This is a genomic window from Dactylosporangium sp. CA-139066 (genome assembly GCF_050936175.1).
Classification (GTDB): domain Bacteria; phylum Actinomycetota; class Actinomycetes; order Mycobacteriales; family Micromonosporaceae; genus Dactylosporangium.
Genome location: NZ_JBNJNH010000001.1, coordinates 3863954 through 3920773, shown reverse-complemented (window position 1 = coordinate 3920773; position 56820 = coordinate 3863954). Strand labels below are relative to the sequence as shown.

50 protein-coding genes (2 of these 50 only partly in view) are annotated in these 56820 nt (G+C 73.1%); 33 read left to right on the top strand and 17 right to left on the bottom strand.

Annotated elements, in window-relative coordinates; all coding sequences use genetic code 11:
- Positions 1 to 656: the 3' portion of an SDR family NAD(P)-dependent oxidoreductase gene (locus ACQEVU_RS17905; RefSeq protein WP_433324835.1), read on the top strand. Its footprint begins 13 nt before the window's first position; only the last 656 of its 669 coding nucleotides appear in the window; the start codon falls outside the window, past its left edge; the stop codon is at positions 654 to 656.
- Between the two features lie 56 nt (positions 657 to 712).
- Here the strand turns inward: ACQEVU_RS17905 and ACQEVU_RS17900 are convergent, their stop codons facing one another.
- Positions 713 to 2134, bottom strand: coding sequence for a glycine hydroxymethyltransferase (locus ACQEVU_RS17900; protein WP_433324833.1), 1422 nt, complete (start codon positions 2132 to 2134; stop codon positions 713 to 715).
- Positions 2135 to 2314: 180 nt separating this feature from the next.
- Between ACQEVU_RS17900 and ACQEVU_RS17895 the strand changes: the two genes are divergently transcribed.
- The 3 genes from ACQEVU_RS17895 to ACQEVU_RS17885 all read left to right on the top strand — a co-directional run bounded on the left by ACQEVU_RS17895 (position 2315) and on the right by ACQEVU_RS17885 (position 4434).
- A complete protein-coding gene (locus tag ACQEVU_RS17895) occupies positions 2315 to 2458 on the top strand; it encodes a hypothetical protein (RefSeq protein ID WP_433324831.1) in 144 nt (47 codons plus the stop codon).
- Between the two features lie 87 nt (positions 2459 to 2545).
- Positions 2546 to 3229 carry a methyl-accepting chemotaxis protein gene (locus ACQEVU_RS17890; protein WP_433324829.1) on the top strand — a complete coding sequence of 228 codons (684 nt, stop codon included), beginning with the start codon at positions 2546 to 2548 and terminating at the stop codon, positions 3227 to 3229.
- 26 nt (positions 3230 to 3255) lie between these two features.
- Positions 3256 to 4434 (top strand): MFS transporter, encoded by a 1179-nt coding sequence (locus ACQEVU_RS17885; RefSeq protein WP_433324827.1) that lies wholly within the window; start codon positions 3256 to 3258, stop codon positions 4432 to 4434.
- Between the two features lie 3 nt (positions 4435 to 4437).
- Here the strand turns inward: ACQEVU_RS17885 and ACQEVU_RS17880 are convergent, their stop codons facing one another.
- The 3 genes from ACQEVU_RS17880 to ACQEVU_RS17870 are packed head-to-tail and all read right to left on the bottom strand — an operon-like array spanning position 4438 to position 6594.
- Positions 4438 to 4815: a sensor histidine kinase gene (locus ACQEVU_RS17880; RefSeq protein ID WP_433324825.1), complete on the bottom strand. Its 378-nt coding sequence runs from the start codon at positions 4813 to 4815 to the stop codon at positions 4438 to 4440.
- A complete protein-coding gene (locus tag ACQEVU_RS17875) occupies positions 4812 to 5915 on the bottom strand; it encodes a histidine kinase dimerization/phospho-acceptor domain-containing protein (RefSeq protein WP_433324823.1) in 1104 nt (367 codons plus the stop codon). Before ACQEVU_RS17875 ends, ACQEVU_RS17880 begins: the two co-directional genes overlap by 4 nt.
- A gap of 1 nt (position 5916) precedes the next feature.
- Complete coding sequence (locus ACQEVU_RS17870) at positions 5917 to 6594, bottom strand: response regulator transcription factor (protein WP_433324821.1); 678 nt, start codon at positions 6592 to 6594, stop codon at positions 5917 to 5919.
- Between the two features lie 92 nt (positions 6595 to 6686).
- Between ACQEVU_RS17870 and ACQEVU_RS17865 the strand changes: the two genes are divergently transcribed.
- From ACQEVU_RS17865 to ACQEVU_RS17850, 4 genes are read left to right on the top strand one after another with little or no spacing between them, the layout of a single operon-like run.
- Positions 6687 to 7277: a DedA family protein gene (locus ACQEVU_RS17865; protein WP_433324819.1), complete on the top strand. Its 591-nt coding sequence runs from the start codon at positions 6687 to 6689 to the stop codon at positions 7275 to 7277.
- 58 nt (positions 7278 to 7335) lie between these two features.
- A complete protein-coding gene (locus ACQEVU_RS17860) occupies positions 7336 to 8310 on the top strand; it encodes an ABC transporter ATP-binding protein (protein ID WP_433324817.1) in 975 nt (324 codons plus the stop codon).
- Positions 8307 to 9194, top strand: a complete 888-nt coding sequence (locus ACQEVU_RS17855) for an ABC transporter permease (RefSeq protein WP_433324815.1) — start codon at positions 8307 to 8309, stop codon at positions 9192 to 9194. Before ACQEVU_RS17860 ends, ACQEVU_RS17855 begins: the two co-directional genes overlap by 4 nt.
- 6 nt (positions 9195 to 9200) lie before the next feature.
- Positions 9201 to 9665 (top strand): hypothetical protein, encoded by a 465-nt coding sequence (locus tag ACQEVU_RS17850; RefSeq protein WP_433324813.1) that lies wholly within the window; start codon positions 9201 to 9203, stop codon positions 9663 to 9665.
- 232 nt (positions 9666 to 9897) lie between these two features.
- Here ACQEVU_RS17850 and ACQEVU_RS17845 read toward each other — a convergent pair whose 3' ends face one another.
- On the bottom strand, positions 9898 to 13044 hold the full coding sequence (locus tag ACQEVU_RS17845; RefSeq protein WP_433324811.1) for a heavy metal translocating P-type ATPase: 3147 nt from the start codon (positions 13042 to 13044) through the stop codon (positions 9898 to 9900).
- Between the two features lie 150 nt (positions 13045 to 13194).
- Between ACQEVU_RS17845 and ACQEVU_RS17840 the strand changes: the two genes are divergently transcribed.
- From ACQEVU_RS17840 to ACQEVU_RS17830, 3 genes are read left to right on the top strand one after another with little or no spacing between them, the layout of a single operon-like run.
- Positions 13195 to 13392 (top strand): heavy-metal-associated domain-containing protein, encoded by a 198-nt coding sequence (locus ACQEVU_RS17840; protein ID WP_433324809.1) that lies wholly within the window; start codon positions 13195 to 13197, stop codon positions 13390 to 13392.
- Positions 13389 to 14423: a flavin-containing monooxygenase gene (locus ACQEVU_RS17835; RefSeq protein WP_433324807.1), complete on the top strand. Its 1035-nt coding sequence runs from the start codon at positions 13389 to 13391 to the stop codon at positions 14421 to 14423. The genes ACQEVU_RS17840 and ACQEVU_RS17835 overlap by 4 nt, the downstream gene beginning before the upstream one ends.
- 33 nt (positions 14424 to 14456) lie before the next feature.
- Positions 14457 to 17321, top strand: coding sequence for a BTAD domain-containing putative transcriptional regulator (locus tag ACQEVU_RS17830; protein WP_433324805.1), 2865 nt, complete (start codon positions 14457 to 14459; stop codon positions 17319 to 17321).
- Here the strand turns inward: ACQEVU_RS17830 and ACQEVU_RS17825 are convergent.
- Positions 17298 to 17483: a hypothetical protein gene (locus ACQEVU_RS17825; RefSeq protein WP_433324803.1), complete on the bottom strand. Its 186-nt coding sequence runs from the start codon at positions 17481 to 17483 to the stop codon at positions 17298 to 17300. The genes ACQEVU_RS17830 and ACQEVU_RS17825 overlap by 24 nt on opposite strands.
- Before the next feature lie 97 nt (positions 17484 to 17580).
- On the opposite strand from ACQEVU_RS17825, the gene ACQEVU_RS17820 reads away from it, so the two are divergent.
- Genes ACQEVU_RS17820 through ACQEVU_RS17810 form a run of 3 tightly spaced genes read left to right on the top strand, consistent with a single transcriptional unit; the run spans position 17581 to position 21690 of the window.
- Positions 17581 to 18330 (top strand): ABC transporter ATP-binding protein, encoded by a 750-nt coding sequence (locus ACQEVU_RS17820; RefSeq protein ID WP_433324801.1) that lies wholly within the window; start codon positions 17581 to 17583, stop codon positions 18328 to 18330.
- A 5-nt stretch (positions 18331 to 18335) separates the two neighbouring features.
- Complete coding sequence (locus ACQEVU_RS17815) at positions 18336 to 20867, top strand: ABC transporter permease (protein ID WP_433334972.1); 2532 nt, start codon at positions 18336 to 18338, stop codon at positions 20865 to 20867.
- A 46-nt stretch (positions 20868 to 20913) separates the two neighbouring features.
- Positions 20914 to 21690 carry a class I SAM-dependent methyltransferase gene (locus ACQEVU_RS17810; RefSeq protein ID WP_433324799.1) on the top strand — a complete coding sequence of 259 codons (777 nt, stop codon included), beginning with the start codon at positions 20914 to 20916 and terminating at the stop codon, positions 21688 to 21690.
- A 33-nt stretch (positions 21691 to 21723) separates the two neighbouring features.
- Here ACQEVU_RS17810 and ACQEVU_RS17805 read toward each other — a convergent pair whose 3' ends face one another.
- On the bottom strand, positions 21724 to 22527 hold the full coding sequence (locus ACQEVU_RS17805; RefSeq protein ID WP_433324797.1) for a hypothetical protein: 804 nt from the start codon (positions 22525 to 22527) through the stop codon (positions 21724 to 21726).
- A gap of 444 nt (positions 22528 to 22971) precedes the next feature.
- On the opposite strand from ACQEVU_RS17805, the gene ACQEVU_RS17800 reads away from it, so the two are divergent.
- The 4 genes from ACQEVU_RS17800 to ACQEVU_RS17785 all read left to right on the top strand — a co-directional run bounded on the left by ACQEVU_RS17800 (position 22972) and on the right by ACQEVU_RS17785 (position 29080).
- The gene (locus ACQEVU_RS17800; protein ID WP_433324795.1) at positions 22972 to 24543 is read left to right on the top strand and encodes an ABC transporter transmembrane domain-containing protein; all 1572 of its coding nucleotides are present in this window, start codon (positions 22972 to 22974) and stop codon (positions 24541 to 24543) included.
- Positions 24540 to 26249, top strand: a complete 1710-nt coding sequence (locus ACQEVU_RS17795; protein WP_433324793.1) for an ABC transporter ATP-binding protein — start codon at positions 24540 to 24542, stop codon at positions 26247 to 26249. Before ACQEVU_RS17800 ends, ACQEVU_RS17795 begins: the two co-directional genes overlap by 4 nt.
- 194 nt (positions 26250 to 26443) lie before the next feature.
- A complete protein-coding gene (locus ACQEVU_RS17790) occupies positions 26444 to 27988 on the top strand; it encodes a serine/threonine-protein kinase (protein WP_433324791.1) in 1545 nt (514 codons plus the stop codon).
- Between the two features lie 54 nt (positions 27989 to 28042).
- Entirely contained in the window at positions 28043 to 29080 is a 1038-nt protein-coding gene (locus ACQEVU_RS17785) for a DUF5996 family protein (RefSeq protein ID WP_433324789.1), read from the top strand.
- A 180-nt stretch (positions 29081 to 29260) separates the two neighbouring features.
- Here the strand turns inward: ACQEVU_RS17785 and ACQEVU_RS17780 are convergent, their stop codons facing one another.
- On the bottom strand, positions 29261 to 30694 hold the full coding sequence (locus ACQEVU_RS17780) for a ricin-type beta-trefoil lectin domain protein (protein WP_433324787.1): 1434 nt from the start codon (positions 30692 to 30694) through the stop codon (positions 29261 to 29263).
- Positions 30695 to 31281: 587 nt separating this feature from the next.
- Here ACQEVU_RS17780 and ACQEVU_RS17775 point away from each other — a divergent pair.
- Positions 31282 to 31671, top strand: coding sequence for a VOC family protein (locus ACQEVU_RS17775; protein ID WP_433324785.1), 390 nt, complete (start codon positions 31282 to 31284; stop codon positions 31669 to 31671).
- Between the two features lie 308 nt (positions 31672 to 31979).
- Positions 31980 to 33410, top strand: coding sequence for a carbohydrate-binding protein (locus ACQEVU_RS17770; protein ID WP_433324783.1), 1431 nt, complete (start codon positions 31980 to 31982; stop codon positions 33408 to 33410).
- Between the two features lie 49 nt (positions 33411 to 33459).
- Here ACQEVU_RS17770 and ACQEVU_RS17765 read toward each other — a convergent pair whose 3' ends face one another.
- Entirely contained in the window at positions 33460 to 34566 is a 1107-nt protein-coding gene (locus ACQEVU_RS17765) for a DNA glycosylase AlkZ-like family protein (protein ID WP_433324781.1), read from the bottom strand.
- Positions 34567 to 34723: 157 nt separating this feature from the next.
- On the opposite strand from ACQEVU_RS17765, the gene ACQEVU_RS17760 reads away from it, so the two are divergent.
- The gene (locus ACQEVU_RS17760) at positions 34724 to 34894 is read left to right on the top strand and encodes a hypothetical protein (RefSeq protein ID WP_433324779.1); all 171 of its coding nucleotides are present in this window, start codon (positions 34724 to 34726) and stop codon (positions 34892 to 34894) included.
- Here the strand turns inward: ACQEVU_RS17760 and ACQEVU_RS17755 are convergent.
- The 3 genes from ACQEVU_RS17755 to ACQEVU_RS17745 all read right to left on the bottom strand — a co-directional run bounded on the left by ACQEVU_RS17755 (position 34881) and on the right by ACQEVU_RS17745 (position 37942).
- Positions 34881 to 35867 carry a zinc-dependent alcohol dehydrogenase family protein gene (locus ACQEVU_RS17755; protein WP_433324777.1) on the bottom strand — a complete coding sequence of 329 codons (987 nt, stop codon included), beginning with the start codon at positions 35865 to 35867 and terminating at the stop codon, positions 34881 to 34883. The genes ACQEVU_RS17760 and ACQEVU_RS17755 overlap by 14 nt on opposite strands.
- 96 nt (positions 35868 to 35963) lie before the next feature.
- Positions 35964 to 36950: a serine hydrolase domain-containing protein gene (locus ACQEVU_RS17750; RefSeq protein WP_433324775.1), complete on the bottom strand. Its 987-nt coding sequence runs from the start codon at positions 36948 to 36950 to the stop codon at positions 35964 to 35966.
- Positions 36951 to 37045: 95 nt separating this feature from the next.
- Entirely contained in the window at positions 37046 to 37942 is an 897-nt protein-coding gene (locus ACQEVU_RS17745; protein WP_433324773.1) for an SAM-dependent methyltransferase, read from the bottom strand.
- Positions 37943 to 38201: 259 nt separating this feature from the next.
- On the opposite strand from ACQEVU_RS17745, the gene ACQEVU_RS17740 reads away from it, so the two are divergent.
- The 6 genes from ACQEVU_RS17740 (at position 38202) to ACQEVU_RS17715 (ending at position 44009) form a co-directional block, all read left to right on the top strand.
- Positions 38202 to 39644, top strand: coding sequence for a ricin-type beta-trefoil lectin domain protein (locus ACQEVU_RS17740; protein WP_433324771.1), 1443 nt, complete (start codon positions 38202 to 38204; stop codon positions 39642 to 39644).
- A 167-nt stretch (positions 39645 to 39811) separates the two neighbouring features.
- Complete coding sequence (locus tag ACQEVU_RS17735; RefSeq protein ID WP_433324769.1) at positions 39812 to 40588, top strand: hypothetical protein; 777 nt, start codon at positions 39812 to 39814, stop codon at positions 40586 to 40588.
- A gap of 79 nt (positions 40589 to 40667) precedes the next feature.
- On the top strand, positions 40668 to 41210 hold the full coding sequence (locus ACQEVU_RS17730) for a SigE family RNA polymerase sigma factor (RefSeq protein ID WP_433324767.1): 543 nt from the start codon (positions 40668 to 40670) through the stop codon (positions 41208 to 41210).
- Positions 41207 to 42409 (top strand): hypothetical protein, encoded by a 1203-nt coding sequence (locus ACQEVU_RS17725; RefSeq protein WP_433324765.1) that lies wholly within the window; start codon positions 41207 to 41209, stop codon positions 42407 to 42409. Before ACQEVU_RS17730 ends, ACQEVU_RS17725 begins: the two co-directional genes overlap by 4 nt.
- A gap of 133 nt (positions 42410 to 42542) precedes the next feature.
- Complete coding sequence (locus ACQEVU_RS17720; RefSeq protein WP_433324763.1) at positions 42543 to 43400, top strand: S1 family peptidase; 858 nt, start codon at positions 42543 to 42545, stop codon at positions 43398 to 43400.
- Between the two features lie 114 nt (positions 43401 to 43514).
- Complete coding sequence (locus ACQEVU_RS17715; RefSeq protein ID WP_433324761.1) at positions 43515 to 44009, top strand: YceI family protein; 495 nt, start codon at positions 43515 to 43517, stop codon at positions 44007 to 44009.
- Here ACQEVU_RS17715 and ACQEVU_RS17710 read toward each other — a convergent pair.
- Together ACQEVU_RS17710 and ACQEVU_RS17705 are read right to left on the bottom strand one after the other, a co-directional pair.
- Positions 44006 to 45217, bottom strand: coding sequence for a sensor histidine kinase (locus ACQEVU_RS17710; protein WP_433324759.1), 1212 nt, complete (start codon positions 45215 to 45217; stop codon positions 44006 to 44008). The genes ACQEVU_RS17715 and ACQEVU_RS17710 overlap by 4 nt on opposite strands.
- Positions 45214 to 45888 carry a response regulator transcription factor gene (locus ACQEVU_RS17705; RefSeq protein WP_433324757.1) on the bottom strand — a complete coding sequence of 225 codons (675 nt, stop codon included), beginning with the start codon at positions 45886 to 45888 and terminating at the stop codon, positions 45214 to 45216. The genes ACQEVU_RS17710 and ACQEVU_RS17705 overlap by 4 nt, the downstream gene beginning before the upstream one ends.
- Before the next feature lie 64 nt (positions 45889 to 45952).
- Here ACQEVU_RS17705 and ACQEVU_RS17700 point away from each other — a divergent pair, with 64 nt between their 5' ends.
- The 3 genes from ACQEVU_RS17700 to ACQEVU_RS17690 are packed head-to-tail and all read left to right on the top strand — an operon-like array spanning position 45953 to position 48238.
- Positions 45953 to 46417: a DUF2231 domain-containing protein gene (locus ACQEVU_RS17700; protein WP_433324755.1), complete on the top strand. Its 465-nt coding sequence runs from the start codon at positions 45953 to 45955 to the stop codon at positions 46415 to 46417.
- An 11-nt stretch (positions 46418 to 46428) separates the two neighbouring features.
- Positions 46429 to 47769: a ferredoxin reductase family protein gene (locus ACQEVU_RS17695; RefSeq protein ID WP_433324753.1), complete on the top strand. Its 1341-nt coding sequence runs from the start codon at positions 46429 to 46431 to the stop codon at positions 47767 to 47769.
- Between the two features lie 10 nt (positions 47770 to 47779).
- Entirely contained in the window at positions 47780 to 48238 is a 459-nt protein-coding gene (locus ACQEVU_RS17690; RefSeq protein ID WP_433324751.1) for an FMN-binding protein, read from the top strand.
- 12 nt (positions 48239 to 48250) lie between these two features.
- On the opposite strand, the gene ACQEVU_RS17685 is transcribed toward ACQEVU_RS17690, so the two are convergent.
- From ACQEVU_RS17685 to ACQEVU_RS17675, 3 genes are all read right to left on the bottom strand, one after another.
- A complete protein-coding gene (locus ACQEVU_RS17685) occupies positions 48251 to 50473 on the bottom strand; it encodes a glycoside hydrolase family 97 catalytic domain-containing protein (protein WP_433324749.1) in 2223 nt (740 codons plus the stop codon).
- Positions 50470 to 52848 (bottom strand): ricin-type beta-trefoil lectin domain protein, encoded by a 2379-nt coding sequence (locus ACQEVU_RS17680; protein ID WP_433324747.1) that lies wholly within the window; start codon positions 52846 to 52848, stop codon positions 50470 to 50472. Before ACQEVU_RS17680 ends, ACQEVU_RS17685 begins: the two co-directional genes overlap by 4 nt.
- Before the next feature lie 320 nt (positions 52849 to 53168).
- Entirely contained in the window at positions 53169 to 53942 is a 774-nt protein-coding gene (locus ACQEVU_RS17675; RefSeq protein WP_433324745.1) for a DeoR/GlpR family DNA-binding transcription regulator, read from the bottom strand.
- Between the two features lie 380 nt (positions 53943 to 54322).
- Between ACQEVU_RS17675 and ACQEVU_RS17670 the strand changes: the two genes are divergently transcribed.
- The 3 genes in view from ACQEVU_RS17670 to ACQEVU_RS17660 are tightly spaced (each overlapping or abutting the next) and all read left to right on the top strand, a layout consistent with a single transcriptional unit that may run on beyond the window.
- Positions 54323 to 55618 carry an ABC transporter substrate-binding protein gene (locus ACQEVU_RS17670; RefSeq protein ID WP_433324743.1) on the top strand — a complete coding sequence of 432 codons (1296 nt, stop codon included), beginning with the start codon at positions 54323 to 54325 and terminating at the stop codon, positions 55616 to 55618.
- On the top strand, positions 55618 to 56625 hold the full coding sequence (locus tag ACQEVU_RS17665; protein WP_433324741.1) for a carbohydrate ABC transporter permease: 1008 nt from the start codon (positions 55618 to 55620) through the stop codon (positions 56623 to 56625). The genes ACQEVU_RS17670 and ACQEVU_RS17665 overlap by 1 nt, the downstream gene beginning before the upstream one ends.
- A protein-coding gene (locus tag ACQEVU_RS17660; protein ID WP_433324739.1) for a carbohydrate ABC transporter permease crosses the window boundary here: on the top strand, positions 56622 to 56820 show its start. 629 nt of this gene lie beyond the right edge of the window; 199 of the gene's 828 nt are visible here — the first part of the coding sequence; the start codon lies at positions 56622 to 56624; its stop codon lies beyond the right edge, outside the window. Before ACQEVU_RS17665 ends, ACQEVU_RS17660 begins: the two co-directional genes overlap by 4 nt.

The window sequence follows — 56820 nt, the reverse complement described above, 5'->3', positions numbered from 1 at the left end:
CCATCGTCGGGGCCGGCCCCGGCCTCGGCCTGTCGATCGCCAAGCTGTTCGGCGGCCACGGCTTTCAGGTCGCCCTGATCAGCCGGAGCGCGACCAGGCTCGCCGCGCTGGTCGCCGACCTCGGCGCCGCCGGCATCACCGCCGCGGCGTTTCCCGCCGACGCCGCGGACACTGCGGCGCTGAGCACGGCGCTGCACCGGGCCGCCGCGCAGCTCGGCGGCATCGACGTGCTGGAATTCTCGCCGTTCCCCGGACTGACCATGATCCACCCGGGCGACGTCACCGTCGACGACCTGCGGCCCGACGTCGAGCGCCTGCTCTACGGCGCCGTCACCGCCACGCAGGCGGTCCTGCCCGGCATGCTGCGGGCGGGAGCCGGAACGCTGCTGTTCACCACCGGAGGCGGCGCCATCGACCCGCTGCCCATGCTCGCCGCCCTCAACGCCGCCCAGGCCGGGATGCGCAACTACGCGCACAACCTCCACCACACCCTGGCCGGCCGGGGCATCTACGCCGCGGTCGTGGCCATCAACGTGTTCATCGGCGACAACCCGCCGGCGCCCGGCATCCCCCACGCGGCCGCGGACGACATCGCCCGGACCTACTGGGACCTGTACACCCGGCGCACAGCCGCCGAACACGTCATCAACGGCTGAACGATGTGGTCCCGCGGGAGCGCGAGACCACATCTCGATCGTCGCGTGACGCAGGCTCAGCCCAGGTCGACGGCCGGGTACAGCGGGAACGGCGCCAGCAGCTCCGTCGCCTGCTTGCTCACCCGGTCGGCCAGGGCCGGGTCGATCGTGTACTTCGCCTTCGACCCGTCGGCCGGCGAGGTGCCCGCCAGGACGGTGTGGATGAGCTCGGCGATCTGGTCCATCTCGGGCGCGCCGAGGCCGCGGCTGGTCAGCGCCGGGGTGCCGATGCGGATGCCGGAGGTGTACCAGGCGCCGTTGGGGTCCTGCGGGATCGCGTTGCGGTTGGTGACCACGCCGCTGTCCAGCAGCGCCTGCTCGGCCTGCCGGCCGGTGAGGCCGAACGCGTGCACGTCGATGAGCACCAGGTGGTTGTCGGTGCCGCCGGAGACCAGGCGTACACCCCGCTTGGTCAGGCCCTCGGCCAGCGCTTGCGCGTTGGTGACGATCTGCTGGGCGTATTCGGCGAACTCCGGCCGGCGGGCCTCGGCGAACGCGACCGCCTTGGCCGCCATGACGTGGCTGAGCGGGCCGCCGAGGACCATCGGGCAGCCGCGGTCGACCTGGTCGGCCAGCTCCGGCTGGGCGAGCACGGCGCCGCCGCGCGGGCCGCGGAGGCTCTTGTGCGTGGTCGTGGTCACGATGTGGGCGTGCGGCACCGGGTTGAAGTCGCCGGTGAAGACCTTGCCCGCGACCAGGCCGGCGAAGTGGGCCATGTCGACCATGAGGGTCGCGCCGACCTCGTCGGCGATCTCGCGCAGGGTCGCGAAGTTGACCTTGCGCGGGTATGCCGAGTAGCCGCCCACGATCACCAGGGGCTTGAACTCGCGCGCGGTCTCCCGCAGCGCCGCGTAGTCGATCAGCCCCGTGGCCAGGTCGACGCCGTAGCTGCGCTGGTCGAACATCTTGCCCGAGATGTTGGGGCGGAACCCGTGGGTGAGGTGGCCGCCGGCGTCGAGGGACATGCCGAGCATCCGCTGGTTGCCGAACGCCGCCCGAAGCTCGGCCCACTCGGCGTCGGTGAGGTCGTTGACCTGCCGCTTGGCGAACTTCTGCAGGTAGGGTACCTCGACCCGGTCGGCCAGAATCGCCCAGTAGGCCACGAGGTTCGCGTCGATGCCCGAATGCGGCTGGACGTAGGCGTAGGGGGCGTCGAACAGCGCCTTGGCGTGCTCGACGGCGACGGCCTCGACGGTGTCGACGTTCTGACACCCGGCATAGAAGCGGCGCCCGATCGTGCCCTCGGCGTACTTGTCGGACAGCCAGTTCCCCATCGCGAGCAGTACGGCGGGCGAGGCGTAGTTCTCGCTCGCGATCAGCTTCAGCGACTCGCGCTGGTCGGTCAGTTCCTTCGCGATCGCGTCGGCGATGCGCGGCTCGACGGCGCGCACGGCCTCCAGCGCGGCCCGGAAGGCGGTCGATTCTGCATTCAAAGTCACCCTGGGAGCCTAGGCCGACCGCCTGCGGACGCCATCGGGTGGTCGGGGCATTACCGCAATACGGTAGGTGACCTCACCCGCACCGGACCGGCGCCCATTCCGCCATCGGCCGGCGACGGCGGCGCGGCATGATGGACGCCGGCCGGCCCGCCGGGGGCCGGCGGAGAAAGGGTCGCCAACATGATGTGGTCCGTCGTGGCCGGGCTCGCGCTCGTGCCGGGTGTCTGGCTGCTGGGCTCGCTGGCCGGGGTCGCCGCCAACGCGCTGGCCGCCGAGGTCCGCCTGAACCGCCAGGTCCGCACCCTGACCCGCGGCCGCCTCTGACCGATTTTGATCAGGTGGGCCGTACGAGTGCCGATGTCGCCGGTGTGGAGTCTTCTGCGTTGACCGGCCGCCGAGCGCACCGCGACCGTGTCCGGCGCGGCCGGCCGCGCCCTGGACGGCGTCCGCGCCGTGGCCACGGCCGGCGAGCAGCTGACCGCCACCATCCGCGAGATCGCCGGCTCCGCGGCCGGCGCCGCCGGCGTGGCCTCGAACGCGGTCGACGCCTCCGGCTCGGCCCGCGACATCGTCGTGAAGCTGACCTCGTCCTCGGCGGAGATCGGCAGCGTCGTCAAGCTCATCACGTCGATCGCCGAGCAGACCAACCTGCTGGCGCTCAACGCGACCATCGAGGCGGCGCGGGCCGGCGAGTCCGGCAAGGGCTTCGCCGTCGTCGCCGGAGAGGTCAAGGACCTGGCGCAGGAGACCGCCCGGGCCACCGACAGCATCGCCCGCCAGATCGCCGCGATCCAGGCCGACACCGGGGCCGCGATGCAGGCGATCGACCAGATCGCGACCGTGATCGCCACCATCAACGACCATCAGACCGCGATCGCCGGTGCGGTCGAGGAGCAGGCGGCCACGACCAACGAGCTGGGCCGCTCGGCCGAGCAGGCGGCGACCAACGCCACCACGATCGCCGAGGGCATCACCTCGGTCGCCGACGCGACGAGCCGGACCCGGGCCCACAGCGAGGCGGCCCGGCAGATCGCCGACGAGCTCAACCGGTCCGGCGCCCAGCTGACGAACCTCGTCGACGCCTTCAAGATCTGAGCGACCCCGGGTAGGTTCGTTCGCCTATGACCTCATCGACGGCGGCGGCACCGGCCCGGCAGATGTGGCCGCTGTACGCGGCCGGGTTCACCACGGCCTTCGGCGCGCACAGCATCGCCGCCAACCTCGGCGGGCTCTCCCCGGATGCGGTCACGTCGCTGCTCGTGCTCGGCGGGTTGCTGGCGCTGTATGACGGCGCCGAGGTGCTGCTCAAGCCGGTGTTCGGCAGCCTGGCCGACCGGGTCGGTGCCCGCCCGGTGCTGCTCGGCGGCCTGATCGCCTTCGCCGCCGCGTCCGCGGTGTACGTGGCCGCGGACAGCCCGGGCTGGTTGTGGGCCGCCCGTCTGGGCCAGGGCGCGGCGGCGTCGGCGTTCTCGCCCGCGGCGTCGGCCCTCGTCGCCCGGCTCAACCCGGCCGCGAAACACGGCCGGGCGTTCGGCTCCTACGGCTTCTACAAGTCGATCGGCTACACCCTCGGCCCGCTGCTCGGCGGGCTGCTGGTGTGGGCCGGCGGCCTGCGGCTGCTGTTCGCGGTCCTGGCGGTGCTCGGCGCGGCGGTGACGCTGTGGGCCGTCCTGGCGGTGCCGGTGGTCGCGCCGCTGCCGAAGGTGCGCCAGACGGTGCTCGACCTCGTGCGCAGGCTGACCGACCGGGCGTTCCTGGCCCCGACCGGCGCCCTGGCCGCGGCGACCGCGGCGCTGTCCGTCGGGGTCGGGTTCCTGCCCGTCACCGGCCGGGCGGCCGGGCTCGGCCCGATCACGACCGGCGCCGCCGTGTCGGTGCTGGCCGCGTGCGCCGCGCTGGTCCAGCCGCGGGCCGGTCGAGCCCTCGACGACGGGCGGCTCACCACCCGCACCGGCCTCGGCGCGGGCCTGGCCGTCACGGCCGCGGGCCTCGGATGTGCGATGCTGCCGGGCCTGACCGGGGTGCTGGCCGGCGCGGCGCTGATCGGGGCGGGGACGGGGCTGATCACCCCGCTGGGGTTCGCGGCGCTGGCCGCGAGCACCCCGCCGGAGCGGCTCGGCCAGACCATGGGCTCCGCGGAGCTCGGCCGGGAGCTCGGCGACGCCGGCGGGCCGCTGCTGGTGGCCGCCGTCGCGTCCCTGGCCACCCTCACGTACGGGTTCGCGGCCCTCGCCGTCCTGCTCGCGGCCGGCGCGGCGCTCGCGCTCGCCGCCCGGGCCACATCGGCGCCGAGGCCCTGACCGTCACCCGGCGGTCGCCGGCGCGTCGCCCGGTCCGGGTGCGGCGGGAAGCAGGGCGGTGATCGTGGTGCCGGTGCCGGGGTGGGTACACGGGACCGGGTTGGGCTGCGGGTGGTGGTGGACGGTGGCGGAGCACCACCGCAGCTGCCCGCCGTGCGCGGTGACGATGGCGTCGACGAGGGACAGGCCGAGGCCGGTGCCGGGGGTCGTGCGGGCGGCGTCGGCGCGGGCGAAGCGCTCGGCGGCGTGGGGCAGGAACTCGGCGGGCATGCCGGGGCCGGCGTCGTGGACGGTGAGCCGCGCATACCGGTCGGCCGCGGCGGTGGCGACGGTGATCGGCGGGGCGCCGTGGCGCCGGGCGTTGTCGAGCAGGTTGGTCACGATGCGCTCGAGGCGGCCGGGTCGATGCGGACCGGCGGCGCGGGGTGGAGGTCGGTGCGCAGCGTGCTGTCGGTGAGGTCGGCGGCGTTGCGGTACCGCTGCACGATCGGCGCGACCGCGACGGCAAGGTCGGTGACCGGGGTGGCCGGGCCGGGTGCGGGCTGGACGCCGACGGCCAGGAGGCTGTCGGCGAGCGTGATGAGCCCGGCCGTGTCGGTGGCCGCGGCACGCAGCGCCTCCTCCAGCTCCTCCGCCGGGCGGGGCCGCCGCAGGGCCAGTTCGAGCTCGGCGGCGAGCAGGGTGAGCGGGGTGCGCAGCTCGTGGCTGGCGTCGCTGACGAAACGCCGCTCCCGCTCCAGCGCGGTGTCCAGGGCGGTGAGCATGTCGTTGAGGGTGCGGCCGAGGCGGGCGAGCTCGTCGTCGCCGGCCGGGACGTCGAGGCGGACGCCGGTGGCGCCGCCGGCGATGCGGGCGGCCTGGGCGCGGTACCGCTCGACCGGGTCGAGCGCAGCGCGGGCGAGGCGGTAGCCGACGAGGGAGGCGACGGCGAGGGCGGCGAGGTTGGCCAGGGCAAGCTGGGCGATGAGCTCGCGCAGGGCCTCGTCGCGCTGGTCGCGGCGCACGGCGACGACCACGATCGCCGGTTTCCCGGCAGGGGTCGCGGCGCCAGGGTACAGCGGGGAGGCGAGCACGCGCAGCGGCTCGGTGCTGATCGGCAGGAGGGTGCCGCGGTCGGTGCGGACCGGCTGACGCATCGCGGCCGCGACCTGGCCGGCGGTGAGCAGCGGCCGGCCGGCCAGGCCGGGGCTGGCCTGCAGGATCGTGCCGGTGGGGTCGAGAACCTGGTAGACGCCGCCGGAGACGACGGCGGGATTGCGCGGGCCGAGGGTGCCGTCGCGCAGGGCGGCGGTGACCGCGTCCGACTGGGCGGTGAGGTCGGCGTCCAGGCGCCGGTCGAGGGCGTACTGCACCCGCAGGTACACGAACGCGCCGGCCCCGGTGAGCACCACGAGCATGGCCACGGCGAACCCGGCGATGAGCCGCACGCGCAGCGGCAGCCGACGCCACCGTCCCGCGCGCCGGCTCCGGTCGGTGGTCATGTCAGCCGCCGTCGGGGCGCAGCCGGTAGCCGGCGCCGCGCAGGGTCTCGATGGCGTGCCGGCCGAACGGCTTGTCGACCTTGCCGCGCAGCGTGGCAATGTAGACGTCAATGACGTTGGAACGCAGATCGGTCTCGCCGTCCCACACCTCGCCGAGGATGTGGTATCGGGTAACGCACTGCCCCGCCCGGGCCATGAGCAGGGCGAGGATGTCGAACTCGCGGGCCGACACCTCGATCTCGGTGCCGCCGCGCGCCACCCGGCGGGTGGCCGGGTCGAGGGCGAGATCGCCGGCGGTCAGCACGGTCGCGGTGGCATCGGCGGTCCGCCGCCGCAGGGCGCGCAGCCGGGCGAGGAGCTCGTCGAACGAGAACGGTTTGGTCAGATAGTCGTCGGCGCCGGCATCGAGGCCGGTGACGCGGTCGGGGACCTCGCCGCGGGCGGTGAGCATGAGCACCGGCACCCGATGCCCGGCCTGCCGCAGCCGCCGGCAGACGGTCACGCCGTCCAGGCCGGGCAGCATCACGTCGAGCACGACCGCGTCGAAGCGGCCGGTGGTCGCGGCCAGCAGGCCGTCCGAGCCGGTGTACCGGGTCTCGACGTCGTGGCCGGCCTCGGCCAGGCCGCGGGCGAGCAGCCCGGCCAGACGTCGCTCGTCCTCGACCACCAGTACCCGCATGACGCCTAGTTCACCACGGCCGCCGGGGCGTTCATCCGCCTTTCATCTTCGGCGGCCTACGGTCGCGACGGCGGAGGACAGGAGGCGCCGCGTTGCACGCGTTCACCGGGCTGATCAGCCACTACGGCTATCTCGGACTGGCGTTGCTGGTGCTCGTGGAGGGGTTCGGGGTGCCGGCCCCGGGCGAGACCGCGATCATTCTCGCCTCCGGACTGGCCGGGCACGGCCGGCTCAACATCGTCTTCGTGGGCCTGGTCGCGTTCGCCGCGGCGGTCACCGGCGACAGCATCGGGTACTGGATCGGCCGGTCCGGCGGGCGACGCCTGGTGCTGCGCTTCGGCCGGTACGTGCGGCTGACCGAGGAGCGGCTGGAGCGGATGGAGCGGTTCATGGCCCGCCGCGGCCCGATCGTCGTCGCCGCGGCCCGGTTCGTCGAGGGGCTGCGCCAGCTCAACGGCGTGGTGGCCGGGGTCACCGGCATGCCGTGGCGGCGGTTCGTCGTCTTCAACGCAGTGGGCGCGGCCCTCTGGGTCGGAGTCTGGACGAGCGCCGGGTACTTCGTCGGCGACCACATCAACGCGATCCGCGACGCGCTGGGCCAGTTCGAGTGGTACGCCGTGGGCGGCATCGCCGCCGCCGTCGCGGGCTGGCTGCTGCTACGCTACGCCCGCCATCGCAGGTAGCGCGGCCTGTCGCACGGCTTCATGTCTGTTTCATGTGGCGTCTCTAGCGTCGGCAGCCATGAGCGATGTGCTGGCGGTCAAGGCCGTCGACCTCACCAAGACGTTCGGGCCGCTGACCGCGGTCGACCACATCAGCCTGCAGGTCGCCCAGGGCGAGGTGTACGGCGTCCTCGGCCCCAACGGCGCGGGCAAGACCACCCTGCTGCGGATGCTGTTCGGCCTCATCCGCCCCGACGGCGGCACCCTGGAGGTGTTCGGCCGTTCCTGGCCGGCCGACGGGGTGCGGACCCTGGACGGGGTGGCCGGCTTCATCGAGAGCGCCCGCTTCTATCCGGGCCTGTCCGGGCGGCGCAACCTGCAGCTCCTCGCGGGCCTCGACGGCCTGGACGGCGCCGCCGCCGACCGGCGGGTGGCCGAGGTTCTCGACACCGTGGACCTGCTCGGCCGGGACCGGGAGAAGGTCCGCGGCTACTCCTTCGGCATGCGCCAGCGCCTCGGCGTGGCCGCCGCGCTGCTGCGCAACCCCCGGCTGCTGGTGCTCGACGAGCCCGCCAACGGCCTCGACCCGGCCGGTATCCGCGACATGCGCGCCCTCGTCAAACGCCTCGCCGGCAGCGGCCTGACGGTGCTGCTGTCCAGCCACGACATGGCCGAGGTCGAGCAGATCTGCGACGACGTCACCATCATGCGCACCGGCCAGGTCGTCTACCACGGCTCCATCGCCACCCTGCGCGAACGCGCGCCCGCCCAGGCGCACCGCCTCAGCACCACCGATGACGTACGCGCCGCCGCCCTCGCCGCCGCCCGCGGCCTGCCCTGCGAGGCGGCCGACGGGGGCCTGGCGGTCCGCGGCGACGAGGCCGCGCTCGACGCGCTCATCGCCGACCTCGTCACCGCCGGGATCGGGCTGCGCGGCCTGGCCCTGTCCGAGACGCCCCTGGAGGCGCTGTTCTTCATGCTCACCGAGACCGCGCCCGACGCGCCCACCGCCGACCTGCACCGCGACACCGCCACGACCGGAGCCCGCCGATGACGCGCACCGCCACGACCGGCACCGGCGCCGCCGTCGCGACGCACGCCGCCGGGCACCACGCGCCGGCCCGCCGGCCGAGCACCCTCACCGTGCTGCGCTGGGAGTTCGCGAAGCTCGCCGCGCAGGCCCGCGCCCGCTACCTGCTGCTCGGCTGCCTGATCGTCCCGCCGATCATCGTCGCGGTGTTCGCCGGCCAGCAGCCGCCGTCGGACACCATCTACGGCCGGCACATCCACGAAAGCGGCTTCGCCGACGCCCTGCTCATCCTCGCCTTCGCCCACCAGTGGCTGTTCCCGCTGCTGGCGGCGCTGGTCGCCGGGGACATCTTCGCCAACGAGGACGGCCACGGCACCTGGAAGACGATCCTGACCCGCTCGGCCGGCCGCGGCCAGATCTTCGCCGCCAAGACCCTCACCGCCGTCGTGTTCAACCTGCTCGCCCTGCTGGTCCTGGCCGCGAGCACGATCGCCGGCAGCCTGCTCATCGTCGGCCGCCAGCCGCTGCCCGGCCTGTCCGGGCAGCTCATCCCGGCCGGTACGGCGCTGCCGCTGGTCGCCGCCGCCTGGGCCACCGCGATCGCGCCGCTGCTCGGCTTCACCGCCCTGGCCCTGCTGCTGTCGGTGCTGTCGCGCAACCCCACCGTCGGCGTCGCCACCCCGGTCGTGCTCGGCTTCGCCATGCAGCTGCTGTCCACCCTTGGCGGCCTCGACCTCGCCCGGCGGCTGCTGCTCACCACCGGCTTCGAGGCCTGGCACGGCCTGTTCACCCAGCAGCGCTTCACCGGACCGATCGTCCAGGCCGGCGCGGTCGCCGCCGGCTGGGCCGCCGTCTGCCTGCTCATCGGCTACCTGGCGCTGCGCCGCCGCGACATCACCGGAGGCTGACCCGCCGTGACCCGTATCCGCTCCCGTTTCGCCGCCCCGGCCGCCGCGGTCCTCGCCGTCACCGCCGTGTTCGCCGCCACCGCCGGCCGCGGCGGCGAGGACATCACCAGGGCCCGCCTGGAACGCGCGATCGCCCCGACGTTCGCCAACCTCTACGTCCAGCGCTCGGCGATCCTCGGCAAGACCGGCGTCACCGTCGCCTCGATCGACGCGCGCGCCGCCTGCGACCGCGGCGGCCCCAAGGTCGCCGACGTCGGCCCCGGCGCCAACTGGATCTGCATGATCACCTTCACCGACGACGGGGGCCAGCGGCAGGAGGGCAAGTTCGAGGTCACGGCCAACGCCGATGCCACCTACGTCGCCGGCGGCCCGTCCAAGCTCGTCGGCCTGGCCACCATCACCGACACCCACGGCAACGACGTCACGAACCCGGCCTTTGAGTTCGACGGCGCCTTCGACCCGGACAGCTGACCGGGCGCCACTGGCATCACACCCGCAAGGCCGCAGCCCCATGACCTACCTGCAGGCCGTCATCATCGGCGCGCTGCAAGCGGCCGGGGCGTCGCCGTCGCGGTCCACAATAGACAGTGGCGGGGCGGCGCGCAGCTCGTCGAACGCCGGAGTGCCCACGACGAGCGTGCGCACCCCGAGGTCGCGCGAGGGCGGCGTCGGCGAGCCGGGCGAGGTTCGTAGTCGGCCGCTGTCAAGCGGCGGCGACCGTGAACGTCGTGGTGATCACGCGGCCGTCGGCGGTGCGGAACTGGCCCCACATGCGGTACAGCCCGGGGCGCGGGAAGTCGGCGTGCAGCTGCAGTTCGGGGCCGAACGTCCGGCCGGGCAGCGCGTAGATCGTCCGGCCCTGCGGGTCGCGGGCCTCGGCGTGCTCGTGGGCGAAGCCGTCGCCGTCCAGCGGCATGATGACGACGTGGCCGGCCGCCGCCAGGTAGGGCTGCAGGCCGGTGACGGGGGCGCCGGTGGCCGCGTCGGCGAAGGTGTAGGTGAAGCGGCTCGGGGCGCCGACTCCCGCGGTACCGGAGAGGGAAACCCGGAACCCGTCGACGATCTCCTCGCGCGCGGACGGCGCCGCGGCGACCGGGTCCGGCGCCTCGGCCGGGCGGCCGACGACGATCTCGCGGCGCTGCAGCAGGTCGCCCATCTCGCCCCGGCGGCGGAACTCGGTGTGCACGAGGTAGCGGCCGGCGGTCGGGAAGGTCAGCTCGACCGCGAACTCGCCGGGCCGGCCGGTCGGCTGCGGGTGGACGTGGGCGAACGTGCCGAGGTCGGCGCGGGTGGCGATGAAGTGCATCCAGGCCTCGTGGCTGCGGGTGACGTCGCTGATCGGCCGGCCGGTGCCGGCGTCGGTGACCCGGATGCGGATCGTGGCCGGGCGGCCGGGCTCGATGCCGGCGGGCACGTCGAGGGCGACGTCGACGCCGGCGTCGGCGGCCGGCCGGGGCGGGATGTCGGCGTCCATCATGACGCTCATCGCCGGGCGCATCGGCATGCCGGTGTCCTGGGTCCACGCCAGCACGCCGTTCATGCCCTGGCGGGCGGCGTCCGTGCGGCTCAGGGCCGTGAGCCCGGCGCCGACCGCGACGGCCAGGATCGCAATGCCGCCGAGGTACGCCAGGTCGGCCACCCGGGCGCCCCAGCGGGGCCGCAGCGCGGCGGCGGTTTCGGGGCGGCGGAAGCGGCGCAGGCGCAGCGCGTTGGTGACCACGCTGACCGAGCTCATCGCCATCGCGGCGGCGGCCAGCGACGGGTCGAGCAGGGTGCCGCCGAACGGGTAGAGCAGGCCCGCGGCGACCGGCACGAGCAGCAGGTTGTACGCGAACGCCCAGCCCAGCCCCTGCTTGATCGTGGCCACGGTACGCCGGGACAGCGCGATGGCGGACACGATGCCGCGCAGGTCGCCGCCGACGAGGGTGATGTCGGACGCGGCGATGGCGACGTCGGTGCCGGTGCCGATGGCGATGCCGAGGTCGGCGGTGGCCAGCGCGGGGGCGTCGTTGATGCCGTCGCCGACCATGGCCACGACGGCGCCGCGCCGCTGCAGGGCGGCGACGTGGGCGGCCTTCTCGGCCGGGCGCACGTCGGCGATGACGCCGTCGATGCCGACCTGGGCGGCCACCACCTCGGCGGTGCGGCGGGTGTCGCCGGTGAGCATCCACACGTCCAGGCCGAGGGCGCGCAGCTGCTCGACGGCCTCGCGGGACTCGGGCCGCACGGTGTCGGCGACGCCGATCAGGCCGCGCAGCCGGCCGTCGACGGCGACGTACACGGCGGTCCCGCCCGCGTCGGCGACCTCCCCGGCCGGCGCGGCCAGCGGCTCGACCGCCACGCCGTGGCGGGCCATGAGCGCGGCGTTGCCGATGGCGACGTCGCGCTCGCCGGCGCGGGCCTCGATGCCGTGCCCGGGCACCGCCTCGAACGCGGTCACGGCCGGCAGCGCGAGCCCCCGGTCGCGGGCGTGGGCGACGATCGCCGCGCCGACCGGGTGCTCGGAGCCGGTCTCCGCCGCGGCGGCCAGCGCCAGCAGCTCGTCGCCGTCGGTGCCGGGCAGCGCGGCGACGGTGGTGACGGACGGCCGGCCGCGGGTGATGGTGCCGGTCTTGTCGAGCACGACGGTGGTGACCCGGCGGGCCTGCTCGAGGGCCTCGCCGCCGGAGATAAGGATGCCGAGCTCGGCCGCCTTGCCGGTGCCGACCATGATCGCGGTCGGCGTGGCCAGGCCGAGCGCGCACGGGCAGGCGATGATGAGCACGGCGATCGCGGTGCCGATGCCCAGCGTCAGCGGCCCGACGAGGGCCCAGACGGCGAAGGTGAGCAGGGCGGCGACGATCACGGCCGGCACGAACCAGCTCGACACCGTGTCGACGAGCCGCTGCATCGGGGCCTTGCCGGCCTGGGCGTCCTCGACGAGCCGGACGATCTGGGCGAGGGTGGTGTCCGCCCCCACGGCGGTGGCCCGCATGACAAGCGCGCCGGTGCCGTTGACGGTGGCCCCGATGAGCACGTCCCCGCCGGCCTTGGCCACCGGCCGGCTCTCGCCGGTGAGCATGCTCTCGTCGACGCTGGAGGCGCCCTCGACGACGACGCCGTCGACCGGGACCCTCTCGCCGGGGCGGACCCGCACGAGGTCGCCGACGGCCACCTGCTCGATGGGGACCTCGAGCTCGTCGCCGTCGCGCAGCACCCGGGCGGTACGGGAGCGCAGGCCGGCCAGGGCCCGGATCGCGGCCGCGGTGTGCCGCCGGGCGCGGGCCTCCAGCCAGCGGCCGGCGAGGACGAGCGCGGTCACGACGACGGAGATTTCGAAGTACACGTGCAGCGGCAGACCCCACCGCTCGGCCTGGGCCGGCCAGAGCGTGACGAACGCGCTGTAGCCGTAGGCGACGGTCGTGCCGAGCGCGACGAGGGTGTTCATGTTGACGGCGCCGTGGCGGGCCGCCGCCCACGCCGCCGCGTAGAAGGGCCGGGCCGCGACGACCTGCACGACCGTGGCGACGACGAGCAGCAGCGGCATGAGCCAGTCCATCGCGTCGATCGGCAGCGGGACGTACATCAGCACCATCATCACCAGGCCGAGCGCCAGGGTGGTCATCCACGCCCACCGGCCGTCGGGCTGCTGCCTGGCCCGCGGCGCCGCCCCGTAGCCGGCCCGGCCCACGGCCGCGGTCAGCGCCTCGACCGTGACCCGGTCCGGGTCGAAGGTCACCTTGGCGGTCTCGGTGGCCAGGTTGACCGCCGCCGCGTCGACGCCGTCGACCTTCAGCAGGGCCTTCTCCACGCGCCCCACGCACGAAGCGCAGGTCATGCCGCCGATCTCCAGCGTGCAGGATGTCGCCATCGCCAGCTCCTCACCAGGGCCCGCGGTCCGGGCCGACGCCGCGACGGTGCCGGTCCGCGCTGTCCGGGCGCTGCCCGCCGGCGGACAGGCCGCGGACAGCGGCACCGCGCAGGCTCGGCGCATCACCGAACCCCGATTGGAGCTTCCGGAATGTCCGAGATCCTGCTCGCCGTGCCCGGCATCACCTGCGACCACTGCGTCGCCGCCATCACCGCCGAGGTCCGCCGGGTGCCCGGCGTCGCCGCGGTCACCGTCGACAAGGCCGCCAAGACCGTGCTGACCACCGGCGACGCCGACCCGGCCGCGGTGCGCGCCGCGATCGCCGAGGCCGGCTACGAGACGGCGTGAGGCAGACCGTGATCGCCATCATCGGCGGCGGCCAGGCCGGCCTCGCCCTCGCCTACCACCTGCGCCGGGCCCGGCTGCCCTTCGTCGTGCTCGACGCCCATCCCCGGGTCGGCGACGCGTGGCGGCGCCGCTGGGACTCCCTCGCCCTGTTCACGCCGAACCGGTTCAACGCGCTGCCCGGGCTGCCCTTCCCCGGCGACCCGGACGGCCACCCCACCAAGGACCAGGTCGCCGACTATCTCGAGGACTATGCGGCCCGGTTCGACCTGCCGGTGCACCTCGACAGCCCGGTGACCGCGGTCCGCCCGGCGCCGGCCGGCGGGTTCGTGGTCGAGACCCCGCGCCGGTCGTACGCCGCCGAGCAGGTCGTCGTGGCCGCGGGCGCCTTCCACACGCCGAAGGTGCCGGGCTTCGCCGACCGGCTGTCACCGTCCGTGGTGCAGCTGCACAGCATGCGGTACCGCAACCCGTCCCAGATCCCCGAGGGCCGCGTGGTCGTCGTGGGCGGCGGCAACACCGGCGTGCAGATCGCGGCCGAGCTGGCCGCGCACGGGCGGCAGGTGGCCCTGTCGGTCGCCGAGCTCGGCCCGGTGCTGCCCCAGCGGTGGCTCGGCCGGGACATCTTCTGGTGGTTCGACCGGCTCGGCACCATGCGCCTGAGCCCGCGCAGCCCGCTCGGAAGGCGCCTGCAACGCAGCAATCCCATCATCGGTACCGACGTGCGCCGCCTGCTGCGCACGGTGGAACGCCTCGGTCGGACCACCGGCGCGGACGGGCGCCACCTCGTCCTGGAGGACGGCGCCACCCGGCCGGTCGACGCCGTCGTGTGGGCCACCGGGTTCCGGACATCCCACCCGTGGCTGGAGGTCCCGGACGCGACCGACCGGCCGGGCCTGCACTTCCTCGGCCTGCCCTGGCAGCGCACCCGCGGCTCGGCGGTGCTCGGCTGGGTCGGGCGCGACGCCGCGGTCCTCGCCGAGCGGATCAAGGCCGGCGCTTCGAGCCGGATCGTCGCACCGGCCGGTCGGTAGGATGGGGCGCCGACCCGGAGGAGGAACGCGAACATGGCGCACAGCGATACCGACGTCATGTTTCGCCTGCTCGGGCCCGTCGAGATCCACGTGCCCGGGTCGGCGGCGATCGCACCGCAGCCGTCGGTGCGGCCGCTGCTGGCCCGCCTCGTGCTCGCCGCCGGACGGGTCGTCTCCGTCGACACCCTCACCGACGCGCTGTGGGGCGAGGACCTGCCGGTGGACGCGGCCAACGCGCTGCAGACGCGGGTGTCGAAGCTGCGCCGGGCGCTCGGCGGCGCCGGCGAGCTGCTCGTCACCCGCGCGCCCGGCTACCAGCTCGCGGTGGCGCCCGAGGCCGTCGACATCCACCGGTTCGAGCGCGCGGTCGGGCTCGCCCGGGCCGCGCGCGACGGCGGCGACACGGCCGGCGCGGCGCGCGGGTTCGACGAGGCCCTCGCCTGGTGGCGGGGGCCCGCGCTGGCCGACGTCGGCGACGCCGAGTGGGCCGAGCGCGAGCGGCACCGCCTCGAGGAGCTGCGCCTCGGCGCCCGCGAGGACCGGCTGGAGCTGCTGGTGCAGGCCGGCCCGGCGGCCGGCGTCGTGGCGGACCTGGAGCGGCTCATGGCCGAGCACCCGCTGCGCGAACGGCTCTCGCGCCTGCTCATGCTGGCCCTGTACCGCGACGGGCGGCAGGCCGACGCCCTCGCCGTACACCGGGCGCTGCGGGGGAGGCTGGCCGACGAGCTCGGCATCGACCCGTCCCCGCAGCTGCAGACCCTGGCCGAGGCGATCCTGCGCCAGCAGGTGCCCGGCCGCCCGGCCGCGCCGGCACCGGCGGCCACCTCCGGGGCAGCGCTTCCGGCGGCCTCCCCCGGCGCGGCGCTGCCGGCCCGGCTCACCTCCCTCATCGGCCGCCAGGACGACCTCGCCATGGTGCTCGAGCAGCTGGGCGCGGCGCGGGTCGTCACGCTCGTCGGCCCCGGCGGCGTCGGCAAGACCACCCTCGCGCTGGAGACCGCCCGGCGGGCCGGCGCCGACCTCGTCGACGAGGTCCGGCTGGCCCGGCTGGCCGCGCTGCCCGCCGGGGCGGACGTCGCCGAGGCCGTCGCCGCGCAGCTCGGCGTGGCGCCCGCCGAGCCCGGCGCGGCCGCCGAGGCCATCTGCGCCCACGTGGCCGGCGCCCGCACCCTGCTGGTCCTCGACAACTGCGAACACGTCGTCGACAGCGCCGCCGCCCTCGTCGAGCGGCTCGTGCAGGCCGGGCCGGGCGTGCGGGTCCTGGCCACCAGCCGGGAGGCGCTCGCCGTCGCCGGTGAGATCCAGGTCGCCGTCGCGCCGCTCGCCGTGCCCGCCGAGGCCGCCGGCCCGGACGCCGTCGCCGCCACCCCCGCCGGGCGGCTCTTCGTCGACCGGGCCCGCGCCGTGCGCCCCGGCTTCGACCTCGACGAGGCGACCGCGGACGCCGTCGGCGCCATCTGCCGGCGGCTCGACGGCATCCCGCTCGCGATCGAGCTGGCCGCGGCCCGGGTCAAGGCGCTGCCGCCGGCCGAGATCGCCGACCGGCTCCGCGACCGGTTCGCCCTGCTCAGCGGCGGGCCGCGCACCGCCGAGGCCCGGCACCGCACGCTGCGGGCCGTCCTCGACTGGAGCCACGAGCTGCTGCCGGCGCCCGAGCGGACCCTGCTGCGCCGGCTCGCGGTGTTCCGCGGCGGCTGGGACGCGGCCGCCGCCGAGGACGTCGGCGGCTTCGGCGACCTCGGCCCCGGCGACGTGCTCGACCTGCTGCTGCGCCTCGTCGACCGGTCGCTGGTCGTGCCGGACCCGGCCGGCGGGCGGTTCCGGCTGCTGGCCACCGTCCTGGAGTACGCCACCGAGCGCCTCGCCGAGGCCGGCGAGACCGGCGCCTGCCACGACCGGCACCTCGAGCACTACACCCGCCTCGCCGAGCGGCTCGGGCCCCGGGTCCGCTCCGACGGCGCCGCCTGGATACGGCTGCACGACGACGCCGGCAACCTGCGCGCCGCCGTCGACCGCGCCCTCGAACGGGCGCCCGGCGACCTGGCGCCCGGGCTGCGGCTGGCCGATGCGCTGATGCCGTACTGGAACTACGGCATGCGCGCCGACGGCGTTCGCGCCCTCACCGTGCTGCTCGACGCCGGCGGCGCCGAGCCGGCCGAGCGGGCCCGGCTGCTGCAGGGCGTCGGCATGCTCGGCGTGTACTACCCGACGCCCGAGTCGCAGGCCGCGGCCCGCGAGAGCCTGGCCCTGTTCGAAGGGCTCGGCGACCATGCGCACGCCGCCGTGTCCCGGCTCGTGGTCGCGTGGGAGGGCGTGTACGGCGGCGACCCCGACCGGCACCGCGCGCTCATCCACCGCAGCCGCGGCGAGCTGGACGCCTACTGGACGGCCACCGCCGAATACCTCGAGGCCCTGCTCGACCTGCGCATCGGCGACTTCGACGCCGCCGTGCAGCGCTGGCGGCGCACCGAGACGCTCTTCCGCGAGGCGGGCGACGCGATGATGGCCGAGGCGTCCGCGGCGCACCTCGGCATCGCACTGCACGGCGCCGGGCGCACCGGCGAGGCGCTGCCGGTGCTGCTGCGCGCCTCCGAGGAGTCCCGGCGCTTCCAGGCGCCGCACGGGCTGGCGTTCTCGCTCGTCCACCTCGCCCACGCGCGCATCGACATCGGCGAGCTCGACGCCGCCGTGCCCCTGCTCGAAGAGGCCGACACCGTCGCCCGGCAGGCCCGCAACCCGCGCTGCCAGGCCTGGGCGGCGTGGGGCCGGGCCCGCATCGCCCGCGCCCGCGGCGACGCCGGCACCGCCGACGCCCAGGGGCGCCGGGCCGTGACACTGCTGGGCGACCACGAGTTCCCGTGGGCGCTGGCCCGGCTACATCAGTTCGTCCAGCCCTAACGCGGCGGCCAGGTCGGCCGGGCGCACCGGCCCGCGGACCCGCAGCCGGCCGCAGCCCGCGCACAACTCCAGCGCCACGACGCCGGGCACGTCGCCGACCAGGCGGCTGATCCGGCGTACACACCGCCGGCACATCGGGCCGCCCAACACCACCGTCGTCATGCCCAGCAGCCTCCCCCGGGCCGCTGTCCGCGCGCTGTCCGCCGCTGTCCGCCCGGGCGGCAGCCGCCGGACAGCGCGCCGCCGCACGCTGCGAGCCATGACCACACCACTGGCCGCGCAGGCCGACGACCTCGTCAAGATCTACGGCAAGGGGGACACCGCCGTCCGCGCCCTCGACGGCGCGAGCGTCGCCATCCCCGCCGGCACCTTCACCGCCGTCATGGGCCCCTCCGGGTCCGGCAAGTCGACCCTCATGCACGCCCTCGCCGGCCTCGACACCGTCGACGCCGGGCGGGTCCGCCTCGGCGGCACCGACCTCACCGCCCTCGACGAGCGGGGCCGCACCCTGCTGCGCCGGGAGCGGCTCGGATTCGTGTTCCAGAGCTTCAACCTCATCCCCGCCCTGAGCGCCGCCGAGAACATCGCCCTGCCGCTGACCCTCGCCGGGCGTACCGTCGAGCGGGCCTGGAACGACGAGCTCGTCGCCACCCTCGGCCTCGCCGGCCGGCTGCACCACCGCCCGTCCGAGCTGTCCGGCGGCCAGCAGCAGCGCGTCGCCGTGGCCCGGGCCCTCATCGCCCGGCCGGACATCGTCTTCGCCGACGAGCCCACCGGCAACCTCGACTCCCGCACCGGCGACGCCCTGCTGGACTTCCTGCGCCACGCCGCCCGCGACCTCGGCCAGACGATCGTCATGGTCACCCACGACCCGCGGGCCGCCGCCTACGCCGACCGGGTCGTGTTCCTCGCCGACGGCCGGGTCGTCGCCGAGGAGGACGACCCCACCGCCGACGCCGTCCTGTCCCGCATGGCGCGCCTCGACGCGCCCGCCCGGATCGGCCGGTGACCGCCATGTGGCGCCTGACCATCCGCAACGCCGTCGCGCGGCCGGCCCGGCTCGCGCTCACCCTGCTCGCCGTGGCCCTCGGCATCACGTTCGTCACCGGCACCCTCATCCTCACCGACACCTCCGGCCGGCTCCTCGACGCCCAGTTCCGCACCGCCGCCGCCGGCACCGACCTGACCGTGCGCCGCGCCACCGCGTTCGACGACGCGATGGGCGTCGAGGTCCAGCGCGACCCGCTGGCGGCCGCCACCCTCGAGCGCGTCCGCGCCACGCCCGGCGTCGCCGACGCCCAGCCGGCCGCGCACGGCCAGGGGCTGCTGCTCGTCGACGGGCGGCCCGCCGTACCGTCCGGGGCCTCGCTGCTGCAGTCCTGGACGCCGGCGCCGTTCAACCCCTTCGCCGTGCGCACCGGCCGCCCGCCGGCCGCCGCCGACGAGATCGTCATCGACGCCGCCACGGCGCAGCAGTACCGCATCGGGATCGGCGACAGCGTCAGCGTCCAGGCCGCCGAGACCGCGCCGCTGCGCGTGGTCGGCCTGGCCTGGTTCGGCGACCGGCCCGGCCTGCCCGGCAGCACCGTCGCCCTGGTCACCCTGCCGGCCGCGCAGCGGCTGCTGCACCTCGGCGACGGCGTGCCCGAGATCGCCGTGTCCGTCTCCCCCGGCACCACGCCCGACGTGGTACGCCAGCGCCTCGCCACCACGCTCGGCCCCGACCACGAGATCGTCACCGCCCGCGACATCGCCGCCGCGAGCGCGGCCGCGGCCAAGAGCCAGGTCGGCTACCTGCAGGCGATGCTGCTCGCCCTCGCCGGCGCCGCCCTGCTCGTCGGCGGCTTCCTCATCGCCAACACGTTCGCCATCGTGATCAGCCAGCGCACCCGCGAGCTCGCGGTGCTGCGGGCCGCCGGCGCCACCGGCCGCCAGGTCCTCGCCTCCGTGCTCGGGGAGGCGGCGCTCGTCGGCGTCGCCGCGTCGGCCGCCGGCATCGGCCTCGGCATCGCCGCCGCGTCCGGCCTGCGCGCCCTCGCCGGCCGCCTCGGCGTCGCCCTGCCCGGCGGCCCGCTCGTGCTGCTCCCCCGCACCATCGCCGTCGCGGCCGCCATCGGCGTGCTCGTCACGCTCGTCGCCGCGCTGGCCCCGGCCCGCCGGGCGGCCCGCGTGGCGCCCGTCGAAGCCATGCGGGAGGCCGCCGACGCGACGGCGCCGGACCGGGCCCGCCGCATCGTCGGTGCCGCGGTCACCGCCGCCGGCGTGGCCGCCCTGATCGCGGTCCTGGCCGGGGGCGGGTCGCTGCCGCTGCTGGCCGCCGGCGGCCTCGTCACGATCGCCGGCCTGACCCTGCTCGGCCCCGCGCTCACCCCGGCGCTGGCCCGCCTGGTCGGCCGCCCGCTCGACCTGGCCGGCGTCCCGGGCCGCCTGGCCCGCCGCACCGCGGCCCGCGCGCCCCGCCGCACCGCCGCGACCGCGATGGCCCTCGCCGTCGGCCTCGCCCTCATCAGTTTCATGACCGTCGTCGGTACCTCGGTCAAGGACGCCATCCGGGCCTCCTACGGCGAGACGGTGACCGCCGACTACGTCATCGAGAGCAGCCGCAACGAGATGCTCGGCGGCCTGCCGCCCGCGGTGGCCGAGCGCGTCGCCGCCCGGCCCGAGGTCGCCGTGGCGGCGCGGCTGCGGTACGGCCACTGGAAGGACGCCACCATGACCTCGGCGCTGACCGCGGTCGACCCGGCGACGCTCCCCCGGGTCACCTCGCTGCACATGGTCGCCGGCCGCCTCGACGCCCTCGCCACCGGCGGCGTCATCCTCGCCGAGCGGATCGCCCGGGAGCGTCACCTGTCGGTCGGCGACGAGCTGCCGATGACGTTCGCGCGTACCGGCGAACGACGCCTCCCCGTCGTCGGCCTGCTGCGCGACGCCGACGCGCAGGCCCTCGCGACCGACTACATCATCTCGATGGACACGTACGCCACGCTGTACACCGAGAACGTCGACGCGAGCGTCCTGGTGCGCACCGCGGCCGGCGTGCCGCACGCCGACGCCCGCCGGGCCATCGAGGCGGCCCTGGCCGACACCCCGACCGCCCAGCTGCGCGACCAGGCCGAGGCGGTGGCCGCCCGCACCGGCGGCATCGACCAGATCCTCGGCATCACCACCGCCCTGCTGCTGTTCACCGTCGCGATCGCGCTGCTGGGCGTCACCAACACCCTCGCGCTGTCGATCGTCGAACGCACCCGCGAGATCGGCCTGCTGCGGGCGGTCGGCATGACCCGCGCCCAGCTGCGGTGGATGGTCCGCTCCGAGGCGGTCCTCGTGGCCGCCCTGTCGGTGGTCATCGGCGTGGCCCTCGGCCTGGCCTTCGGCGCCGGCGCCGTGCGCGCGCTCGGCTCGGTCACGCCGCTGGCGGTGCACGTCCCGGCGGGCCGGCTCGCGCTGGTCGTCGCGGTCGCCACCGTCGCCGGCCTGGTCGCCGGGCTGCTCCCGGCCCGCCGCGCCGCCCGCCTCGACGTCCTGGCGGCGATCAGCAAGTCGTGACGCCCCGTGGCGCTCGCACGATAGGTTGTACCGCGGGGAGGCAACCGTGCTGGAGCGGATCGACTACGACGAGCGGCAACACGCGGTGTACTCGGCCGGACGGGCCCTGTCGCCCGAGTCCGCGCGGCTCTGGTCCGGCGTGTTCGCACGCTGGGCCGGGCCCGCGCGGCCGCTGACCGCGCTGGACCTGGGATCCGGCACCGGCCGGTTCACGCCGTTGCTGGCCGAGGCGTTCGGCGGCCCCGTCTACGGCGTCGAGCCGTCCGAGCGGATGCGGGAGCAGGCCGCGGTACACCCGAATGTGCAGTATCTGGCCGGCAGCGCCGAGGCCATCCCGCTGCCCGACCGCTCCTGCGACGTCGTGGTGTTGTTTCTGGTACTGCACCACGTCGCCGACCGCGCCGCCGCCGCCGCGGAGATCAGCCGGGTCCTGCGGCCCGGCGGCCGGCTGCTGATCCGCAGCACGTTCCCCGACCGGATGCCCGACCTGCTCTGGCACCGGTTCATCCCCGGCGCCCGGCGCGTCGAGCAGCAGATCTTCCCGACGCTCGCCGAGGTGACCGGGCTGTTCGAGCTCGCGGGCCTGAGCGTGGCCGGCCTCGAGCGGGTGCGCGAGACGACGGCCACCGACCCCGCCGCCTACGCCCGCCGGCTGCGGCTGCGGGCCATCTCCACCTTCGAGCACCTGAGCGACGACGAGATCGAGCGGGGCTTCGCGGCCCTGGACGCGGCGATCGCGGCCGGCGACGTCACCGGCCCGATCACCAGCGACTGCGACCTGCTCGTCCTCGAGGCGGGGCCCCGCGACCGCGGTGAGCGGTAGCGGGGCCCCTGCTCGATCAGGAGAGCTGCCGGATCAGGAGAACTGGGCGAGCAGCGCCGCCGGCGCGGCCTGCGTCTCCGCGTCCGCCGGCTTGGCGATCGTCACCGGCTTGCCGAAGTCGGTGAACGTCGACTTCGCCGTCGTCGCCGGGACCTGCCCCGCGGCCGGCACGTTCATCGTCAGCGAGGTCAGGAAGCCGTCGGAGTTGATCGTGGCCTCGAACGGCACGGACTTCGCGGCGTCGCCCATCTGCTGCAGCAGGGCGGCGCTCGTCGACGGGACGTTGCGCTTGGTCAGGTCGACCGTGCCCTTGTAGGAGCCGGACCCGGTCCGCTCGGCGGTGACGATCGCGTCGCTGATGCCCTTGACGTTGGCCGGGTCGTCGGGGTTGCCCAGGCCCAGCTTGCTCAGCGACGTCTTGGTGCCGTCGACGTGCATCCACTTCTTCGGGTCGACGCCCGGCAGCGGCAGCGCCACCTTCAGGTACACGTCGGTGCCGACGACGATCATCTCGGCGTCGATGTTCCGGCCCTGCGCGCTGATCGTCATCTTGCCGCTGCTGGCCTGCTTGGACGGGTCGATGGACCCGTTGAGCTTCGTGGTGGCGACCGCCCCGGTCGCGGTTTCCGTGGTGTACGCCATCGTGGTCCCGTTGAGCTTGTTGAACGCGTTGGCCAGCTCCGTGCGGGCGTCGGCCGTGGACGACGGCGCCGCACTGGTCGCGGAGGCGGTCGCCGGCGCGGCAGCCCCGTCGTCCTTCTTGTCACCGCAGGCCGCGGTGACGGTGATCACGCCGGACAGCGCCAAGGCGAGCAGCAGACTCCTGCTGGATTTCATTCGTTCCTCCCGTTGGGCGGCCCCCTGCCGCCGCGCCGAGGATAGCGACGCCCCGCCACCTTTCTTGATTGCCCTGCGACCCGGATGCCGAGGCCCGACCTGCGGCTGCGACCCGTCAGGTGCACACGGCGGAAAGGCCCGCATCGGATGAGAGGAACAACACGCTGAGCCGGCTCGAGCCCGCCAGACCGCGCTCGTCACGCACCTGCGCTACGCGGTGCGCTGACGGCGCGCAGGCTCACCAGCTGCGGGCAGCACCATGATCTCCACCCGGCCGACGCTACTGCACCGTCATACCGCCGTGAAATTTAACGAGTTCGGCCGCGGGTACTCATCGGCGATGATGAGCGGATGCGGACACGGGGGCCGGGACGTTATCTGGGTTGGCTGGCGTGGCAGCAGAAACGACGGATCGCCCTCGGCGCGCTGTGGAGTTCGCTCTGGATGATCAGTCTGGCGGTCACGCCGTACCTGATTTCCCAGGCCATCGATCGGGGGCTGCGCCCGCGGCAGGCCGGCCCTCTGGTCGCCTGGGCCGGCGCGATCTTCGTCGTGGGTGTGGCGAACGCGGTGCTCGGCATCCTGCGGCACCGGACGATGACGAAAATCCGGCTGGACGGTGCGCTGCGCACGGCTGACGCGGTCATGGCCCATGGGGTGGAGCTGGGTGCCGCGCTTCCCCGGCGGATCACCGCGGGTGAGGTGGTCACCATCGGCATCGGGGACGTGTGGCTGGTCGCGCGGGCGCTCAACGTGATGGGGCCGGGCGCTGGCGCGGTCGTCGCCTATGCGGTCGTGATGACCATGCTCGTGCGGGTGTCGGGGATGATCGCGTTGGTGGTCGCGGCCGGGGTTGTGGTGCTGGCGATGGTGCTCGGGCCGCTGCTGCACCGGCTCAACACCGCCGGCGGCGAGTACCGGGAGCGGCAGGGTCAGCTCGCCGCACGGCTGGTCGACGTGCTCGGTGGGCTGCGCATCCTCAACGGCCTGGGCGGCAAGGAGGCCCACCTGCGCCGGTTCGCCGCCCAGTCGGACGGCGTCCGGGCTGAGGGCTACCGGATGGGCGGGGCGCTGAGCTGGATCACCGCGCTGGGCGACGGCCTTCCGACGATCTTTCTGGCCGGGGTCACCTGGCTGGCTGCGCGTCTGGCGGTCCGCGGCGATCTCACCGCAGGCGAACTGGTTGCGGTGTACGGGTACGTGGCGATCCTCGTCGTGCCCACCTGGATGCTCATCTTCAGCGCCGGCGATGTCAGCCGCGGGGTGATCGCCGCCCGGCGGATCATCGCATTCCTGCGGTTGCCCGTCGAGGAGCCGGGCACTGGCGCGGCCCCGCGCGGCCCGGCGACGTTGCGCGACCCGGAGTCCGGCGTCGTCGCCGAACCGGGCCGGCTGACCATGCTGGTCTCGAGGCGCCCCGGCGATGCGGCCGCGATCATCGACCGGCTCGGCCGGTACGGGGAGACCGCCGCCACCTGGGGCCCGTACAGGATCGCCGACGTTGCCAAACCGGCGGTACGCGAGCGGATTCTGGTGGCCGACCACGAGGCGGACCTGTTCGCCGGGGCGCTGCGGGACGTGGTCGCGGGCCGTACCGACGTCGGCGACGACGCGGTCCGGCAGGCCATCAGGTCCGCGATGGCGACCGACATCGGCGGGCTCGACCACCGCATCGAACGCGACGGCCGAAACCTCTCCGGCGGCCAGCGACAACGGATCCGGTTGGCCCGGGCGCTGGCCGCCGACCCGGAGATGCTGCTCGCGGCCGAGCCGACCTCGGCCGTGGACGCGCACACCGAGGCGGCCATCGCCGAGCGGCTGACCGCGGCCCGCAGCGGACGGGGCACCCTGCTGTCCACGACCTCGCCGGTGCTGCTGGACCGGGCCGACGTCGTGATGTACCTCGTGGACGGCCGGGTCGCCGCCTCCGGAACGCATCGCGAGCTGCTGGAACGCGAGCCCGGGTACCGCGACCTGGTGAGCCGGACGTTCACCGCGGCGCAGGAGGCGTCGTGAGCACGTCGACGCTGCCGATCGCGGACACCCGTCAGGTCGCCCGGGCGGCCGGCCGGCTGATCGCCGCCGACAAGTGGGCCGCGGCCGCCGTACTGATGCTGAACGTGCTGGCCGCGGTGGCCGCCCTGGGCGCGCCGTACCTGCTGGGCCGGATCATCGACGCGGTCACCGGGCCCGGCGCCGCCGCCCGCATCGACCTGCTGGCCGGCGCCGTGCTGCTGTGCGCACTGGCCCAGACGCTGCTCGCGCGGTGGGCGTTGCTGCTCGGATACCGGTTCGGCGAGCGCACCGCGGCCCGCATCCGGATCGGCTTCCTGAGCCGCGCGCTGAACCTGCCCGCCTCGGTGATCGAGCGGGTGCCGCCGGGCGACCTGGCCGCCCGCGGTACGACCGATGTGGACGCGGTCGCCGGCACGCTGCGCGATGTGCTGCCGGGCGCGTTCGTGGCCGGCGTCCATCTGGTGCTCCTGCTCGCGGCGGTGCTCGTGATCGACCCGCTGCTCGGTATCGCCAGCCTCCTCGGGCTGTCCGGCATCGTGGTCGCCGGCCGCTGGTACCTGCGACGGGCCCGCAGCGCGTACCTGGAGGAGGGCGCCGCGAACTCCGAACTGGCGGAGGAGCTGGCGGCGACCACCGCCGGGGCGCGCACCATCGAGGCCTTCCGCCTGCATCGATCCCGGCTGGCGGTGGGCCGGGCCGCGATCGCCCGGACCAGGCGCAGCCGGCTGGCCACCCTGCGGCTGAGGTCGGTGTACTTCCCGGCGGCCGAAGGCTCGTACAACATCCCGGTCGTCCTGGTGCTCCTGGTCGGCGGCCTGCTCTACCGCGACGGGCGGATCACGCTCGGCACGGTCGTCGCGGCCGCCCTGTATCTGCGTCAGCTGATCGGGCCGATGGACACCATCCTGATCTGGCTGGAGCAGCTGCAGAGCAGCACCGCATCGTTCGCCCGGGTCGAGGGGCTGGCCACCGTGCCGGCCGCCCCGGCGACGGTCACGGCCGTCCCGGTAACCGACCGTATCGAGGTGAAAGGCGTCTGCTACGCCTACCCCGGCGGCCCGGACGTGCTGCACGACGTGGATCTCACGGTCCAGCCCGGCGAACGGCTGGCGATCGTCGGCCTTTCCGGGGCCGGCAAGTCCACCCTGGGCCGGCTCCTGGCCGGCGTGGACCGTCCGCACACCGGCACGGTCACCGTCGGCGGCGTCGCGGTGGCCGAACTTCCGCCGGACCTGCTACGCCGGCAGGTGGCCCTGGTGACACAGGAACACCACGTCTTCCGCGAGACGCTCCGGGACAACCTCATGGTGCCGGCGCCGGACGACCGCCTGGCCGAGGCGCTCCGCGCGGTCGGCGCGGATTGGGCCCAGGACCTGGACGCCGACCTCGGCGAGCACCCGCTGACCGGTGCCCAGGCGCAGCAGCTCGCACTGGCCCGGGTACTGCTGGCCGACCCGCACACGGTGATCCTCGACGAAGCGACCGCCCTGCTGGACCCGCGCGCGGCCCGCGTGGCGGAGCGGTCGCTGGCCGCCGTGCTGCACAACCGCACGGTGATCGCCATCGCCCACCGCCTGCAGACGGCCCACGACGCGGACCGGATCGCGGTCATGGACGCGGGCCGGATCATCGAGTTGGGTACCCACGACGACCTGATCACGCACGACGGCCCGTACGCCAAACTCTGGCGACAGTGGCGCAGCTGATCACCCAGCACGGACGGTCCGGGGGCCGGGGTTCGCGAACGTTCCCAGCGGGTGTACTACCACGTGTACCGGCTGGTGAAGGCCGGTCTGGTGCGCGTAACGCAGCGGGGCCCGTGTTCCGCTCCTTACACGGTTGGTGTGCGTCGGCGCGAGTCAGGCGCGGCCGACGCAGATGTTCCCCAACAGTTAGGTCAATGGTGTCGTGGTCGGATGAGTCGAGCCGGCGCGGGCCCGCGTCGGTGTGGACCGCCGGGATGCGCGTGCACGACCGGTTCGCGCTGCGTGAGCGGATCGGCACGGGCGGGATGTCGGAGGTGTGGCGGGCGGAGGACGAGGTGCTGGGCCGCGCGGTGGCGGTGAAGATGCTCACCGCGCCCCTGGCCATGGACCCGCTGCTGCGCGCCGCGACCTGGACGGAGGCGCGCGCCGCGGCGCGCCTGGCCCATCCGCACGTGACGCAGGTGTACGACTACGGCGAGGCCGCGCTGCCGAACGGCACCACGGTGGCGTACCTGGTGATGGAGCTCGTCGAGGGGCAGAGCCTCGCCGATCGGCTGCGGCAGGGGCCGCTGCCGTGGCCGGAGGCGACCGCGGTGGCCGCCGAGGTCGCCGCGGCGCTGGCCGCCGCCCATCGCGTCGGCGTGGTGCACCGTGACATCAAGCCCGGCAACGTGATGCTGACCGCCGCGGGCGCCAAGATCCTCGACTTCGGCATCGCCGCGCTCGGCGGGGGCGAGTCGGCCGCTGACGGCGACCGGCTGGTCGGCACCCCCGCGTACGCGGCACCGGAGCGGCTCCAGCCGGGCGCGGCGGCGCCCGAGAGCGACGTCTATGCGCTGGGCGTGCTGCTGTACGAGGCGCTGACCGGGCGGCGGCCCGTCAAGGCGCTGACCTGGCAGGAGGCGGCCGAGGCGCACCGGGCGGCGGCCGAGGGGGCACCGGCGCCGCCGCTGGACGTGCCGGGCCTGCCCCGGCAGGTGCGGCGGCTGTGCATGGACTGCCTGTCCGCCGATCCGGCCCAGCGGCCGACCGCGGAGGACGCGGCGCGGGGACTGGCCGCGGCGGCCGGCCGGCAGCCACCGGTCACGACCGCCCTTCCGACCGTCGTGGGCGCCCCGCCGCCGGCAACACACGCCCCGCCGTCCTCGGCGCAGGGCGCCCGGGCCGGCTATGCCGTCGGGTCCGCGCCGCTGCCGCACCCGGCCACCACGGTCGCGCCCGCTGAGCTCGGCTTCGATGTCGAGCCCGACGGTGTGGCGGAGAGGCACCTGCCCCGGCCGGTGCTCGCCGCGCTGGTCGGCGCCGTGGTGGTGCTTGGCGTCGCCCTGGCCGTGGTGACCGCGATGCTGCTGTCCCGTCCCCCGGACCAAACCGCCCAGTCGGCCGGGTCCGGCGCCCCGTCGGGTCAGCCGAGCCAGACGACCCAGGCCGGCTCGTCGGGGCCGCCCGCCACGACGGCGTCCCCGCTGCCGGCCGCCACCACCCCGCAGGAGATCGCGGACCGGCTCGAGGCCACGATCGCCGACGCGATCGCCGCGGGCACGATCGACGCCAAGGCCGCGGACAAGCTGCGCGAGAAGGTCGACGACCTGCGCCAGAACGCCGGCCGCGGCAAGGTGCGCAAGTCCGCGCAGGAGCTGCAGCGCACGATCGACCAGCTGCGCAAGGACGGGCAGGTCGACGACCAGACGGCGGCGCAGCTCATCCGCCTGTTGCGGCCCCTGTTGAGCGACGACTGAACGTCACTACGGCGAACCGCGCTCAACCTCGTCACATCGGGTCATGGCCGGCGCATGATCGGGTCCGTTTCGGGCAGCGCTGCCTTGTCCGATGCCAGGAGCCGATGCCGCATGCCGGGGAGGTCGGAGATGACCAGTGAGCAGGGGCGTTGGGCGGCCCTTCCGGTCACCGAGTGGGAGCCCACATACGACACGCTGCACATGTACACCCAGATCATCGGAAAGATCTCGCTGGCGCTACGGCCGATGACGAACCACTGGTGGCAGGTCGCGCTGGAGCTTTCGGCCAGGGGTTTGCGGACTGCGGCCATCCCGCATGGTGCCCGTACCTTCGAAATGGAATTCGATTTCCTCGACCATGCGCTGCACATCGACGCCGAGGGCGGTGAGCGGCGCAGCATCGGCTTGGGCGGGTCCGTGCGCGACTTCTACACCGACACGATGGCGGCGCTGGACGATCTGGGGCTGCACGTGCCGATCTGGACCGTGCCGGTGGAGGTACCGGATCCGATTCCGTTCGACGAGGACACCGTGCATTCGACATATGACCCGGCCCAGGCGGAGCGCTACTGGCACATTCTGTGCCAGGTCGAGGGGGTTTTCGACGAGTTCCGGGCCCTCTTCACCGGCAAGGCCAGCCCGGTGCAGTTCTACTGGGGCTCATTCGACCTCGCCACGACCCGCTACTCCGGCCGGCCGACCGAGCCGCCGCCGGGCGCCGACACGATCACCCGGTTCAGTTACACCGCCGAACAGAGCTCGCTCGGCTTCTGGCCCGGCGGCACCTGGCTCAACGGCACGCGCGTCGAGCAGCCGGTCTTCTACTCCTACACCTATCCGGAGCCGCCGGGAGTTCGCAGCCAGCCGGTCAGCCCCGCATCGGCGTCCTTCGACAACGGGCTCGGCGAGTTCGTACTGAGCTACGACGACGTCCGGCGGGCGGACGATCCGCGCCGGGCGATCCTCGACTTCGCCCAGACCACGTACGAAGCGGGTGCCCGGCTTCAGCATTGGCCGCGCGACGTCCTCGAATGGACGCCGCCGACGCCACCCAGCTACCGCCGGGCGATGACCGCAGCCGGAAGCGGATAACGTCCTTGCCAGTCGGACCGCTACGGCGCGATCGGGTGCCGTGTCGATCGTAGGTATGGATGCCGAAATCCCGGCCGGCGGGGTCGTCATCGTCGCGAAGGTGCCATGCTGAATGGGCGACGAGAGGCGATGGTTGCCCCGCCGCGGGGGCAACCATCGTTCGTTTCGTGTCCCTTTCGCTTATCCCTTGTACTGCGCGACCACGCGGGTGAAGTCCCACGCGTTCTGGCTGACGCCGCTGCAGGTGTCGTCGTTGGGGTACGCGCCGGGGCACGGCCGGTCGCGGTTCTGCGACCAGTACGTGAAGCGCGCGATGTGGTGCTGCTGTGCGTACGCCAGGATCGTCTGGAAGTCGGCCACGGTCACGCGGGCGCCCTCGTCGGTAATGCCGTTCATCGACGAGATGCCGACGTGGCGGTACGCGGTGTCGTCGTTCCAGCCGTAGGCGGTCTTGAGGCGGTTCTTGAGGCCGTCGGCCGCCTGGGTGGTGAGCACGCCCTGGTTGCCGGTCGAGTTGCCCCAGTCGAACGTCATGATGCCCCAGCCGTCGACCACGAGCCCGGCCGCGGCCGCCCGGTTGATCAGCGAGGCGTCCGGTCCGGTGGTGCCGCTGCCCAGGGTGATGTACTCGACGATGCCCGGGTTGTTCGCCTTGATGATCTTCAACGCGTCGACGGTCTTCTGCTGGTCGGTCGCGTTGTTGTACGGGGTGCCCTCGATGTCGATGTCGATGGCCTTGAGGTTGTACGTCGAGATGACCTTCTGGTAGGCGGCGGCGAGCGCGGTGGCGCTCGTGCAGTAGTGCTCCAACCACGGGCCCGATGCGCCGCCGAACGAGATGACGACGTCGCCGCCGTTGGCTCGGATGGTGTTGATCGTGGACTGGTCAACCCCGCCGGTCAGGCTGCGACCGCCGTCCCACAGCGGGTTGCAGTTGCCGTTGTTGAGCATGAACGCCATCGTGAACCACCGGACGCCGGTCGCGTTCATGACCGTCGTCGGGTTCGGCGGGTTGCCCCAGCCCTCGTAGAGGTACGGCGCCGCCGCCATGACGCCCGGGCCGGGCGGGTTGGTGGTCGGTGGGGTGCTGGTGGGTGGGTTGGTGGGGCCGCTGCCGGGGAGGGTCCATTTCTGGTTGGCGCCGCCGCCGCAGGTCCAGATTTGCAGGCGGGTGCCGTCGGCGGAGCTGACGCCGGTGGCGTCGAGGCATTTGCCGGAGTTGGTGTTGATGAGCTGGCCGTTGGTGGCGGTCCATTTTTGTGCGCCGGTGCCGTTGCAGTCGTAGAGCTGGACTTTGGCGCCGTCGGCGGTGCTGGCGGCGGTGACGTCGAGGCATTTGCCGAGTGCCTGGATGCTGTTGTCGGTGTTGGCGACGGTCCAGGTCTGGGCGTTGGTGCCGTTGCAGGTCCACAGTTGTACGGCGGTGCCGTTGGCGGGGTTGGCGCCGGCGACGTCGACGCATTTGCCGCCGAATCCGGTGATCGGCCCGCTGGCGGCGGCCGAGGCGGCGGTCATGCCGGCGGCGGCCACGCCGATGACGGTGACGGCCGTCGCGGCGACGGCGAACCCGATACGCCGCCGCGACCGGCGTCGGGTGGTGGTTGAGGGTGTCACGTGCGGCTCCCTTTCTGGGCGGCGCCCGCACCGGACCGTGGGTTGGGGGTGGTCCGCGTGTCAGGCGGGAGCAGTCCCCGGCCGACCGCGTTGTGACGGCAGAGGTCGGATCTGTCAAGGAAGTTAACAGATCTCCCGGAGGCTATGCCGACACCCTGAGGCAAGTCAATATACGACCTGAATTAAGGTCCTGAGCTGCTGACTTAAGGTCTCAGGGGGCGTCGGGCGCTGGTGACGGCTCGTCGTCGGGGAGCTGCGCCGGGCAACGGCCACGCCAGCCACCAGAAGCAATGGGAGCACCACGAGGCCGGCACCGATGAGGAACCGCATGGTGGCGATGTCGACCTTGCCGTCCGACCACCCGTGCTTCCCCACGCGAATCATCATGCGACACGAACGCCAGGGGCCCCTTCGCCCGAGGTCGCGGAACGGCCGGTAGACCAAGCTGTCGGGCAGGTCTCGGAAGGCGACAGCGCGCAAACGGCTCAGCCCGTCGCGGCGATCCACCGGCCCAGCCCAATTCGCATGCTCCGGGTGTGGCCGGGTAGCCATCGCGTCAGGTAGCGCACGAGTCGGGAGGCATTGCGATGTCCGTACAGCTCAATCACACGATTGTCGCGGCCCGCGACAAGGAGACGTCCGCCAAGTTCCTGGCGACGATGCTGGGGTTGCCGGTGGGGCCTCGCTTCGGCCCGTTCATCCCGGTCGAGGTGAGCAATGGCGTCACCCTGGACTTCGTCGATACCGGCGGTGAGCCCATCACCTCTCAGCACTATGCGTTTCTAGTCTCGGACAACGACTTCGACGCCATTTTCGGCCGGATCAAGGAGGCCGGAGTCGCCTACTACGCCGATCCCCACCACCACGAGCCGCAGCAGATCAACCACCGCGACGCCGGTCGCGGTGTGTACTTCGACGACCCGAACGGGCACAACCTGGAGATCCTTACGCGCCCGTACGGCAGCGGCTCGGCCTGATTCGACCGAATGCTCCGACGCCGGCGTGCGCCCGCGCGCCGCGGATGACCCGGCCCACGTCCGCGCCGGCCAGGGTTACCCCGGCCGCGAGGCGCACCAACGGCGAACGTCGTCGCGGCGGCGTCCAGTGGCGGGAGGGTGACGCTCCGCCGCTCGCCGGATTGTTACAGCGCACCTAAGGTTGTGGACTCTTACATTTAATAATGTTAACTGATAGCCTTCCTCACCATCGTCCATCGATGGTGAGGAGTTCAATGAGATCTCGACGTCGTACATGGGCCCTAGCAGCGGGCGCGGCACTGACAATCGTGACGACCTTGGCTCTCGTGCCCATGCTCCAGGCGGAGGCCGCCACCAACGCCGCCCAGGCCGCCTGCACCGCCCCGGCCTGGGCAGAAGGCAACACCTACACCGTCGGCACCCAGGTCACGTACCAGGGTCACACGTACCAGGCCCTGCAGACGCACACCGCCTACCCGGGCACCGGCTGGACCCCCTCCACCACGCCGTCGCTGTGGAAAGACCTCGGCGCGTGCACCGGAGGTGGCGGCCCGACCACGCCGCCGCCGACCACGCCGTCGGGTGTTCCGTCCGCGCCGTCGAACCTGCGGGTGACCGCGACGACGAACACGAGCTTCACGCTGGCGTGGAACGCTTCCAGCGGTACCGTCACCGGATATCGGGTCTATGAGGGCACGACCGTGCGCGCCACGGTCACCGCGACCTCCGCCACCGTCTCCGGCCTGGCCGCCGGCTCCACGCACACCTACACGGTCAAGGCCTACAACGCCCAGGGCGAGTCGGGCGCCTCGAACAGCGTCACCGCCACCACCACCGGCGGCACCAACCCGCCCCCGTCCGGCGGCGCCGCGGCACCCTACCTCTACATGGGCTGGGGCGACCCGCCCAACCCGCAGACCGTCCAGTCCGCCACCGGCATCAAATGGTTCACCATGGCCTTCGTCCTCTCCGGCGGCGGCTGCTCCGCCGCCTGGGACGGCAGCCGGCCCCTCACCGGCGGCGTCGACGCCACCGCCATCAGCCAGATCCGCGCCGGCGGCGGCGACATCGTCCCGTCCTTCGGCGGCTGGAGCGGCAACAAGCTCGGCCCCAACTGCTCCACCCCCGCCGCCCTCGCCGGCGCCTACCAGTCCGTGATCAACGCCTACGGCCTCAAAGCCATCGACATCGACATCGAAAACACCGACGAGTTCGAGAACGACACCGTCCGCAACCGCATCGTCGACGCCCTCAAGATCGTCAAGCAGAACAACCCGGCACTGAAGGTCATCGTCACCTTCGGCACCGCCACCACCGGCCCCGGCTACTACGCCCAGCAGCTCATCAGCCGCGCCGCCTCCACCAACGCGGGCATCGACGTCTTCACCATCATGCCCTTCGACTTCGGCGGCGGCGCCAACATGTACCAGAGCACCGTCAACGCCTCCGAAGGCCTCAAGACGATGCTCAAGTCGTCCTTCGGCTGGGACGACGCCACTGCCTACCGCCACATGGGTATCTCCGGCATGAACGGCCTGTCCGACCAGCAGGAGAACACCTCCCCCGCCCAATGGCAGCAGATCCGCGACTACGCCCAGAACAACCACCTCGCCCGCCTGGCGTTCTGGTCGGTCAACCGCGACCGGCCCTGCCCCGGCGGCGGCGTCGTCTCCAACTGCAGCGGCATCTCCCAGAACAACTGGCAGTTCACCCAGATCACGGCCACCTTCACCGGCTGATCTGAACCCTCCCGAGGGGCCGGCGCCCTACGGCGCCGGCCCCTTCCCATCAGACGCGGGCCGGCAGGGCCGGAGTCAGATTGAGCCAGTCCGCCAGGTCGTTGATCTCGTGCCGTACTGCCGCGGTCATCGCCTTGCTGAACGGAACGTCCTGGTGGATGGCGTCCACCCGGAGCACGCCGGCCTTGCGGTCGGCGGTGGCGTCGAGCTTGCCGACCAGCCGGTCGCCGTACAGGATCGGGAGCGCCCAGTAGCCCCAGCGGCGCTTGGCGGCCGGCTTGTACATCTCCAGCTGGTAGTCGTACTCGAACAGCTCGGTCATCCGCTTGCGGTCGTACACGAGCCGGTCCAGCGGGGACAGCAACGCGGCGCGGCCGGTGAAGGTCCGGTCCAGCAGCTCCGGGTCGACCCGCCATTCGCCCTTCACGCCCTCGACCACCGCCGGCTCGCCCGCGCTGCGGACGTCAAGCGGCTCGACCGGGTTCTCCGCGGCACGGGCGCGCGCGATGCCCAGCGAACGCAGCCGGCGCTCGTCACGGATCCGCACCGCGTCCTCGTAGGGCACCACGTCGTCCGGGTAAACCCGCTCGGCGAGGTCCCACAGCCGATGGGCGCCGCGCCCACCGGCGGCCGCGACCTCGCCGCGCTGCACGAGGAAATCGATCATCCTCTGGACGTTGCGATCGTTCGTCCAGCCGGAGGAGCGCCACGGGATCACGCACGTGTCCGGCAGCTCACGCGCGGGCAGCGGCCCGTCGGCGCGGAGCCGGGCGAGGATGTCCAGCCGGCAGCCGTTGTTGGCCTCCACCCAGCCCTGCACGCCCTCCTGCCAATCACGCAGCGGCGGACGCCCCGGCCACTCGGCCATCTCCGCCCGATACAGCGCGAGGTCCTCCGGCGGCCGGATCAGGCCGCGCAGCTCCAGCAGGGCCTGCTCGTCGACGGCGTCGCGCAGCTGCGCCGGGGAGTAGCCGGAGCCGAGACGGCTCCACAGGACCAGGTCGGCGTTGGGCGCGACGGCCGCGGTCGGATCGTTCTGCAGGAACGTCAACCGGCGCACAACGTCGAACATCCCGCTCGGACGGTAGGCGTCCAGCAGTTGGGCCCGCACGGCAAGGCGGCGGGCGTCGGTGCGGGACAGGGTGTGCACAGTCACGAACCGAGACTATGCGGAGGGTACGACAAGAATCGGCGATGTCCGCGTCGAGCGGTCCCGACAGGTCATCGGCCGCGGCGAGCGTCGTGGCTCCGGGGCCGCGGCGGCGGTCTACGCGCCGTTCTCGGTCGGCGGCCACACCTGCCTCGGCGCCGGCATGACCCAGGTGCTGGCGGTGGCCACGATCGCGATGCTGGTCCGGCGGCTGCGCCTCGCGCCGGCGAACCCGCAACGCCCGCTGCGGATCACGGCCACGCCCGGCCCGAACCCCGGCCGGCGGTTCAGGATCTCGGCCTCACCGCGCGAGCACGGCGTCAGGCGAACGTGAACAGGACCTTTCCGCTGCGCCCCGGCGTCATCGCGTGTTCGATCGCCCGGTGGTAGTCGTCCAGGCGGTAGGTCGCGTCGATCGGGACGGTCAGCTCGCCGCTGACGACGAGGTCGTTGAGCGCGTGGTACGTCTGTTCGATCTCGGTGCGTGGGGCGTGGCGCAGCCAGTTGAGCAGCCAGAACCCGGTGTGCGTCACCTCTTTGAAGATGATGTCGTGCGCGCGGACCGCCGGGGGCGCGTCGGTCACGTAGGCGTAGCTGACGATCGTGCCCCGGAACCGCAGCGCCGCCGCGAGGTCGGCGACGACCGGGCCGGCCGTGGCATCCAGCGCCAGGCCGAGCTCCGCACCGTCCAGCGCGTCGGCGATCTGCGCGGGCAGGTCGTCCCCGGCGACGATCACGCGGTCTCCGCCGGCGTCACGCACCGTCCGGGCCGCGGCCTCGCGCCGCACGACGTTGAGTGTCTTGAGGCCCTGCAGCCGGGCGAGGGCGATGATGCACAGGCCGACGGCGGAGTTGGCGGCGTTCAGGCCGACCCAGTCGCCGGGAGCGAGCTTGGCGAACTTGTGCAGCAACAGGTACGCGGTCGCCGGGTTGATCGGCAGCATGGCGAGCTGCAGCCGGTCGCCGTCCTCGCGGATCGGCACGACGTTGCGGTACGACGTTGCCACCTGCTCCGCCCAGGTGCCCTGTTCGTAGTTGGGCAGGATGACGACCCTCCGCCCGACCAGCTCCCGGCCCGCGCCGCCGCCCGCGTCGATCACCCGCCCGACTCCCTCGCCGCCGAGCGGGCTCGGCAGCGGCGGCCGCACCCCGTAGTCACCCCGGACGAGCAGGAAGTCGGACGGGTTGACGGGCGCGGCCTCCATCTCGACCAGGATGTCGTCGGACCCCAGCACCGGATGCGACACCCGTTCCAGCGATACGGACTCGCGCGGATCGCCGTACGACGTGACGAGCAGCTGCGACATGAGATCCCCCTGGATCAGCGGCCTGCTACGTCGGCGGCATATGCCCCGCCACCGCCGCATCATGCGGCGAAGGCGTGACGAGCACCGGCCCGGCCGTCAGGCCAGTTCGGGGAGGATGACGTGCTCCAGCACGGCGAGCGGGGTGCGCCACTGATCAGGGCCGTCGTAGTTGCCGGCCGTGACGGCCACGACGAGGTCCAGGTCGGGCAGGATGAACAGGCGCTGGCCGCCGTTGCCCATGCCGGCCACCAGCCGGTGGCCGGCGATGGATTCGATGTACCAGTGGTAGCCGTACTGCGCGCCCCAGGCGGTCTTGAGACGTGGCTGCAGCATCGTGCGAATCCAGTCGGCCGGGACGATCCGCTGCCCCTCCCAGGCTCCCTCGGCCAGCACCAGCTCGCCGATTCTGGCCAGGTCGCGGGGTGTGAGTCGCAGCCCGGACGCGGCGGAGGCCACGCCATCCGCGCCGGTGATCCACTCGAAGCGCTCGATGCCCAGCGGCGCGAACAGCGCGGCCTGCCCGTACTGCGGCAGCAACTGCCCGGTGCCGTCGGCGATCAGCTGACCGAGCAGGGCGGTGGCACCGCCGCAGTAATTCCATTGGGCGCCGGGCGGCTCGAGGATCGGTCGCTCCAGGATGTACCGGAACCGGTCCGGCGCCAGTTCCATCGCGATTTCGGCATTGGCCGGGCTGTTGTACGGGAGATCTTCGCGCCATTCCAGGCCCAGCGACATCGTCAGCGCGTGCTCGATGGTGAGCCGGGCCCGCTGGGGGTCGGCCGCGAGATCAGGGTACTTGGGAAAATGCCGCAGCAGCGGTTCGGCGGGCGACGGGACGAGCCCTTCGCCGAGCGCGATGCCGTACAACAGCGCGGTCACGCTTTTGGTGACTGACCGGATGTCGTGCAGCGTCTCGGATCCGAACTCGACGACGCCCAACGAGTCGCCCCAGGAGAAGTCCTCGCCGGTCCCGTAGTACTCCAGCAGGGTCCGGCCACCGCGAACCGCCGCGACGGCGTGCAGGCCGCCGACCCGGCCGGCTTGGCGCATCTCGTCGAGGCGGTCACGCATCTGCGTCGTCATGGGGCACTCCGAAACGGCGAGGTCGGCGAGCGGAACGGTAGACCCGTTATACCGGATTTCGGGGGGGTGCGATGTGACCCGGCGACGCCTCGCGGTCAGCGCAGGCCCACGGTCAGGCCGGGTGCGCCGGGCGGAAGCTGGATCCGGCGGATCGCCGTCAGACCGTGCGCCGCGAGCAGCCGTGCCGCCGACTCGCCGTCCAGCGGCGTGCCGCCGTAGCCGACGGTCTTGAAGCGGGCGATCGCGTTCTCCAGTTCGGTGCCCTCGTAGATGCCGTGCCCGATCATCAGCATGCCGCCGGGTCGCAACGCGGCGGCGATGCGGGCGACGCCGTTGCTGAAGGCCGGTTGGGGAATGAAGGGCGCCGGAATCCAGGCGAGGTCGTAGGCGGCCTCGTCGGCCAGTTCGGCCACGTCCGCCTGGCGTACCTCGACCCGCTCGGCGACCGGGGACGCCTCGATCTGGGCCTGCGCCAGCCGCAGTACCCTCGGCATGACGTCGAGGCCGGTCACGTGCAGCTGCGGGAACGCCTGGGCGTAGCCGATCGCGAGCGCACCGACGCCGGTGCCCACGTCGAGCATCCGGGCGCCCGGCCGGGCGAGGCGGTCGGCGAAACCCGCGAAGTGTGGCAGCACGAACGTCGTGAACAGCGTCGCCGCCGATGCGCTGGCCCGGCCCTGCGCGATCAGCGTTTCGTCGCTGTGGGCCGACCAGTCGGCGTGCGATCCGCTCACCAGCGCGGTGGCCTGCAGCAGCGGCGAGGCGGCCATGCCGTGGACCTGCTCCGCGGAGAACGGCATGCGCGGCGGATCGGCCAGCACGTCGCCCAGCCCGGCCGCGGCCATGACGGCGCGAGCCGTGGCGGCGAGGTCACCGCCGGCCGCGCCGTCGGTGACCACGGCCAGTGCGGCCAGGCACGTGGCGCCCAGGTCCCATTCGCGCACCGCACCGGCGATCCGCACGGCTGCCTGTTCGTCGCTCGTCTCGTCCACAAACGCTCCCGTGAAATGCCGGTGGCCCGGGGGGAAGTCCGTCCGGGTCACCCTAGTACCGTCGGCCGCCACATGCCGCAAGAAGCTTAAAGCGGCAGCTCAGTAGCTTAATTCAAGTCTTATATTGACTTGCTTTGGGATAGCGGAATAGCCTCCGGTGGATCTGTTAACAGTCTTGACAGATTCGACTCCCGCCTGACACGCGGACCACCCCCAACCCACGGTCCGGTGCGGGCGCCGCCCAGAAAGGGAGCCGCACGTGACACCCTCAACCACCACCCGACGCCGGTCGCGGCGGCGTATCGGGTTCGCCGTCGCCGCGACGGCCGTCACCGTCATCGGCGTGGCCGCCGCCGGCATGACCGCCGCCTCGGCCGCCGCCAGCGGGCCGATCACCGGATTCGGCGGCAAATGCGTCGACGTCGCCGGCGCCAACCCCGCCAACGGCACCGCCGTACAACTGTGGACCTGCAACGGCACCAACGCCCAGACCTGGACCGTCGCCAACACCGACAACAGCATCCAGGCACTCGGCAAATGCCTCGACGTCACCGCCGCCAGCACCGCCGACGGCGCCAAAGTCCAGCTCTACGACTGCAACGGCACCGGCGCACAAAAATGGACCGCCACCAACGGCCAGCTCATCAACACCAACTCCGGCAAATGCCTCGACGCCACCGGCGTCAGCTCCGCCGACGGCACCCGCCTGCAAATCTGGACCTGCGGCGGCGGCGCCAACCAGAAATGGACCCTCCCCGGCAGCGGCCCCACCAACCCACCCACCAGCACCCCACCGACCACCAAGGCGTTTCCCTTCGCGCCCTACATCGCCACGTTCATCGGTGACGACGTGGCGAAATTCGCCACCGACAGCGGGCAGAAGTTCTACACCCTCGGATTCGTCAACGGCACCGGCAACTGCCAGCCGATCTGGTCGACCGACGACACCCGGCTGCGGGGCAACGTGGCCCGGCTGCGCGCGATGGGAGGCGACATCATCGTCTCCTCCGGCGGCTGGGACGCCGACGACCTGGTCAGCCACTGCACGACACCGGCGGCCATCGCCGCCGCGTACCAGAGCGTGCTGACCGCATACGCGACGACGTACCTGGACATCGACGCCGAGCACGGCGACGTGCACAACAACCTCGACCGCGCGGTGGTCGACAAGCGCAACGACGCGCTGAAGATCATGCAGGACAACCTGCGCGCGGCCGGCAAGACGTTCCACCTGTCGTTCACGCTCGGGGTCAGCCCGGCCGGCGGCCTCAGCGGCGAGAACCTCTACGTCCTGCAGTCGGCGGTCACCCGCGGCCTCGAGTTCGAGGTGGTCAACCCGATGACCATGGACTACTACGACGGCGTGTCCGGCAGCCGGATGGGCCAGGCCAGCATCGACGCCTTGAAGAAGGTTGAGAGCCAGCTGAAGACGCTGCTGCCCGGGCGCAGCGACGCGCAGCTGTGGACCATGATCGCGGCGACCCCGATGATCGGCCAGAACGACGACCCGACCGAGAAGTTCACGCTGGCCGACGCGCAGCTGCTGCTCGCCTTCGCTCAGCAGCAACACATGGCCCGGCTGAGCTTCTGGGCGATCAACCGCGACTTCGGATGCGCCGCCGGCACCCTGAGCGGTACGTGCAGCGGCATCACCCAGCCGAACTACGGCTTCAGCAACATCTTCCGGCAGTTCACCGGCTGAGCGAATCCGTACCCGCTTCGAGCTCGCCCGCGCCGGCGCACCCAACCTCCGCGCCGGCGCGGGCCAGCGACGCCGGTCGGAAGCTCGGCTCGTAAAAGCCGTTGTTGGGCGCGGCCCTCGATGCCATCCTCTCGGAGTCCCGACCATCGACGGCTGAAGGGGGAGCCATGACGAAGTTCCGAGTCAACGTCTGCCTGCAGCCGTGCGCAGCCGACGAGGTCCACGCCAAGCTTGCCGCCGCGATGGCGCCGTTCGACCAGAACCTCACCGATGACTGGAATCCGGCCGGCGAATGGGACTGGTGGCGCATCGACGCCAGCCGCGGTTACCGATTCGCGGTCAGGCCCGAGCACGACGGCGATCCGCGACTCGTCCACGGGGATGACGATCTCGAGCCGCTGCACTGCGACGGCGGGCCGCGGGGCCTGCTCGACTTCGACGCGACGCGCCGCCAGGCCGTCGACCGGGCCCGCGCTGAATGGCACGCCGAGCAGCGCGACTTCCAGAGGCTGGTCGCCGACCACCCTGCGGCGCAGCCGTTGACCGCGTTCCTGGCGCGCCACGAAGCCGACCCGGAAGGTTACCCGCGTGAGGTGGCCGTCGCCGACCACCACGCCCAGCCGCTGGTTCGTGCGCTCAACCACCAGTCGGCCTGGGAACGCTACCCGAGCCTCGGGATCTGGGTGCTCGGGCCCAACGCCGACCCGATCACCAGCTTCACCCGCGACCCCCAGCCGGTGTTCGACGACGCGGCCGCGTGGGCCGTGACCAGCTACGCCCTGCTGACCATCGATGGCCGGTGGATCGACCCCGACCAGCTCGGTCCGTTCGCGGGGCTCCGGGAACGCCAGGACGCCGGCAGCGCCTACGCCCGGCAGTCCAACGCCTACCTCGACAGCCTCGAGGAGGACTGCATCATCGTGCGGCTGCTGTGCCACTGCTGAACGGGATACCGACCTGACGGACCCAACCGATCGGCGGCCAGGGCGCATCTGAGGGCTGGAGCGGCGGAAGGGGCCCTGGTTGCGTGACGAGTTCGAGCGGGAGTACGTGGAGTACCTCCGCGTCCGCATGCCGCACCTGCGCCGGCTGGCCTACCTGCTGACCGGCGACTTCGACCGCGCCGACGACGTGGTGCAGACGACGGCGACCAGCCTGTACCTGAAGTGGCGGCAGGTCCGGGCGGCGGACAGCGTCGATGCGTACGTGCGGAAGATGATCGTCCACACGTTCCTCGCCGAGCAGCGCCGCGCGTGGGCGAAAACCTGGCTCACCGACCGGTTGCCCGAACGGGCCGCCGCCGCGCAGCCGACCGACGACGCCCTGGTCGTCCGGGCCGCGCTGCGCCGGCTCCCCGCCAGGCAGCAGGCGGTGCTGGTGCTGCGCTTCCTGTACGACCTGCCGGTCAACGAGGTCGCCGCCACGCTCGGCTGCGCGCCCGGCACCGTCAAGAGTCAGACGTCGGACGGCCTGGCCGCCCTGCGCCGCATCCTCGGCACCGCCGAGGCGGGCAGGTCGCGGGCGGGGAGTGCCGCTGCGAAGTACCCCAGCGGAGGTGCCTGGTGAACGACGAACTCGAGGCCCAGGCCCTCACGCCGCTGATGCGGCCGCAGCCGATGCCGCCGTCCAAGGTGGACATCGTGCGGGCGCTCACCGAAGGCCGGCGCCGCGAGCGAAGCCGCCGCCTGCTCGCGGTCACCGCGGTTGGCGTCGCCGTCGGTGCCGTCCTCATCGGGGTGTCGGCCTTCGCGCTGGAGCGGCAGCCGCCGCAGATCGCAACGCCGCGTCCGACGGCGGCGCCGACCCGCAACGGCTGCGACGTGCAGCGGCTGCCCACGCCGGGCGACGGCCCGGCCACCGTCGTCGCGGTCGACCCGGCAGGGCGGTATGCGGTGGGCGCACTGGATGAGCGCCCAGACGCCGAGCAGGGCAGGGGCACGGTGCTGCTGTGGACGGACGGGGTGCTGCAGCCGGTGGACGGCGCGCCGCTGCCGAACCCCTATCCGTCGGGCGTCAGCACCGCGGGTGTCGTGATCGGCAACAGCGGCGGCGCGGACACGTCGGTGCCGTGGATCCTCAAGGACGGGACGTTCACCACGCTCGCCACCCCGCCGGGCGCCGGCATGGTCTCCGCGGAGGGGATCAACGCCGCCGGCGACATCGTCGGCACCGCGCGGTGGCAGGAGGGCGGCCGGGACACGAAGGCGCGGATCGTGCGTTGGAGTGTGGCGCACCCCGAGCAGTTCGCGTACGTGACGACCAGCCCGGCGATCGCCCGTGCCGCGAGCGTCGCCGACGACGGCACCGTCGCCGGGCAGGGGCTGGAGCCCGGGAACGACCCGCAGTCGTACGTGTGGGGCCCGGACGGCACCCCACGGCTGCTCACACGCTCCGACGGCGCTCCAGCGCACCGCGCGAACCACATCGCCGGAGACTGGGCGATCGGCTCCTTCGAGGACGGCAGCACGTGGTTCGACCAGGGCGTGCGCTGGAACCTCAGGACCGGCGAGGCGCGCGAGCTCGGCACGTTCGTGCCGGGTGCCGTCGACGCGTCCGGGCGGATGTTCGGCGTCGTGATGCGCAGCGCGGACGACACCCCGCCGGCGCTCTGGGAGGACGGGACAGTGCTGGAGATGCCGGTGCTGTCCGACGGGGAGTCGGCGGTGGTGACGTCGATGAGCGCGGACGGCAGGACCGCGGTCGGCTGGCTGACCCGCAGCAAGAACGACCCCGTCGTGCCGGTGCGGTGGACGTGCCGCCGCTGACGCCGCGACTCGGCAGCTCCGGCCATCGATGCAGCCCACTGTTGCAATCTCATCGATGGACGCCAATACTCAAGGGCAGCGTCAGGAAGCCGGTGGACCACCTCTCCCACCGCCGGCCTGAAAGGAGCTGACGATGGACAATGCAGTTCACGCACGGCGCCGGAGCTCGCGGCTGATCGCCGCCGTCTTCGGTGCACTCGCCGCCGGGGCGTTCGCGTTCCCGGCGGGGGCCCTCGCGGCGCCCGGCTACAGTGCCGGGCAGCTCGCCGCGGCCAGCGACACCGTCGAACGGTCCGGGGTCGCCGGGATAGCCTGGCACACGGACGCCGCCAGCGGGCACGTCGTCGTGACGGCCGACAGCACGGTGTCGGACGCCGCGATCGCGAAGCTCAAGCAGAGCGGCGCGGTCCGGGTCGAACGTACCGCGGGCGTGTTCTCCCCGCTGCTGTCGGCCGGCGCGGCGATCTACGGCGGGCAGTACCGCTGCTCGCTCGGCTTCAACGTGGTCAGCGGGAGCACCTACTACTTCCTCACCGCGGGGCACTGCGGCGCGGTGGCCTCCACGTGGTACACCAACTCGGGCCACACCACGCTGATCGGCTCGAACGTGGGGTACACCTTCCCGGGCAGTGACTACGCGCTGGTGCGCTACAGCAACACGTCGCTGAGCCACCCCGGCGGCTACACGGTCGCCGACGCGTACGTCGGTGAGGCCGTGAAGCGCACCGGGTCGACCACCGGCACCCACAGCGGCACCGTCACCGCGCTCAACGCGACCGTCCGCTACAGCGGCAGCCCGGGCGGCACCGTCCGCGGGCTCATCCAGACGACGGTGTGCGCCGAGGGCGGCGACTCCGGCGGACCGCTCTACGACGGCACCAAGGCGCTCGGCCTCACCTCCGGCGGCAGCGGCAACTGCACCTCGGGCGGCACCACGTTCTTCCAGCCGGCCCGCGCGGCGGCCAGCCACTTCGGCGTGACCATCTACTGAGCATTCACCCCGGAACGGACGGGCCCGACCGGACCGGTCGGGCCCGTCCGGTTCAGTGCCCGGTTCAGTGGCGGTACGGATGTCCGCGGCGGCCCGCCGCGGCAGGCTCGCCATATGCAGACCTGGACCATCGAGGCACCGGTCTGGGCCCGGTTCGCGGCCCGGAACTTCGGCTTCAACATCGTGCGCGGGCGGATCGCGGTGACCGCCGGCACCATCGAGATCGACCCGGACGGGCGCCCGGTGCGGCTGTCCGGCACGCTGGACCCGGCGTCGATCGACACCGGCAACCGCCGCCGCGACCGGGACCTGCGCGGGCCGCGCTTCCTCGACGTGGCGCACCACCCGCACATGGAGATCACCGCCGAGCGCATCGAACCCACCGCGACCGGGTGGCGTGCCGCGGCCCGGTTCCGCGTCGCGGGCCGAAACACTCCACTATGGATCGACGGGTCCATCGACGGCGGGCTGTCGGCCGCGGGCACCGCGCGGCTGGACCTGCGCGACGCGGGCATCCGGGTCCCGCGCATCCTCGTCGGCCGGCACGTCGACCTGAGCGTCTCCGCCCGGCTCGTCCAGCGCCCCACGGACGCGGACGGCCGGCGTTAAACAGCGGCGGCCGGGAGGATCATGGTGAAGCGGGCGCCCTGGCCCGGGCTGCCCTCGATGCGCAGCTGGCCGCCGTGTGCCTCGAGCACCTCCCGGACGAGGGCCAGGCCGAGGCCGAAGCGGCGGCCCGGCCGGTCGGCCGGCTGCTCGCCGCGGGCGAAACGGGCCAGCAGCCGCTCGGCCTGCGCCGGGTCCAGGCCCACGCCGTCGTCGACGACCGCGAGGAGCACCTGCCGTTGCGTGCCGCTCACGGCGACCGTGACGGTGCCGCCCGCGGCGACGTGGGCGATGGCGTTGTCGACCAGCGCCGCCAGGGCGCGCCGCAGCGAGGAGCGGACCCCGGTGACCATGACCGGTTCCTCGCCGGCGTCGGTGCACAGCGTGACGTCCTGCGTCTGCGCGTGCGGGGCCACGGAGGCGACGAGCTCCCGGGCCAGTTCGGCGGCGTCGACCGGCTCGCCGCCGGCCGGGCGGTGCGACAGCTCGGCGGACAGCAGCAGGTCCTCGACCACCTCGCGCAGCGCGCGCGTGTCGGCGACCAGCTCGTCGGCCTCGGCCCGCATCCGCTCCGCGTCGGCGCCGCGGGCCAGCCGCCGCTGCAGCAGTTCGGCGCGGGTGTGCAGCACGGCCAGCGGGGTGCGCAGCTCGTGGCTGGCGTCGGCGACGAAGCGGCGCTGCAGCGACAGGGCCCGCGCCAGCGGGCGCACCGCCCGGCGGCCGAGCACGGCACCGATCGAGGCGGCCGCGGCGATGCCCACGAGGCCGGCGAGCAGCAGCGATCCGATGAGCCGCTCCCCCGACTCCTCCCGGGCGGTGACGTCGAGCAGGCCGACCGTCCGCGTGCCGTCGGCGCGGTCCACCACGAACACCTCGAACTCGCGGTTTCCCGCCGACGTGTTGCCACGCCCCGGCCGTAACCGGGCGACGTCGACGCGCAGCACGGCGGCCGGCGTGCCGGGGCTCGCCGCCACCTCGCCCTCCGGCGTGCGCCGCAGCAGTACGACCCCGTCGGTGCCGGTCAGGTCCGCGCCGGCGGCCAGGGTCACCGCGCGGACGGTGCGCTCCTCGTCGCGGTGCTCGCTGTGGATGGTCAGCGAGAAGGCCAGCACGCTGACCAGCGCGACGGTCGCCGCGACCGCCGCGGCGACCTGCACTGCGATCGCAACGGTGGCCCGGCGCAGCAGGCGGGACTCGGGGTCGACGGTCATGCGCCGCCGAACTGGTAGCCCAGGCCGCGCACGGTCCGGATCACCGGCCGGCCGAGCTTGCGGCGCAGGTAGTGCACGTAGGTGTCGACGACCCCGGGGTTGGCGCCGTCGTCGAACACCAGCGTGAGCAGGCTGTTGCGGCTGAAGACCTGCTGCGGCCGGCCGGCCAGCGTCTGCAGCAGCGCGCACTCGCGATCGGACAGCGTCACCACGGCGCCGGCCTGGTCGCGCACCTGCCGGGTCGTGACGTCGAGCCAGCGCCGGCCGAGCTGGAGCAGGTCGGCCCGGTCCGGGTGGCGGCGGCGCAGGGCGCGCAGCCGCGCCAGCAGCTCGTCCGCGTCGAAGGGCTTGGTGAGGTAGTCCTCGGCCCCGGCGTCGAGCCCCTCCACCCGGTCGGCGACCGTCGCCCGGGCGGTGAGCACGAGCGCCGGCGTGGTGACGCCGCGCCCGCGCAGCCGGCGCAGCAGCTCCAGCCCCTCGATCGCCGGCAGCCGCCGGTCGACCACGAGGACGTCGTACGAGCGGGAGAGCCCGAGGTGCAGCCCCTGCTGCCCGTCGCGGGCCGGGTCGACGACGTAGCCCTCGTCGGCGAGCAGCTCCTCGAGCACGCCGGCGAGGCGGCGGTCGTCCTCGACCAGCAGCAGCCGGGGCGGTGTAGGGGCGTCGACCACGGGGTCCAGCTTGACACGCGGTGGTCTAAGAAAACTCTGAGAACGGCTGGGCACAGTGGCCTTCGTGCCTGACACCATCAACGGCCTCCCGCTGCACCCGCTCGTGGTGCACGCCGTCGTCGTCCTGCTGCCGCTGGCCACCCTCGGCGTGATCGCCATCGCGGTCCGGCCCGCCTGGCGGGCCCGCTTCGGGCCGGTCGTGATCGGCCTGGCCGCGCTGGCCACCGTGGCGATCCCGATCGCCACGAGCACCGGCGACCAGCTCGCCGAGCGCGTCGGCCTCCCCCACGACCACGCCGAGCTCGGCGACAGCCTCATCTACTTCGCGGTACCGCTGCTCGCGGCCGCCGTCGCACTGGTCTGGCTGGAACGCCGCCGCGCCGCCGGGTCGTCGCGGCCCGTGACGCACACAGTGGTCGCGGTGCTCGCCGTCGCCGTCGCGCTGGCCAGCCTCGTCCAGGTCATCCGGGTCGGCGACTCCGGCGCGCAGGCGGTCTGGGGCCGCAGCGCGGCCGCCGGCGAGAAGTAGCACCGGTCACCATGCGGACCGGCCGGCAGCCATGGAGCGGGTGGGCGGACGTCGCCGGGGCGGCGGCGATGCTCAGTGTGCTCGTGGTCGTCGCGCTCTGGGTGCACAGCCGGGGCCTGCAGGACCTCGGCAGCGCCGCGCCGGGGCTGTCCTCGCTGGGCCGGCTCACCGGGCTGGTCTCGGCCGACCTGTTGCTGCTGCAGGTGCTGCTCATGGCCCGCGTGCCGTGGGTGGAGCGCAGCTTCGGCCAGGACCGCCTCGCCCGCTGGCACCGCTGGACCGGGTTCACGTCGTTCCACCTGATGCTCGCGCACATCGTCCTGATCACCATCGGCTATGCGGCGAGCGACCACGCGGGCGTGCTGGGCGAGCTGTGGCGGCTGGTCGTCACCTACCCGGGGATGCTGCTGGCGGCCGCGGCGTCCGTCGCGCTCACCATGGTGGTGGTGTCGTCGGTCCGGGCCGCCCGGCGCCGGCTGCGCTACGAGTCGTGGCATCTGCTGCATCTGTACGCGTACCTCGGCGTCGGCCTGGCCCTGCCGCACGAGCTGTGGACGGGCACCGACTTCGTCGCCTCGGCGCCGGCCCGCGCGTACTGGTGGACGCTGTACCTCGGCGCGGCGGGCGGCCTCGTGCTGTTCCGGTTGGGCCTGCCGGCCTGGCGCACCCTGCGGCACCGGCCGGTCGTCGCGGCCGTCGTCCCGGAGGGCCCCGGGGTGTTCTCGGTGCACCTGCGCGGCCGGCACCTCGACCGGCTGCCGGCCCGGGCGGGGCAGTTCTTCCTCTGGCGCTTCCTCGACGGGCCGGGCTGGTCGCGGGCCAACCCGTACTCTCTGTCGGCGGCGCCCCGCCCGGACCGGCTGCGGCTGACCGTGAAGGACCTCGGCGAGGGAAGCCGGCGGGTCGCGACGCTCCGGCCCGGCACCAGGGTGATCGTCGAGGGTCCCTACGGCCGGATGACCGCGCCACCGGCCGACGGGCGGCCGGTCACCATGCTGGCCAGCGGGGTCGGCATCACGCCGCTGCGCGCGCTGCTCGACGAGATCCGGGCGCCGGTCACGCTGCTGTACCGCGCACGGGCGGCGGACGACCTCGTCTTCGCCGCCGAGCTGGACGCCGCGGTGGCCGCCGGCCGGCTGCGGATCGGCTACCTGGTCGGGCCGCGCTCGCGGGAGGGCTCCTGGGTGCCGGCGGGCTTCCGCGACGACCAGCTTCGCCGCTGGGTGCCGGGCATCCGCGAGCATCATGTCTTCGTCTGCGGTCCGGACGCCTGGATGCGGGCCGCCTCGGCGGCCGTGCTGGACGCCGGCGTACCCCCGCAGCGCCTGCACACGGAGCGGTTCAACTGGTAGGAGCACGCGGATGAGGCGGATCACGCTGTGGCTGGTATCCACGGTGGCGGTGCTGGTGCTGTTGTTCAGCTACCGGACCAGCACGATGGGCGCCACGGCACCCAACCAGCCCGGGGTCGTCGGGGCGGCGCCGGGCGTGGTGCCGGCCGCGCCCGAGGCGTCGGCGGGCGCGTCGGCCGCGACCGGCACGACCGTGGTCAACGGCACCGTCGTGCAGACCCGCTGGGGGCCGGTCCAGGTACAGGTGACCATCGCCGGCGGCAAGATCACCGAGGTGGCCGCGCTGCGGGTGCCGGACGGCAACCGGCGCGACCACGAGATCAACAGCTACGCGGTGCCGATGCTGCGCGACGAGGTCCTGCGGGCGCAGAGCGCACGCATCGACTCGGTGTCGGGAGCGACGGTGACCAGCGACGGCTACCGCCGCTCCCTGCAGGCCGCGCTGGACGCCGCCCACTTCAAATCGTGAACGCGGGCCGGACTACGTCCGGGTCCACTTCTGGTTGTCGCCGCCGTTGCACGACCAGATCTCCAGCACCGTGCCGTTCGCGGTGCCGTTGTCGTACGCGTCGAGGCACTTGCCCGAGCCCACCCCGACGACGGTCCCGTCGGCGTTGACGTTCCACTGCTGGTTCGTCCCGCCGTTGCAGTCCCAGATCTGGACCTTCGCGCCGTTGTCGGTGCTCGCGCCGTTGACGTCCAGGCACTTCGTCCCGCCGTACACCATCAGCTGCTTCGAAGCGGTCGGCGTGAAGATCTGGTTGGGCCCGCCGTTGCAATCCCACAGCGCCAGCTGCGTGCCGTTGGTCTGCGACAGCGCGGGCACGTCCACGCAGCGGCCCGACTGGCGTCCCTTCAGGGCGAAGGGCACGTCTCTGGTACCGCATGAGCTCATCCCGGCCGCATACGGGCACACGACGGTGGCGAACCCGCCGCGCGTGGCCACCGGCACGCTGAGGGTGTCGGCGCTCGTCGCGACCCGCGTCTCGCGCAGCAGGCCGGACGAGCCGTCGCGGACCGTCTCGACGAACCACTGCCCGCCGCCGAGGAACGACAGCGGCGCGGTGAACGTCTTGGCCGCCAGGGCCGAGATGCCGCCGATGAACCAGCGGCCGCCGGCCCGCCGGGCGAGGTACCCCTCCTGCCCCGGCCGGCCGCCGAGCAGCCGCGTCTCGTCCCACGCGGTCGGCAGCTGGTCGAGGATCCGCACCGCCTCCGGCCGGGCCTCGTAGCTGGCCGGGTTGTCGGCCAGGTGCTGCCAGCCGGACTCGAAGACGATCGCCGTGGCCAGCTCGTGGCCGTCCGTGGTGTCCCGGTTGGCCAGGCTGAACACGACCGGCGTGAAGTCCATGCCGGCGATGGCGTTGCGGGTGAACGGCAGGATGGTGTTGAAGTCGGCCCGCAGGTACTGCTCCGCCCCGAACACCGCCTCGGCCGACATCACGTGCGGCCAGGTGCGCTGCAGGCCCCGCGGCGTGGCGGTGCCGTGGAAGTTCACCATGAGCTGCAGCTCGGCGGTGCGGGCCAGGATGGCGTCGTACCACTGCAGCGTCGGCTGCGTGTCCTCGTAGATGAAGTCGACCTTGACCCCGGCCACGCCCCAGCTCTTGATCAGCGGCAGCCAGTTCTCGCGCTGCTGGGCGGTCTTCAGGTCGGCGGAGTTGAACCAGAGGATGACCTGCACGCCCTTGGACCGGGCGTACGACACGACGGACGGCGCCCAGCTGGAGGACCAGCCCTCGTCGATGAGGACGTAGCCCCAGCCGTTGCGGGCGGCGAAGTCGACGTACTGCCGCTGCCGGTTCTCGTCCGACGGGCTGGAGTGCTCGGTCAGCCACGACCAGGCGACCGTGCCCGGCTTGACCCAGGACGTGTCGGCCACTTTGGACGGTGGCGCGAGGTCGTCGACGATCGTCGAGCCCGTCACGGTCGCCAGGTCGCCGACGGCCGCGGTGCGCCACGGCGTGCTCAGCGGCAGCGTCGTGGTGATGCCGCTCGCCAGCGCCAGGGTGTACGTCCCGGAGCCCGCCGCGTGCGTCAGGTACGAGGCGGCGTAGCGCCCGTCGAGGTTGGTCTCGGCGACGAGCGCGAAGCGGCCGCCGACCTCGAACAGCCCCGGGATCCGGTAGTTGTTGCCGGTCGGCGCCCCGCCGGCGGTGGTCTGGAACCAGCGGCCCTGGTCCTCGGCCTGCGGCGGGACCAGCCACGCGGTGGACGCGGCGGGCACCGTCCACGACGACGCCTCCCGGCTCACCGTCACCGACCCGCTGCCCGGCAGCACGTACCGGTAGGCGGCGCCGGTGTTCGACGCCCGCACCACCACGTCGAGGCGGGCGCCGCCGCTGCCGGTGAAGGACAGCGTGCTCTCGTTGTAGGTGGTGCTGCGGGCTCGCTGCTTGCCGGTCGTCATGGAGTACGCCTCGGTGACGCTGCGGTCGGTCCGCCCGGTGAACGTCAGGTTCCGGGTCAGGTCGGCCGCCGTCGTGACGATGCCGATCGGGGACGGCGACAGCACCGTCTGGCCCCCGCTGGACACCGCGAACGTCAGCGCGCCGTTGTCGAGGCTGACCTGGGCGGCCGTCGGCGAGCCGGTCGACGGGCCGCTGACCGTCCACGTGGTGGCCGCGGAGGCGGTGCCCGGGACGGCGAGCACCGCGGCGGCCGGCAGCAGCAGCGCCGCCGCCGCCAGTCTGAGCATGCTCATGACCGCGCCCACTTCTGGTTGTCCCCGCCGTTGCAGGTCCAGATCTCCAGCAGCGTGCCGTTGGCCGTGCCGTGCCCGGTCGCGTCGAGGCATTTGCCGGAGCCGACGCCGACCACGGTGCCGTCCGCGTTCACGTTCCACTGCTGGTTCGCGCCGCCGTTGCAGTCCCAGATCTGCACCTTCGCCCCGTCGGCGGTGCCGCCGGCGTCGACGTCGAGGCACTTGGTGCCGTACACCTGCAGCTGCTTGGAAGCGGTCAGCGTGAACGTCTGGTTGGCGCCGCCGTTGCAGTCCCACAGCGCCAGCTGGGTGCCGTTGGTCTGCGACAGCGCGGGCACGTCGGCGCAGCGGCCCGACTCGGCGCCGCGCAGGACGCTCAGCACCGGGCCGGAATTGGCGGTGACGGTGAGGTTGTCGAACTGGTCGGTCTGGTAGCCCACGACGCCGACGCCGGCCTGGCCGCTGCCGTAGGTGAAGTCGTTCGCCGTACCGACGTTCGTGCCGTCGACGGTCGCGGTGATCTGGCCGCCGGAGAAGCCGAGCTTCAGCGTGTGCCAGGTGTTGAGGCCGAGCGCGGCCCGGGTGCCGGAGGCCAGGGTCGTGTCGGTGTTGGTGTTGGAGTGCCGCACGATCGACCACGCGCCGGTGTCGGCCACGCGCAGCTGGTAGGCGGCCTGGCGGTTCTGCGGCCGGCTCTGCGTGTTGGCCCGCCCGAGCAGCGTGACCGTCCCGGCCTGCTGCAGGTTCACGTCGACGCTGACGGTGTAGTTGTTCCAGGCCGGGTCGCCGATGAGGGTGTACGCGTCGCTGTCGTCCTGCCAGTTGATCGGCCGCTGCGGCGCGACCTGCTGCAGGCAGGTGCCGGACCGGCCGGCGGCGCAGGCGCGGGTCTCGAACGAGCCCTGCATGTCCTCGGTGTAGCGGGGCTGCTTGCGCACGGCGTAGCCGTCGAAGTTGTCGGAGTACGGCAGCGCGAGGGCGTGCGCCGCGGGGCTCGCCGCCGTGCCCTTGGCCTGCCCGCTCGTGGTGGTGAGCGTGTAGATCCGGTTGGGCTGCAGGGTCAGGCTGTAGGCGCCGCCGGACGGGGCGATGTCGGGTGCGCGCACGAACCAGTCGTTCGGGTTGGACGAGCCCATGTCGGTCGCCCAGACGTGCACGGTGCCGGTGCTGAGCCCGCCGGACACGGTGACGTTCACGGTCTGCGCGGCGGTGGTGCCGCTGGTCTCGTACACCGTGGTGTAGTCGGTGTTGTTGGTGGACTTCAGCGACACGTAGCTGCCGTTGGCGCGGTTGCCGCCGAGGTAGCCGCTGGCGGAGCTGTTGAGGTACTTCCAGCCCGGCTGCGTGAACTGCGCGTAGTGCGCGTTGGCCCACAGGTTCCGGCCGACCCGGTACGCGCCGGACCACGGCGAGCCGGCGTCCATGAGCCCGACGGTGGCGTACGGCAGGTTCGGGGTGATCGCGGCGATGAGCGGCCAGTTCATGTAGCCGGAGATCTCCGCGTCGAGGTAGCCGCGGTTGACCGTGCGGATGAACGGCACGACGCCGGTCATGTCGTCCTGGGACCCGAACTCCGAGGCCCAGAGCTGTTTGCCGCTGGATCGGGCGTTGGAGGTGGTACTGCACGAGTCGGCCTGCGACAGATACCCGCACACGTAGTGGTTGCCGAGGACCCCGACGGCGTTCTTCAGCGCCGGATCGGCCGCGAACTCGTCGGCCATACCCCAGCCGCTGTCGTCGCCGACGATCTGCACAGACCCGAAGCCGGCGTTGTTCAGGCCGGTCCGCAGGTTCTTGTACCAGGTGCTGTCGTGGCCGCGCTCGTTCCAGCCGCCGAGGTAGTTCACGGTGATCCCGTGGCCCTTGGCGCAGTTCAGCCACGCGACGTCGTAGTCGATCATGTCCTGCGACCAGAAGTTGCCGCCGCCGATCCAGCCCGGCGCGGCCCACGGCAGGGCGACGATGCGGATGTTGGGATTGCGGGCCAGGGCCTGCTCGCCGAGCCAGAACTCGTAGCCGACGTTGCAGTTGACGTCCCCGCGGACGTGCTCGTGGCTGGGCTCGGAGCCGTCGGTGGAGTTGGCGTCGCCGCCGATCTCGAGCTTGAGCAGCTGCACCGCGGCGCCGTAGTTGGGCTTGAACAGGTAGTCGAGAATCTGGCTGCGCTGCGGCTCGGGGTAGTCGACGAGCAGGCGGGAGTTGCCACCCCCGCCGCTGATCGCGCCGACGCCGTCGAACGTGCGCCCGACGATGCCCCCGTTGACGTTGATCGTGGTGGTGGCCGCTCCCGCGGGCTCGGCGGTGAGCCCGATGAGGGTCGTGGCCAGCAGGCTGGTCGCCGCGAGGGCGACGAGGCCGCGACGTGCATGGTGCATGGAGACCCCTTCACTGTCTGGCGGAACAGGTTCGAGGAGCGGACGCACGCGCACTCGGGCGACCTCGGCAACGGCGCACGGCCGAGGCGACGCCAGGCGCGCGCGTTTGTCGGCATGCGGTCATGATCGAAAATGTGTGATAACGAGCGCCGTTGCCACGCGAGCCTGATGGGCGTGTCGGGTTCTGTCAAGACCTGACATTCCACGCGTCGCCCGGACGCGGGCCGGGGCTCGCCGAGCGGTCGCGCGGGCCGGGCGAGCGGGCCAGGCGAGCGGGCCGGGCGAGCGGGCCGGGCGAGCGGTTCCCGCGGCCGGGCCGGTCAGTGCGCGATGACGAGGCGGGCACCGGCGTCGCGGACCGCCCGGCGGGCCGGCTCGGCCAGCAGGGAGTCGACGACGAGCAGCGTGGTGCCGTCCAGCGTGGCCACCCGGTGCCCCGCGGCGCGGCCCCAGGCGGAGTGCTCGGCGAGGAACACGACCCGCTCGGCGCTCATGACGATCGCCCGGTTCAGCTCGGCCGCGCCACCGTCGAGATTGGACAGTCCGTGGGCCCGGTCGACGCCGTCGGCCTCGACGAAGCCGACGTCCACGCGCACCGAGCGCAGGTTCCGCGCGGCCAGGGCGCCGTGCACGTTGCGGTCATGGTCGAGCACGCCGCCGGTGAGCACGAGCGCCTGGCCCTCGCCCGCGTACTGCCGGAATCCCTCGGCCACGGCCAGCGAGTACGTGATCGCGCAGACGCCGGCCGTGCGCGCCGCCCGATGGGCCACGAGCAGCGAGATCGGGCCGCCGGACAGGGCGATGCGGCTGCCCTCGGCGATGAAGGCGCTCGCCTCGAGCGCCACCGCGGCGCGGCTCGCGCGCTGCAGCGAGGCCAGCGCCCGGACCATCCGGACCGCCCGCACCCGCCCCGCCGCGCTCGGCGCCGTCACCCGCACCGCGCCGCCGCGCACCCGCTGCACCAGCCCGCTGTCGTGCAGGTCCTTGATGTCGCGGGCCACCGTGCCGCTGGAGACGCCGAACGCCTCGGCCAGCCGGCCGGTCTCGGCGGCGCCGTCGCGCTCGATGATCGAGTAGATGGCCAGGCGCCGCACGGAGGCTAGCATCGCCGGCCCCGCCGGTCGCCCGGCGTGCAACCTGTGACCACCATGCGTTGGAATCCTGCGGCCAGGTGTTGTCTAATGTCAATATCTGATTGAACGACCGGTCCCGATCCGCCGAATACCCAACGCCTTTCAACGTTGCAACATGCTCGATGGCCACACTCGCGTGGGCGCCGCCGGCCCGCGAGCGACCGTCGGCATGGCGTAGCGCCAGCTCAAGACGCCATTTTTGACCTTGGCGGGCCACACCTCGGCAACAACCGCAACCGCTTCGTGATATTGCCGGGGATTGACAATCTTGAGAATCGGCGCTTTCGTTGCGTTGAGTTTCGTTGGGAGATGTTGGTTTTTCGTTCTCCTCGGAGGTATCGATGACACATCCGCTCAGCCGCCGCTCCGCGCTCAAAGGCCTGTTCGGGGCCGCCGCCGCGGGCGCCCTGCTCGCCGCGTGCGGTGACGACAGCTCGGGCCAGCCCGCGACCGGCGGGGACAACGGCACGGGGCCGGTGACCTTCGGCTCCAACTACTCCGACGCCGCGCCGAAGGCCGCCTTCGCCGCGCTGATGCAGCAGGCGACCGGCAGCACGAGCGTCCAGGTCTCGGTGAACACGACCGACCACAACACGTTCCAGAACAACATCAGCAACTACCTGCAGGGCACCCCGGACTCCCTGGCGACCTGGTTCGCCGGCTACCGGCTGCAGTTCTTCGCCGCGCAGGGCCTGCTCACGCCGATCGACGACGTCTGGGAGAAGATCGGCGGCACGTTCAACGACGCCGCGAAGAACCTCAGCAAGGGCCTCGACGGCCACTACTACCTGGTCCCGCTGTACAACTACCCGTGGGTCGTCTTCTACAACAAGAGCGTCTTCAAGGCCAAGGGCTACGAGGTCCCCACGACGTGGGACGCGTTCGTCGCGCTGTCGAAGAAGATGCAGACCGACGGCCTCGTGCCGCTGGCGTTCGCCGACAAGGACGGCTGGCCGGCGCTGGGCACGTTCGACATCCTCAACCTGCGGATCAACGGGTACGAGTACCACATCAAGCTCATGAAGCACGAGGTGCCGTGGACCGATCCCGGCGTGAAGGCGGTCTTCGACCAGTGGCGTGAGCTGGCGCCGTACCAGCAGAAGGGCGCCAACGGCCGCACCTGGCAGGACGCCGCCAAGGCGCTGGAGAACAAGCAGGCCGGCATGATGTTCCAGGGCTCCAACCAGGTCGCCGCCAACTACGACGCCGCCAACCTGCCCGACCTCGACTTCTTCGTCTTCCCCGCCATCAACCCCAGCTACGGCACCGACTACATGGACGCCCCGACCGACGGCTTCATCCTGCCCAAGAAGGGCAAGAACAGCGCGTCGGCGAAGAAGATCCTGCAGTACATCGGGACCGCCGACGCCGAGTCGAAGTTCCTCGAGACCGACCACTGGGACGTCGGCCTCGCCAACGGGCTGGTCGCCCCGACGTACAACGACATCCAGAAGAAGTCCGTGGCCGAGATCGCCAAGTGCAAGAACGTCTCGCAGTTCATGGACCGCGACACCGTGCCCGACATGGCCAGCACGATGATCAAGCTCATCCAGCAGTTCATCGACTCCCCGACCCCGGACACCATCGCCACCATCCAGAAGAACGCCGAAGACCAGGCCAAGACGATCTTCAGCTGATGACTCTGACGACACCCCGCAAGCCCGCCCCGGCGCCGGTGCGCACGCCCCGGCGCCGGAAGCGCAGCCACGCCCTCACCCGCCGCGACATCGCCGTCGCGGCGGCGATGCTGGGCGTGCCGATCCTGCTCGACGCCGCGTTCGTCTGGTTCCCCGCCCTGGCGTCGGTGCTGCTGTCGTTCACCAAGTGGACCGGCGTCGGGTCGGTGCGGCTGCGGCCCTGCTCGGATTTCCCGTCCGCGCCCGGCATCCCGCAGCCGGGCTGCCTCGTCGGGACGAAGAACTACGAGCAGGCGTTCACCAACTACCCCGACTTCTGGCCCGCGGTACAACACAATGCGATCTGGCTGGGCGTGTTCATCGTGCTCGCCACGCCGCTGGGCATGCTCTTCGCCGTCCTGCTCGACCGCGGCATCCGGGGCAGCCGGCTGTACCAGAGCGTGCTGTTCCTGCCCGTGATGCTGTCGCTGGCGCTCATCGGCATCGTCTGGGAGCTCATCTACTCGCCGAACTTCGGGCTCATCAACACGCTGATCGGCCACAACCACAACGACAACCTCATCGACTGGCTCGGCGATCCCAGCCTCAACCTGTGGGCGCTGCTGGTCGAGGCGAGCTGGCGGCAGGCGCCGTACGTCATGGTGCTGTACCTCGCGGGCCTCAAGGCCGTCGACCCGGCGCTGCGCGAGGCCGCGGTCGTCGACGGGGCCAACGCGTGGCAGACGTTCTGGCGGGTCGTGTTCCCGGCGATGCGCCCGATCAACATCGTCGTGCTCGTCGTCACCGTCATCGAGTCGCTGCGCGCGTTCGACCTCGTCTACATCACCAGCAACGGCAACCCCCTGCGCGGCCTGGAGCTGCTGTCCGTCGCGGTGACCCAGAACATCGTCGGCGAGACCCAGCGCATCGGCTTCGGCTCGACCCTCGGCGTCGTGCTGCTCGTCATCTCCCTCATCCCGATCTCCCTGTTCCTGTGGCAGGCCTTCCGACGGGAGGAACAGCGATGAGAGGCCGGGCCGCCCGCATCGCCTCCACCACCTTCATGATCATCATGACGGCGCTGTGGGTGACCCCGATCCTGTTCGCGCTGTACGTGGCGCTGCGCCCGATCGCCGAGACCAACCGCGACGGCTACGTGTCGCTGCCGCACCGGCTGACGCTGCAGAACTTTGCCGACGCGTGGACCCAGTCGGACATGTGGC

Coding starts and splice junctions, on each gene's coding strand:
- ACQEVU_RS17710 (WP_433324759.1), bottom strand. CDS start 45,217: ATGACCGTCGACCCCGAGTCCCGCCTGCTGCGCCGGGCCACCGTTGCG.
- ACQEVU_RS17845 (WP_433324811.1), bottom strand. CDS start 13,044: ATGGCGACATCCTGCACGCTGGAGATCGGCGGCATGACCTGCGCTTCG.
- ACQEVU_RS17855 (WP_433324815.1), top strand. CDS start 8,307: ATGACGCGCACCGCCACGACCGGCACCGGCGCCGCCGTCGCGACGCAC.
- ACQEVU_RS17750 (WP_433324775.1), bottom strand. CDS start 36,950: ATGACGACGCAGATGCGTGACCGCCTCGACGAGATGCGCCAAGCCGGC.
- ACQEVU_RS17695 (WP_433324753.1), top strand. CDS start 46,429: ATGCGGACCGGCCGGCAGCCATGGAGCGGGTGGGCGGACGTCGCCGGG.
- ACQEVU_RS17875 (WP_433324823.1), bottom strand. CDS start 5,915: ATGACCACCGACCGGAGCCGGCGCGCGGGACGGTGGCGTCGGCTGCCG.
- ACQEVU_RS17720 (WP_433324763.1), top strand. CDS start 42,543: ATGGACAATGCAGTTCACGCACGGCGCCGGAGCTCGCGGCTGATCGCC.
- ACQEVU_RS17735 (WP_433324769.1), top strand. CDS start 39,812: ATGACGAAGTTCCGAGTCAACGTCTGCCTGCAGCCGTGCGCAGCCGAC.
- ACQEVU_RS17775 (WP_433324785.1), top strand. CDS start 31,282: ATGTCCGTACAGCTCAATCACACGATTGTCGCGGCCCGCGACAAGGAG.
- ACQEVU_RS17755 (WP_433324777.1), bottom strand. CDS start 35,867: ATGTCGCAGCTGCTCGTCACGTCGTACGGCGATCCGCGCGAGTCCGTA.
- ACQEVU_RS17895 (WP_433324831.1), top strand. CDS start 2,315: ATGATGTGGTCCGTCGTGGCCGGGCTCGCGCTCGTGCCGGGTGTCTGG.
- ACQEVU_RS17670 (WP_433324743.1), top strand. CDS start 54,323: ATGACACATCCGCTCAGCCGCCGCTCCGCGCTCAAAGGCCTGTTCGGG.
- ACQEVU_RS17680 (WP_433324747.1), bottom strand. CDS start 52,848: ATGCACCATGCACGTCGCGGCCTCGTCGCCCTCGCGGCGACCAGCCTG.
- ACQEVU_RS17715 (WP_433324761.1), top strand. CDS start 43,515: ATGCAGACCTGGACCATCGAGGCACCGGTCTGGGCCCGGTTCGCGGCC.
- ACQEVU_RS17885 (WP_433324827.1), top strand. CDS start 3,256: ATGACCTCATCGACGGCGGCGGCACCGGCCCGGCAGATGTGGCCGCTG.
- ACQEVU_RS17790 (WP_433324791.1), top strand. CDS start 26,444: ATGGTGTCGTGGTCGGATGAGTCGAGCCGGCGCGGGCCCGCGTCGGTG.
- ACQEVU_RS17840 (WP_433324809.1), top strand. CDS start 13,195: ATGTCCGAGATCCTGCTCGCCGTGCCCGGCATCACCTGCGACCACTGC.
- ACQEVU_RS17665 (WP_433324741.1), top strand. CDS start 55,618: ATGACTCTGACGACACCCCGCAAGCCCGCCCCGGCGCCGGTGCGCACG.
- ACQEVU_RS17685 (WP_433324749.1), bottom strand. CDS start 50,473: ATGAGCATGCTCAGACTGGCGGCGGCGGCGCTGCTGCTGCCGGCCGCC.
- ACQEVU_RS17830 (WP_433324805.1), top strand. CDS start 14,457: ATGGCGCACAGCGATACCGACGTCATGTTTCGCCTGCTCGGGCCCGTC.
- ACQEVU_RS17820 (WP_433324801.1), top strand. CDS start 17,581: ATGACCACACCACTGGCCGCGCAGGCCGACGACCTCGTCAAGATCTAC.
- ACQEVU_RS17815 (WP_433334972.1), top strand. CDS start 18,336: ATGTGGCGCCTGACCATCCGCAACGCCGTCGCGCGGCCGGCCCGGCTC.
- ACQEVU_RS17760 (WP_433324779.1), top strand. CDS start 34,724: ATGACCCAGGTGCTGGCGGTGGCCACGATCGCGATGCTGGTCCGGCGG.
- ACQEVU_RS17805 (WP_433324797.1), bottom strand. CDS start 22,527: ATGAAATCCAGCAGGAGTCTGCTGCTCGCCTTGGCGCTGTCCGGCGTG.
- ACQEVU_RS17870 (WP_433324821.1), bottom strand. CDS start 6,594: ATGCGGGTACTGGTGGTCGAGGACGAGCGACGTCTGGCCGGGCTGCTC.
- ACQEVU_RS17825 (WP_433324803.1), bottom strand. CDS start 17,483: ATGACGACGGTGGTGTTGGGCGGCCCGATGTGCCGGCGGTGTGTACGC.
- ACQEVU_RS17785 (WP_433324789.1), top strand. CDS start 28,043: ATGATCGGGTCCGTTTCGGGCAGCGCTGCCTTGTCCGATGCCAGGAGC.
- ACQEVU_RS17860 (WP_433324817.1), top strand. CDS start 7,336: ATGAGCGATGTGCTGGCGGTCAAGGCCGTCGACCTCACCAAGACGTTC.
- ACQEVU_RS17690 (WP_433324751.1), top strand. CDS start 47,780: ATGAGGCGGATCACGCTGTGGCTGGTATCCACGGTGGCGGTGCTGGTG.
- ACQEVU_RS17800 (WP_433324795.1), top strand. CDS start 22,972: ATGATCAGTCTGGCGGTCACGCCGTACCTGATTTCCCAGGCCATCGAT.